The sequence below is a fragment of the Nocardia sp. JMUB6875 genome, assembly GCF_041154655.1.
Lineage (GTDB): Bacteria > Actinomycetota > Actinomycetes > Mycobacteriales > Mycobacteriaceae > Nocardia.
In genome coordinates this window covers 1-42,049 of the sequence record NZ_BAAFGR010000061.1, presented here as the reverse complement: position 1 = coordinate 42,049, position 42,049 = coordinate 1, and the positions used below count along the sequence as shown (strand labels likewise).

Below are 42,049 nucleotides of genomic sequence, written 5' to 3'. Positions count from 1 at the left end.
CGTCTGGCCCCCACCCCAGACCTACCGCGAGGCCCGCCGCACAGCAGAGTCGATCCTCCCCGGCGTCCACTACCGCCGCCACCTCCTATGGCGCTACTCCTTGATCTGGACCAAGCCGAATCCGGCCGCGCCCCAGAGCTAGTCGCCAAGCCTGTTACAGGACATCGAACGGGATGGTCGCCTCCACAGGTTCATCGAGCCGGCTAGCGCGCACGTTGTTGGCTGCGGCGCGGTGGGCGGCCGTGCCAGCGGCGGTAGGCGTGGCTGAAGGCGGCGGTGTCGGAGTAGCCGAGGCGGCGGGACACCGCTTCGACGGTGAGACCTTGGGCGAGGAGTTCCTCGGCGAGAAGTTGGCGGGTCTGGTCGACAACCGCGCGGAAGGTCGTGCCTTCCTCGGCCAGGCGGCGGTGCAGGGTCCGCTCCGACACTGCCAGTTCGCGAGCCATTTCGGTCAAGGTCGGCATATCGGCGGGGTTCCGCAGCAACCGATGCCGTACCTGGGCGGCCGCGCCGGTGAAGCGGGCGCGTTCGTCGAGGAGGGTCTCGCACTGGTGGACGCACTGGGCGGCGGTGTCAGGGTCCGGGGCCGGGGTGGCGCGGTCGAGGAACACGCTCGGAATGGTGAAAGCGTTTCGGGACGCGCCGAATTCGATTGTTATGTCGATGCCGTACGGCCCGACCAGGGCTCGGGCGGCGGTGAGGTAGTCGGCTTCCTCGGTATCGGTCAGTTCGAGCCGGACCGGTTCGGTCATGGCCTCGACAAGTTCCAGCACCACGGGTGAGAGCAGCAGCGATGCCGCACGGAAGCCTGAGACCAGGTCGCGGACCAGGAGGAACGGGCGCACGTCGGCGGGTACATCGCCGTCACCGACCTCCACCAGCAGGCCGGCCGCGGATTCGGTGAAGGTCACGTCGAAGAAGTCGGAGGTCAGTTCGACGAATCGGGCGAGCAGGCCGAGCGCCTCGCGCACGGTCGCGCTGGAAAGCATGGCGTATCCGAGGATTCCGGTGCTGGTCAGTGAATACCGCAGACCGGTCTCGAGGCCGAGCAGGCGCGGGTCCTCGGCCCCGGACAGCAGATTCCGGATGACGCGCAGTTCCTGTCGGGGCAGCACCACCGCGCCCGGCGGCTCGAGGTCGGCGGGCCGCAGGCCGGTTCCGGCCAGTAGGTCGGCCGTGGACAGTCCGTGTGCGTGCCCGGTGTCGAGCAGATATCGCGTCGACACCGCCGGACGCGCGATTTCCCACCGCGATGGCCGCACCGGGTCCCCCATGTGGCGAAAGCTAACAAGAACCGGTCGGGTTGTCACCTGTCCGCTCGAATCCCCGCTCCCTACCGTCGAATTCAGGACTTCGAGGAGAGGGGAACCCATGACCACCGCAGCGATTCCATTCGACCCCGCCCGCGCCGAGCGTATCGGCCGAGCACGCCGACGTGTGCCGGAGGACGCGGTGGATCGGGTGGTCCGGGGGATGTTCCGGACCGACACCGTGATCGATGCGGTCGTCGAGGATTTCGCGAATCTCGGCCCCGGCACCGGCTGGCGGCTCCTCGGCGAGGCCCTGCGCCATCGTGATCCGTGCCCGCCCGGCGCGCCGGACTCGCTCCGAGACCTCTTGACCCCCTTGATGAATCCTCCGGACTGGTTCGATCCGATCCAGATCCGGCGCGGCGCGGAGTTGTGGTGGCGTTTCGCTCCGGCCGTCATCATCGGGATGGGTGGAACCCTGATGACGGCCTATCGTTTCGGCGACCTCAACAAACCGCAGGCCATGAACTCCCGTTCGGAGACCATGGCAGCCCGCCGCTACGAGGAGACCTCCCGCTGGGTCCTGGCCGCCACCGAGCCTGGCAGGCTGGTCCCCGGCGGCACCGGTTTCGACGCCACCATCCGAATCCGCTTCGTACACGCCATGGTTCGTCGCCACCTGCGCAAGAGCGGCGCCTGGCGACGCGACGCCTGGGGTGAACCCATCCACACCACCGGCATGGCCGTCACCGCGCACGCCTTCCTGCTCATGCCGCTGGCGCTGTACGAGCTGTTCGACATGCCCCTGAGTTCAGAGGAACTCGAAGCCATCCGCCAATTGTGGTGCTGGATCGGCTGTCTCATGGGCGTCCCCCATGATCTGCTTGCCCACTCGATCGACGATGCCGAAAACATCAGCCGCGCCGCCACCGTCATCTTCGCGCCACCCGACGCCGACACCGCCACCCTCACCCGAGCCCTGCTCCGCGGCGGCCTCCGCCCCGAACGCATACTCCCGCAGCCTCTTCGGCGCGCGACCGCCCCGATCCTGCGTCCCCCGATCTCGACCCTCGTCTGGGGCACCACCGGCCGCACCGTCACCGCCTACTCCGACCCCGACGGCACCCCACCCCGCAACCACCCGCTCATCCTGTCGCTCCGTCAGCTGGCCCGAGTCCGGGAACTACTGCGCCGCAACGGCCGCCTCGGCGCCGACGAGCACATCGCCACCACTCAGCGCCGCGTCCTTTCCTCCGCCCTCGACGCCATGCGGGCCGCGCCCGCGCCACTCGATCCCGCCCGTGCTGTCACCGCCAAGCGCTGAAAACGGGGAAGGCCCCGAGTCGGAATCGACTCGGGGCCTTGCCTTGTGACTGATGATCAGTGATCGGTTGGGACGTTCGATCAGTGATCGGACTGGGTGCCCTTGGCGGCGTTCTGGGCCGATTCGAGGGCGCGCAGCATGTCGTGTTCTTCCTCGTGGGCGAGGGCGACGTTCTGCTCCTGCTCCGACGCGGGGTCGGCGCGGAGGAACGAACCCGTGCCGGGCTTGCCGGCGGAGCCCAGCTTGGACATCTTCTTGGGCACCGGGGCGCCCTGGTACTCCAGCGGGATCGGGTGGCCGTGCGAATCGACCGGGCCGAGGGGCTGGTGGACCTCGATGTACTCACCGTGCGGAAGGCGCTTGATGACACCGGTTTCGATGCCGTGCTCGAGCACCGCGCGGTCGCTGCGCTGCAGGCCGATGCAGAACCGGTAGGCCGCGAAGTACGCGATCGGCGGGGCCACCAGCAGCGCGATGCGGAAGAACCACGTGGTCGCGTTCAGCGAGATGTCGAACTTCAGCGAGATGATGTCGTTGACACACGCCAGCGTCAGCACCATGTAGAACGCGATGGCCATCGAACCGATGGCGGTGCGGACCGGCACGTCGCGCGGACGCTGCAGCAGGTTGTGGCGGGCGGTGTCGCCGGTGAGGCGCTTCTCGATCCACGGGTAGGCGATCAGCACGGTGAACACCAGGCCCATGATGAGCGCGACCCAGAACGGCGCCGGGACCGTGTAGCGGCCCAGGTACAGCTCCCACGGCGGCATGAGACGCGCCATGCCGTCGGTCCACATCATGTAGAAGTCCGGCTGCGAACCCGCGGAGACCTGAGACGGGTTGTAGGGGCCCAGGTTCCAGATCGGGTTGATCTGGAAGACGCCACCCATGATCGCGACGATGCCGAGGGTGAAGGCGAAGAACGCGCCCTGGTCGGCGGCGAACACCGGGATGATGCGGGCGCCGACGACGTTCTTCTCGGTGCGGCCCGGTCCGGGGAACTGGGTGTGCTTCTGGTACCAGACCAGCGCCACGTGGGCGGCGATCAGGGCCAGGATGATGCCCGGCAGCAGCAGCACGTGCGCGATGTAGAGGCGCGGAATGATGATGGTGCCCGGGAAGTCACCGCCGAAGATCAGCCAGTGCATCCAGGTGCCGATGACCGGCACGCCCATGGTGATACCACCGAAGGCGGCGCGCAGACCGGTGCCGGAGAGCAGGTCGTCCGGGATCGAGTAGCCGAAGAAGCCCTCGAACATGGCCAGGATCAGCAGCAGCGAGCCGATCACCCAGTTCGCCTCACGCGGCTTGCGGAACGCGCCGGTGAAGAAGATGCGGAACAGGTGGATGATGATCGACGACGCGAAAAGCAGTGCGGCCCAGTGGTGCACCTGGCGCACGAACAGACCGCCGCGCACCTCGAAGGAGATGTTCAGCGCGGTCTCGTAGGCCCGCGACATGGTGACACCGCGCAGGGGCTGGTAGGCGCCCTGGTAGACGGTCTCCGACATGGACGGGTCGAAGTACAGCGTCAGGTAGACACCCGACAGCAGCAGGATGATGAACGCGTACAGCGCGATCTCACCCAGCAGGAACGACCAGTGGGTCGGGAAGACCTTGTTGATCGATCGCTTGGCGAACGCGGCCAGGTGGTAGCGCTCGTCCATTTCGTTGGCCTGTACGGCCGCTTTGCTCGGGCTCATGAACGACGCTCCCAGTAGGCCGGGCCGAGGGGCTCGATGAAGTCGTGCTGGGCGACCAGGTAGCCATCGGCGTTGACGGTGATCGGCAGCTGCGGCAGCGCACGCGCGGCCGGACCGAAGACCGGCTTACCCCATTCGGTCGCGGAGAACTGCGACTGGTGGCAGGGGCACAGGATTCGGTTGGTCTGCTGCTCGAACAGCGAGGTCGGGCAGCCGAGGTGGGTGCAGATCTTCGAGTAGGCGAAGTAGTCGCCGTAGTTGAAGCTCTCCTGGCCCTTGCGCTTGATGGCGTGCTCGGCGTCGTGGGTACGCAGGCGAATCAGCATGACCGCGTTGCGGATACCGCGCAGCGACTCGAGCGTCTTGTGCTCGTCACCGCGCCAGGATTCCTTCCACGGGAAGACGGTCTCCATGGCGCCCGCGTCCAGATCCTCCGGCTTGACCAGGACGATGTCCTCGGGACGGCCGGTGTCGCGGCGCAGGAAGACGGTCTCGCCCGGGTAGTCCGGGGTCCAGCCCGAGACCCACAGCGGCGACTTGTCGCCCTTGGCCCACGGGTTCTTGATCATGCCGCCGACGAAGACCAGCAGCGCGCCCACACCCAGCAGGCCGGCGCCCAGGCCCGCGGTGCGGGTGATGAGCTTGCGGCGGCCCAGGGTGGAGGTCTCCGCGGCGTCCTGCAGCTGCGCGACCAGGGTGCGGCGGTTGACCTCCGAGGACGCGCCGTCGTGGCGGTCCTGGATGGAGATCTCGGCCGGGATGAAGTGCTTGCGGATCAGCACGACCGCGATGCCGACGGCCAGCACGGCGATGCCGAGGGTGAGGCCGTACAGCGGGGTGGTCAGCGTGTACTGGGTGTTCCCGTCCTGGTGACGACCCTTGTACTCCCAGGGCCAGAACAGGTAGATGCCGATGAGCGCGGCGCCCGCGAGTGCGGAGATGCCGAACCACATGGCCACCTTGCGCTCGGCGCGCTTCTCGGCCCGGGTGCCCTCGACCGGCCAGCGGGGGGCGCGGTAGGCGACGTCGACGCCGTCGAGCTCGGTACCGAGCTTGACCAGCTCGTCACGCGACATGGCGTCGAGCTGCTCGTCCGTGGGTTCGGTGGGGTTCTCCCCCATGCTGTTTCGCTCCTGTTCACTCATGACCGGGAACCGATCCACATCGCGGAACCAACGAGGGCCACGATGCCGACAACCCAGATCGCGAGACCCTCGGTCGCGGGACCGAAGCCGCCGAGGCCGTAGCCGCCCTCGGACTTGGTCTCCATGCGGTCCTTGATGTACGCGACGATGTCCTTCTTCTCGTCCGGCGTCAGCTGCCGGTCGGAGAACTTGGGCATGTTCTGCGGGCCGGTGAGCATGGCCAGGTAGATCTGCTGCTCGCTGGCCTCTTCCAGCGGGGGCGCGAACTTGCCGGACGACAGCGCGCCACCCTTGCCGGTGAAGTTGTGGCAGGACGCGCAGTTCATGCGGAACAGCTCGCCGCCGCGGCCGAGGTCGCGGTCCTCGATGATCGACTCCTGCGCGATCTCACCGTTGCTGTCGCGCACGACGGTCGGGCCGCCGCCCTGGGACTGGACGTACGCGCCGAGCGCGTCGGTCTGGTGCGCGTCGAACTTCGGGGGCTTGCGCTGGATCTGCGCCTCGTTGCGGGCCGCGGGCATGCGGCCGGAGGAGACCTGGAAGTAGACCGCGGCCTCACCGACGCCGATCAGGCTGGGGCCGCGATCGGCGACGCCCTGCAGGTTGGCACCGTGGCAGGTGACGCAGGAGGTGTCGTAGATCTGCTTGCCCTCGCGGATCAGCGCGGACTGGTCCTCGTGCGCGGTCGCGACCTGAGCCTGCGGGGTCAGGGCCGACGCCGCGAAGCCGGCTCCGACGAGGCCCATCAGGAGGACCAGACCGCCGACCAGCTTGCGCCGGGTGCGGCGCTGCTTGCGGATCTTGGTGGCCTGGCCGATCCCCTCGGGATCTGGCGCTGACGGGGGAGATGAACTCATCTGTGTCCCTTTGGAGTAGACGGAACCGACTTGTACAAGTTTTTGGCTGCCGACGCGGGGCTGCCGCACCGGCCGTGTCCGGTGTTAGCGGACGAAGTAGATCGTCGCGAACAGGGCGATCCAGACGATGTCGACGAAGTGCCAGTAGTACGACACGACGATCGCCGCGGTGGCCTGGGCCGGGGTGAACTTGCTGAGCTTGGTGCGCACCAGCAGGAAGATGAACGCGATGAGACCGCCGATGACGTGCAGACCGTGGAAGCCGGTGGTGATGTAGAACACCGAGCCGTACACCGAGCTGGAGATCGAGGTGCCCTCTTCGACCAGCGCGTGGTACTCGGTGCCCTGACCGCCGACGAAGAACGCGCCCATCAGGAAGGTCAGCACGTACCAGCGGCGCAGGCCGAACACGTCACCGCGCTCGGCGGCGAAGACGCCCATCTGGCAGGTGAAGGAGGACGCGACCAGCACCAGGGTGACCGGCACGGCCAGCTTGAGATTCAGCTCGGTCGGCTCCGGCGGCCAGTTTCCGTGGGCCTGCGCGCGAGCAACGAAGTACATGGCGAACAGGCCGGCGAAGAACATCAGCTCGCTCGACAGCCAGATGATGGTACCGACGCTGACCATGTTGGGCCGGTTCAGCGAATGCACACGCTGGGTAATGGCCGATCCTGGGGTCCCTACTGCGGTCGTCACGCCGGTAAGTATGACTTGTCGTAGTACGACAGGCGTAGCGGGGTACGAAAGTTCGTCGTACGTGTCGTAAAGCCCAGGGCGAGCGAGCGTCTCGCGGGGCCTCTCGGCGTGTCACGGTGGAGCCTAGATTGCGCAGGTAAGAGGAAGCTGAGCCATGCTGAGAGGGTCTTATGAGTGTCAAATCGTGGTGGCGCAAGCTGCTCGGCCGGAGTGCGGCAACGGAACTGGATCCGGCGCGCCCGGATCTGGTGGTGGTCGCGTCGAGTTTCGATGACGCGGAGGCCTGTTCGGCGGCACTCGGCAAGGCCTTGGACTGGACTCCCGACCAACCCGTGGTGCTCCGCCATCATCTGAGGGTGCCCGCCGACCGGGTGAATGCGGTACAAGTCATGACCGAGCAGCTCGGCTATAACACTGCCTCCGTCGATGATTCGGACCCCGCGAAGCTGGTTGTGCAGCGAGTGCAGGTTCTCGACGCCCTGCACTGCTCCCAGGAGCGTTCCCGGATGGCCGCGATCGCCCACCGGCACGACGGCACGGTCCTGGGCTGGGATGCCCTGCAGCCCGCCGCCGGTCCGGGCAATAAGAACTAGCCCCGCGCATTAGGCTTGCCCCCATGAGTGCGCGCAGCTGGCGAGAAGTTCTCGGCATCCTCACCGACGGCAACGACCTGTCCTCGGACGAGGCCGCGTGGGCGATGAACGAGATCTTCACCGATAACGCCACCTCCGCGCAGATCGCGGCCTTCGGCGTGGCCCTGAAGATGAAGGGCCCGACCCCGACCGAGCTCAATGGCCTGGCCAGCGGGATGCTCGCGCACGCGCGCCGGGTCGAGCACGAGGGTGGCGCGATCGATATCGTCGGCACCGGTGGCGACCGCTCCGGCAGCGTGAACATCTCCACCATGTCCTCGATCGTGGTGGCGGCCACCGGGATTCCGGTGATCAAGCACGGCAACCGGGCGGCGACCTCCAAGAGCGGCGGCGCGGACACCCTCGAGGCGCTCGGCGTGAAGATCGCGCTGGGGCCGGAATCGGTGGCCGAGTGCGTGCGCCAGACCGGCATCGGATTCTGCTTCGCGCCGGTGTTCCATCCCTCGCTGCGGTACGCGGGCCCGGCCCGCAGTGAGATCGGCATTCCGACGGTCTTCAATATCCTGGGCCCGCTGACCAATCCGGCCCAGCCCTCCTCGGGCCTGATCGGCTGCGCGTTCGCGGATCTGGTGCCGGTGATCGCGGGCGTGTTCGCCGCGCGCGGCACCTCGGCGCTGGTGGTGCGCGGCAATGACGGCCTGGACGAGATCACCACCGCCGACACCACCGACGTCTGGGTGGTCGCGGGCGGCCTGCAGCACGAAACCACCATCGACCCAACCGAACTCGGCATCGAGCGGGTGGATCCGTCGGCGTTGAAGGGCGGCGACGCGGAGATGAACGCGGTGATCGCCCGCAATATGTTCGCCGGTGATCCGGGCCCGGTGCGCGACGCGGTGCTGCTGAATTCGGCGGCCGCGCTGGTGGCCTACGACCTGCGCCCCGAGGAGGTCGAGTTCGACCTGCACGCCAAGCTGGCGGTGGCGTTGAAGCGGGTCGCCGAGACCGTGGATTCCGGTGCGGCGGCCGCGCTCCTGGACCGCTGGGTCACCGTCTCCAACGAGCTCGGGTCGAACTAGCCTTTCGTTGCCTGGATGAAGTCGCGCATGGCGTCGAAACTCTTGACGCCGGGCGCGAGTTCGACCGAGCTGGAGACGTCGACGCCGTAGGGCCGGTGCGCCTCGATGACGCCCGCGACATTGTCCGTACTGAGGCCACCGGCCAGCACCAACTTGCCCGGCACCTGGTCGAGCCAGTCGGGGAATTCGGCGAAGACGCCGGATCCGGCGCTGGCGTCGTAGAAGAAGTACTCGTAGGTCTGTTCGGGCGCGGGCTGGACGGCCGAGCAGTAGGCGAGGTTCGGCAGGTCGGTCCAGTTGTAGAGCTGGATGACGTCGAAATCGTCGATCACGTCGGCTATTTCGGCCTTTTCCAGCGCGACGGCGAAGCTGCGGATCTTCCCGCGCGCGTACGCGGCCAGCTCCCGTGCCCGCGCGGGTTCGACGTACCGCTTGCTCTTGGTCGTGCCCATCACGCCGATGGCGGAGTAGCCGAGTTCGACGGCCCAGTCGATCTGTTCCTCGGTGGTCAAACCGCAGACCTTCACGAACATGGCTGTCCTCCTGGCTTCCTCCGAGTGTCCTGAGAGTCAGGGCCACTCAGCTGTGTGTTTGCGACTGGGATGGTCACGGCGGCGTTACAGTTTCGTCATGCGATACGGCGTGGTGCTACCCGGCCTGGTGGTCGTGTTCCTGGGCATCGGCATCCCGGTGAGCGCGGCGCACTGGGCCCGCACGGAGACGTCCCAGACCGGCGCTCTGATCGTGGACGGCCGCAATTACGGCAACCCCGACGATTGCCTGACCCTCCGCAAAGTGCCGCGCCGGCTCACCATCGACAACGGCACCGCGTCGCCGGTCCGGGTGTACCTGTTCCCCGGCTGCAAGGGCGGCGTCACGCACACCATCGAGCCCGGTCATACGGGCTCGGCTCTCGGCGCGTCGGTCCTGACCCACTGACCGGGGCGGTCTCTCGGGGGTCGGCTATTCGCCGATCGAGAATCCGGCTTCCACATCGGCGCGCGCGTACGACTTGAACGCGATGTGGGTCGCGGTGCGCAGCACGCCCGGCGTCTTGTTGATGCGCCCGGTCACCACCTCGGCGATCTCCTCGTGGTCGCGCACCTTCACCACGGCGATCAGGTCCACGTCCCCCGCGCACGAGTAGACCTCGGCGACACCCTTGATGTCGGCCAGCTCCTCCGCGGTCTCGGGAATTCGATCGACCTCGGCGGAGATCAGCACAATCGCGGTAATCATGCGCCCAACTCTAGTCAGCGCGGGACCACCGGCCCAGGATTCCCCCCGAGCCCGGGGGATCCGGTCCGAGATTCCGGGGCCGGATTTATCAGATTTTCGAAAGTGCGTCTAGAACCTGTTCCAATCGGGGTAGCGTCTCCCCCCAAGATCGGCGCGGGTTTCGCACGGCTGGTGGGGCAGCAGGTGCCTGCGGGTGATCGTCCAGGGGAGTGACGAAGAGCCGCAAGGAGGTTCGATGTCGACGGCTGAGATCGATGATCGGTCGGATGCCACGGAATTGTCCGGGGCACAGGTACTACGACGGAATTTCGGCGAGACGGTGCTGTCGAGCCTGGGGACCTTGGGCCGCTCACTGCGCATGGCGGCGAACGCGATTCGAATCGGCGGCGCGGATCTGACCCGCATGCGCTTCCCGGTGCACGAAACGCTCACGCAGGCCTGGTTTCTCATTCGGGTCACCGCGATACCCAGTGTGCTGATGGCGATTCCGTTCGGCGTCATCGTCTCGGCGCAGGTCGGCAATATCGTCTCGCAGCTGGGCGCGGATTCCATGATCGGCGCGGCCGGCGGGCTCGGCGTCATCAAACAGGGCGCGCCGCTGGCCACCGCCATGCTGCTGGGCGGGGCCGGGGCGGCCGCGATCGCCGCGGATCTGGGGGCGCGCACCATACGCGAGGAGGTCGACGCCATGCGGGTGATGGGCGTGGATCCGGTGCAGCGCCTGGTGGTTCCGCGCATCGCCGCCATGATGCTGGTCGCGCCGCTGCTGAACGTGCTGATCATCTTCATCGGCATCGCCTCCGGTTTCGCGGTGGCGGTGACGGCGCTCGGGGTGACGCCGGGGTCGTACTGGCAGTCGTTCGGCTCGTTCACCATGCCGATCGACATCTGGGTGTCGCTGATCAAATCGGTGATCTTCGGATTCCTGGTGGTGGTCATCGCCTGTCAGCGCGGGCTGGAGGCCAAGGGCGGCCCGCGCGGGGTGGCGGACGGCGTGAACGCCGCGGTGGTGATGTCGGTGGCCTCGGTGACGGTGTTGAACACGGCGATCACGCAGGTGGTCACCATGTTCATCCCGGTTCGGATGGCGTGATGGCGGCCCCCTACCTCCCGCCCGGCCTGGGCTGGACCCGTCGCCTGCGGCCGCTGGGTCCGATCGAGAACCTGGGATTCGTCATAGGTTTCGCGTGGCAGGTGCTGTCCTCGGTGCCCTACACCGTGGTTCATTACCGCCGCCAGACCGCGGCGGTGATCACGGATATGACCTGGGGTCGCGGTTCGGTGATCATCGGCGGCGGCGTGGTGCCGCTCATGCTGCTGATGGGTGCGGCCATGGGCGCCTCCATCGGCATCGAGGCGTTCAGCGCGCTGAATCTGCTGTCGCTGGGCCAGCTCAGCGGTTTGATCTCGGCGTTCGGTGTGACCCGGGAACTGGCCCCGATCGCGGCGGGTATCGGGTTCGCCGCGCAGGCGGGGTGCCGGATGACCGCGGAGATCGGTTCCATGCGCATCTCCGAGGAGATCGACGCCCTGGAGTCGCTGGGCATCCGGTCGGTGCCGTTCGTGGTCACCACCCGGGTGATCGCCGGAATCATCGCGGTGGCACCGGCTTTCGTGGTGGCGCTGATCCTGAGCTACGCCTCCTGCGAGCTGATCGTGACCACCGTGCACGGCACCCCGTCGGGCACCTACAACCACTATTTCGATCAGTTCGTCGTCGGCTGGGATGTGGTGGCCGCGACCATCAAGGTGATGCTGTTCGCGGTGGCGGTGGTCCTGATCCACTGCTATCAGGGCTTTTTCGCCACCGGCGGTCCCGAGGGCGTGGGCATCGGGTCGGGCCGGGCGATTCGCGCCAGCCTGGTCGCGATCATCGCGCTGGACATGCTGGCCACCATCGTGCTGTGGGGCTTCCGCTCCCCGATCTCGTTCACGGGGTGATGACGTGCCCGAATACTCCCTGCCCGGAACCGAAGTGGGCCCGCGCCGCGCGCGTGTGCTCGGCGTGTGCGCGCTGGTGCTGTCGCTGTTGACCGTGGTCGGCTGGCGCGCCTGGCCCGAGAACCCTCCCCCGGATCAGCTGCACGTCGCTTTGCTGGTCGGCCGGGTCGGCGCGGGCGTCGCGCCCGGCACCGATGTGCGCCTGGACGGCGTGCGGGTCGGCACGGTCACCGCCATCGAATCCTCCGGTCCCGGGCGTCAGCGGATGACTTTGGAGCTCAGCGGTTCTCGGCTGTTCGGCCTGACCGACGCGCTGGCGCTGGATTACGCTCCCGGCAACCTGTTCGGGATCAGCTCGGTCGAATTGCGTTCGGGCGCGGGCGGCTCGGCGCTGGTCAATGGCACGACCGTGGACCTCACCGGCGATTCCGGCCGGGTCCGCGACGCCACCCTGGCCACGCTGCTGAAGTCGACCGGCACCCTCAGCGACAAGGTCCTGACACCCGAACTGGTCGAGCTGCTGCGCCGATTCGCCCATGATCTCGACGGTTTCGTCCCGCTGCTGCAGGCCATCGGCGCGACGGCCCGCTCCTTCGCCGAGACCCAGCAGCTGCCGCCGTCGCTGCTGTTCGACCGATACGGGTCCGCGCTGACCGGACTGCCGCCCATGCTGACCGGCGGCCTGGCGGTGCTGTGGGCGTCCTACGCCAACGAGCATCTGAAGACCGACGAGCAGGTGCAGAACTACGGCTCGATGTTCGACCGGATAACCAGCGAACTGTTGCCGGTGGCCACCGCCATGCTCGGCACCTCGCAGCAGCATTTCCAGGGCCTGATGCCCATGGGCAGTCTGATCCTGGATCGGATCAGCGCCTCGGTGAGCACGCCCGAGCGCTCCGCGCAGCAGCTCACCGACCTGCTCACCCGCCTGGGCGCGGCCTTCCACGACGGGCCCGACGGGCCGGTCCTCGATGTGTCGGTCGAGTTGGTTCCCGCCCTGGCGCAACCGCTTTCGGCCCAGCTCGGACAGCCGACCGGGGAGGGACAGCGATGAGAACCCCCGCCCTGCTGCTGCGCGTCGGCACCGCCGTCGCGGTCATGACGCTGGTGCTGATCGGCGTGTTCCGCGTGGTAGAGCGCCCGGTGAGCGGTGAAACCGACACCTATACAGCACTTTTCACCGATGCCAACGGGGTACGGACCGGTGACGATGTGCGCCTGTACGGGGTCCAGGTCGGCAAGGTCGAGACGGTGGGGCTGTCGGGCAATCTGGCCCGGGTGCGGTTCACCGTCAGCCGCGATCATCCGGTCTTCGCCAATACCAAGATCGCGGTCCGCTTCCAGAACCTCACCGGTTTCCGCTATCTGGATCTGGAACAGCCCGCCCAGCCCGAGGGCCGCCGCTCCCCCGCAGCCGTCTTCACCACCGCGGAAACCGTTCCCGCCTTCGACATCACGACGCTGTTCAAGGGTCTGCAGCCGGTGCTGGCGCAGATGGAGCCCGATGACCTCAACCTGTTCGCTACCTCGATGCTCGCGGTCATCCAAGGTGACGGCACCGGTCTGGGTCCGGCGCTGGGCGGTATCGAGAAGCTCAGCCGCTACGCCTCCGACCGCCAAGCGGTGCTGTCCACCCTGGTCGCGAATCTGTCCCAGATCTCCGACCACATGGGCGGCAGGTCGAACAACGCCATCAAGCTGCTCACCAATATGACCGACCTGTTCGTCACCATCAGTGACAAGCTGCCGGGTCTGATCACCTTCTCCGCCACCATTCCGCCGGTGCTGCAACCGCTTCGGGATCTGCTCACCACGCTCGGCGTCACCGGGGCCCGCGACCGCGACCTGGACACCGTCCTGAAGCAGGCGTTCCCGGACCCGCAGCAGGCGGTGGCCGTCTTCGGTGAACTGCCGGGCCTGATCCAGGCCATGACCGCCGCAGTGCCGCGCACCGGGCCCGACGCCGAACTCACCTGCTCGCACGGCCCGGCCACCGCGCCCGAGCCGCTGCGCCTGCTCACCGCCGGACAGAGGATCACGCTGTGCCAGAACTGAGATGGTGGAGGCAGAGGACCGGCCACCCCGAACCACGTGACGACATCCGCTGGGGTATAGCCGGATTGGCCGTCGTCGTACTCCTGGTCATCGCCATCGGCGCGGTATACGCCACCGGAACCACCCCCGAACACACCTACCGCGCCGATCTCTCCCAGGCCGGAACGATCCGCACGGGCGACGACGTGCGAGTCGCCGGGATACCCGTCGGCAAGGTGAAATCGCTGACCCTGCTGGCGGATCGGGTCCGCATGGAGTTCAGCGTCGACGCCGATACCTTCGTCGGCGATCAGAGCACCCTCGATGTGCGCATGCTGACCGTGGTCGGCGGCTACTACCTGGCGCTCTCCCCCGCCGGCTCGAAACCCCTGGGCGACACGGTGATTCCGCAGGATCGGGTGCTGCTGCCCTACAGCCTCACCCGCGCCTTCCAGGACGCCATCGACCCGGTCGCCAAGATCGACGGCGGCATGCTGCGCCAGGACATGGCGGCGGTGTCCCAATCGGTCACCGGCAGCCCGGAATCGGTGCGCGCGGTGCTGCGCGCGGCCGGTGATCTGGTCGGCATCCTGGACAAGCAGAACGCCGACATCTCGCGGACCATGTCCATGTCCGACGAGTACCTCTCGGCGCTCAATGCGAATTCCGATGTGCTGGCCACGCTGATGAACACCTTCGGCACCCTCGAGGAGCTCATCCGCAACAACAAGGTGGTGGTGTCGCAGGCGCTGCGCGACATGGCCGTCGTGGCCACCGATTTCACCCCGCTGGGCCGGGCCTGGGACAACGGCCTGAAGGATCGCGCGCAACCCCTGGCCGATGCCATCCCGAAGCTGAGCGAACTCGGCGAACGGCTGGGCACGCTGCTGGATTCGATCCGCGGCCTGCAACAGCGGCTGCAACCGCTACTGCCCGCGGGCGGCGGGGTGAGCGTCGATCAGTCGGGCGTGACCGTGCCGGTCGTCTCGGTGTGCGTGCCCGTGCCCGGAGGGGGGTGCTGAATGTTCAAGCGAGTATTGGGCTCTCGCGGCTTCATGTCGATCACGGTGGTGCTGACGTTGGTGCTGGCGGCCGGGATCGGCCTGCGCCTGAGCAAGCCCGAGCCGCCGACGCGCGGCTATTGCGCCGAGATGCCCGACACCATCGGCCTGTACAAGGGCAGTGCCGTCGCCATTCTCGGCATTCCGGTCGGCCGCGTCACCGAGATCAGCCCGCACGGCCCTACCGCCCTGGTGCGCTTCACCGTCCGCGCCGACCGCAAGCTGCCGCCCGATGTCGGCGCGGTGACGGTCAGCGACACCCTCGTCTCCGACCGCACCCTCACCCTGATCGGGGCCGAACCGACCGGCGCGGCCTGGGATCCGGGCACCTGTATCACCAAAACCCTGACGCCCAAGAGCCTTACGCAGACCTTCGCCGCGCTCACCGCCCTGGTCGACGGCTTGAACGGCAGCGGGGACGCCGGTCAGCGCACCGCGCTCGCCAATGGCCTGGACTCGCTCGACGCCGCGACCAGCGGCACCGGCGACGAGATCAACGGCCTGATCCAGCAGCTGTCCAAGGCGCTCGCCGCGCCCGACGCCGCGGTCGGCCATCTGGGCAGGCTGTTGGACGCGCTCACCGAGCTCGCCCATCGCGCCCGCAATGGCTGGCCGCACCTGCAGGAGGTGTCCGTCGGTCTGCCGCAGGCCTTCACCGATATCGTCAACCTGGCCTTCCCGCCGATCATCGAGCTGGTGGCGGCGCTGACCAATGTGCTGCCGCAGGCCAATGACGCCATCATGATGCTGGCCGCGCCGGCGCTGAAGAAGATCGATGCCGCGAACCTCGCGAAGCTGATCGCCGCGGGGGTGGGTTCGCTCACCCAGGTGATCGGCATGACCCCGGCCGTGGCCACCGGTTTCGCCACCGCGCTCGACCCGGACACCGGGCAGTTCACGATCGGGTACGCGCCGCCGAAACTCGCACTCGCACAGTCCGATTCCGATGCGCTGTGCGCGGCGGTCCAAACCCTCACGGGGACGGGCTGCCAGGCGAACGGCGGTGTCGTCACCGTGCCCGCGGTGCCCGCGCTGCTGGCGGCGGTGAGCGCGCGATGAAGACCTGGCGGCGTGCCGGAGTGCACGTGATCACCTGTCTCACCCTGCTTTTCGCCGCCACCGCCTGCGATATGCAGCCCGGCGACATCCCCGTCCCCGGCTCGGGCGTCTCGGGACCCACCTACACCCTGCACATCGAATTCGCCGATGTGCTCAACCTGCCGCAGGGCGCCAAGGTGCTCGCCGACGGTGTGCGGGTCGGCCAGCTGACCCACGTGACGCTGGTGGACGCGGTGCCCGCCAGCGGTGACCGGCCCGCCAAGTCCGGATACGCCATCGCCGATGTCGCCGTGCGCACCTCGGTGCGGCTGCCGGTGGGCACCACCGCCGAACTGCGCCAGGACACACTGCTCGGCGATGTCCACATCGCGCTGACCGAACCGGCGAATTCCGCTGCGGCGCAATTGCAACCGGGCGCGACCATCCGGCTGGCCGACACCGCCCGCTCGCCCTCGATCGAGGATGTGCTGGCCGGGTTATCGACGTTCATCGGCAGCGGCGCGGTCGCCGACTTCCAGGACATCGTGCGCAAGATGAACGGGGTGATGCCGCGCGATCCGGCCGACACCGCGCGCATCGCCGGGGTGCTGGGGGCCGACTTCACCGATCTGGGCGACCATCTCGCCTCGGTCGACGCCCTGCTCGACGGCCTGCGGGCCACGGTGGACGAGGGCCTGACCAAGAACGAGCCCATGCTCGACGGCCTGCTCACCCCCTACGGCGTCCAGCACACCACCGACGCCATCAACGCCGAGATCGGCGTCATCTTCGTGCTCACCGCCCTCGGTCCGCTGGGTCCGGCCGCCTCCTGGCTGGGTCCGCTGGTCGGTTCCCTGGACGGCGCGGCGCGCGCCTTGGTGCCCATGCTGTTCGGCAGCCATCCGCTCGACAGCGATTCGCCGTCGAACATGAAGCTGCTCACCGATCTCATTCAGAACAAGCTGATTCCGTTCGCCGAACGCGGACCCAAGGTGAACCTGGTCGGGGTGAATGTCGCGGGCCTGCCCCCGGCGACCCTGTCGGCGGCCGACCGCACCGACCGCATCGTCGACACCCTGCGCATGATCGGAGCGGTGCGATGAATACGCGTACGCTGCTGTCGTTCTCGGCCATCGCGGCGGTGCTGCTGCTGGGCATCTCCTATATGACCATCGGCGTCCTGCACCTCGATCCCCGGCGCGGCTACTTCACCGCCGAACTGCGCCTGGACAATTCGGGTGGACTCGGGGTGAATTCGCCGATCCTGCTGACCGGCATCCAGATCGGCCGCGCCGAGGCGGTGGACAAGCAGGCGCGCGGGGTGCGGGTGCGGTTGCGCATCGACGACCGCTACCGGGTTCCGATCGCCAGCGAGGTGCGCATCGAACAGCTCTCGGCGCTGGGCGAGCCGTATCTGGAGTTCGCGCCGCAGTCGGCGGCGGGGCCGTATCTGGCTGACGGCCAGGTGATTTCGGCCGACCGGGTGCATGCTCCGACCACCGTCACCGATCTCGCGGCGCGGGTGGTGGATCTGCTGAACCAGCTGCATCCGGAGTCGATCGGCCACCTGGTCGGCACCTTCGACCGTGCCCTGGCGGGCACCGATCAGGCCGTGGCGGTGCTGCAACGCTCCACCGATCTGCTGGCCGCCACCCTGCTCAGCCGCACCGCCGCCATCCGGCAGCTTTTCACCGACCTGCAGGCGATGGGCGGCAATATCGACTGGCTCGGGCCGTCCCTCGCCGCCGCGGGGCCGCCGCTCGGGCAGTTCGGCGTCACCCTCAACGACATCGTCGCCAATGGCGCCGCCCTGGCCGAAAGCCGGCCGGTGGACTCGTATTTCACCGGCGACGGCCTGGTGCCGTTCCTGAAGTCGCTGGATGCCCTGATCGCGCAGATCGGTCCCAGCCTGGCTCCGCTGGGGCCCGCCCTGGATCCCGTGGTGCGCGACGCGCTGCGGCGCACCCCCGCCCTCGATATCAGCGCGCTCATCGACCAGGCCCTGCGCGGGGTCGGCGACGACGGCGCGGTGCATTTCCGGATCGGACTCAAATAGCCGCCACCCCAGCCGATTCGGCGAAAGGACAGACATGACCTCCACCATCGAACCGACCGCGAAGTCCCCGGAAAAGTCGCCCGAAACCGCGAAACCCACACTGACTGTGTCGATTCGGCTCTCGACCATCCTGGTCGCGGCCGCCATCACCGCCCTGCTGGCGGTGTCGATCACCTTCGGCGTGCTCTACGCCTCGGCCTCGTCGAAACTGTCGGACCGCGAGGCGACCGCCGCCGCCGACCGGCACGCCGAACAGATCGCCACCGACTACGCCCTCGGCGCGTCCACCATCGACTACCACGATGTGAAGGGCTGGCTCGGCCGCCTGCAGGCGGGCACCACACCCCAGCTGTCGGCCAAATTCGATGCCACCGCACCGCAACTCGAACGGATCCTGTTGCCATTGCAGTGGACCTCCAAGGCCACTCCGCTGTCGGCGGCGGTGACCTCCGAGGCGGGCGGCATCTACAAGGTCAACGCCTACCTGAACGTCACCTCCACGAGCGCGCAGACGCCGGACGGCAGCCAGAGCACCGTCACCTACTCGATGACCATCGACCGCAATTCCGGGTGGAAGATCACCGAGGTGGGCGGGTTGCAGAACGCGCTGCCCACCAAGTAGCCGGGGTTCGCGGTCTCAGTCGGGGATCGAATCGGTGTGATCGAGCGGGCCGCCGAGGAGGTCGGCGGCGGTGCGGTGGATCTTGGCCAGGGCCGACATGAGGTGTTCCCGCTCGTCGTCGGTGAGGTCGGCGGTGAGCTTGTCCGACAATGCCTTCCGGTCCGCCTCGACGGGCTCACGTAGCTCGCGGCCGCGGTCGGTGAGCCAGAGCCGCACCAGCCGATTGTCGCGCTCGTCGCGGCGGCGGGTGAGCAGACCCGCGGCGGCCATGCGGGTGGCCATCTTCACAACGGTCGGGGTGGTGACGTCCAGCGCGGCGGCCATCTCCCCCGGCGTGCGCCCGTCGCTCTCCCACAGCACGGCCAGCACATGGTTCTGGCCGAGATGCAGGCCGTGGCGGCGCATATCGCGATCGGCCAAGGCGCGCAGGGCTTTCGACGTGCGGCCGTGCAGATCCAAGAAGTCGGACACCGAGCCTCCGAGGGTGCGCGAACGGGTATTGACCACCAATCGTTAGCCGTCTAACGTTTTTCGGTAGACGGCTAACGATCTGGAGATCCCATGCTACTGCTCACCGGTGCGACCGGAAACATCGGCCGCGAACTCACCCGCCTCCTCGACGCGAACGGCACCGAATTCCGCGCCCTCGTCCGCGATTCCACCCGCGCGGCCACCCTGCCCGCCCACGCCCGGCCATTCCTCGGCGACCTCGATGACCCGGCCGCCCTCGACCGCGCCATGACCGGCGTATCGGCCCTGTTCCTCCTGGCCCCCGGCATCGGCATGGACCACACCCGCAATGCACTGAAAGCGGCCGAGCGCGCGGGCGTCGGCCACATCGTGCTGATCTCCTCGGCCCACGTCCTCGTTGATCCCCTGCCCGCCATGGGCAGCTGGCATCACGAACGCGAAGAACTGCTGCGCGCCACCGGAATTCCCCACACAATCCTCCGCCCGGGCGGCTACATGTCCAACGCCCTGGAATGGATCCCGACCATCCGCGCGGGCGACCCGATCCTCGACCCCTCCGGCCCCGGCCGCTACGCCCCGATCGACCCGGCTGACATCGCCGCAGTAGCCGCCCGCTGCCTGACCCACCTCGGCCACGAAAACACGGCCTACCACCTGACCGGCCCCGAACTCCTCACCTGCGCAGACCAAGTCGCGATCCTCTCCCGAATCCTCCAGCGCCCCCTGAAGATCCGAGAAACCGCCACCCCCGAGGAGGCGGTAGCCGCCCGCTACCCGAACGGCGCTCCCCCACGCCTGGCCGAAGCCATCCTCGAAGGCTTCACCCTCATGCGCACCGACGCCGTCGCCACCCGCACCAGCACGGTTGCCGACCTACTCGGCCGCCCGGCAAGAAGTTTCGCCACCTGGTGCAAATCCCACCGCGACGCCTTCCTCCCCTAACCCACCGCTGAGTGGCACACCAGCGAGGGGATTTGCCCGATTTCCCCTCACTGGTGTGCCACTCAGTGCGTCGCCGCTATCCCGCCGGAGCATCGGCGGGATAGCGGGCGGGTGTCACCACTGGCCGGGGACGTAGTCGCCGCCCTGGTTGCCGGCGATGACGTTCAGGCGGTTCCAGGCGTTGATGGTGGCGATCAGGGAGATGAGGGCGCCGATCTGGTTGTCGTCGTAGTGCTTGCGGACCTGGGCGAAGGTGTCCTCGGAGATGCCGGGCGACGCGTCGGCCAGGCGGGTGCCCTCCTCGGTCAACGCGAGAGCGGCGCGCTCGGCGTCGGTGAAGACGGTGGATTCCTTCCAGGCGGCGATCAGGGACAGGCGGACGGCGGTCTCGCCGGCCGCGGCGGCGTCCTTGACGTGCATGTCGAGGCACATGCCGCAGTGGTTGATCTGCGAGGCGCGGATCTTCACCAGTTCCTGGGTGGCCTTGGGCAGCGTGGACTCCTCGGCGACGCGGCCCGCGGTGTTGAGGCGCTTGACGAACTTGGCGGCGATCTCGTTCTCGAACATGTTGAAGCGGATCATCGTTCTCTCGATTCTGTGTGTTGGTTGGCTTCGTCAGGTTGACGACGCCGCCCGCACAGGTGTGACATCGCCTCGCATGTGACCCCGGTCACGGCGAAAACCCTCGGAGAGAGCCCTCGGTCCGCCGCCCCTATTTCTAGGATCTTGATTTCGCGAAACGGCCTACACCGGAGCGGATCCGGCGCGATCATGAATCTCGGAAGATTGTGAACCGACCGGTAGTCACATCCCGGCTACCTAGGGGGTTGCGATGCTCGACGCAGGCAGACATCGGAAAATCTCATCCAGCGGTCAGTGGCAGGGGGTCCGCCCGACCGTGCGACGCGGCCGGACCGGCCGACATCACCGCGCCGCCCCGAAACCCTTACGCACCAAGGCCTTACAGGCCCTCCTCCCCGGCGCCACGGTCATCGCCATGACCTGCCTCGCCGCCCCGGCACACGCGGACGCACCGCCGCGGCCGGTGCAGATCGATCCGCTGGAAGGCCTGTCCCAGGATGTGCTGGCCACCCTCGATACGCTGAAGACGCTGAACTTCACCGATGTCGATCTGAAGGGCATCGGCCTGCCCGGGATCGATCTGCCGGGTGTCAACCTGCCCGCGCTGTTCGCCCCGGACACCGCGATCGTGGTGCTCGGCTACGGCCTGACGCCCGAGGGCGAGATGCGCCCGGAACTCATGGCCCGCCTCTACGCCGGCTATGTCTCGGCGCTGCTCTCCCCGCAGGCGCCGGTCATCGTGACCGGCGGCAATCCGCAGAACGGGGTCACCGAGGCGGACGCCATGGCGGACTGGCTGGTCGAGCACGGTATCGATCGCGCCCGGATCCACGCCGAGACCAAGGCGAATTCGACGGTCCAGAACGCGGCCTTCTCGGCGCAGCTGATGGACGCGATCGGCGCGCACGCGGCGATCCTGATCACCTCGGCGGATCACATCGCCCGGGCGCTGACGAATTTCCACGCGGCCGGAATCGCGGTGGTGGCGACCATGACACCGGAGACCGCGCCGCTCTCGGCGGAGCCGTTCGGGCCACACGTCCAGTGAAACGCGAAGGCCCGCCGATCGATTCGATCGGCGGGCCTCGCGAATCCGCACTCAGGCCAGGTAGCGGGCAATGCTCTCCGCGACGCAGGCGGGCTTGTCCTGCCCCTCGATCTCGATGGTCACCGTCCGCACGGCCTGCACGCCGCCCGGGATATCGGTGATCGCGTCGAGGGTGAACCGGCCGCGAATGCGGCTGTCCACCAGCACCGGGTTGATGAAGCGAACCTTGTTGAGCCCGTAGTTGATTGCCATATTCGCCGCGCTGACGGTCATGACCTGCGCGGTCATGGGCACGACCAGCGACAGGGTGAGGAACCCGTGCGCGATGGTGCGGCCGTAGGGTCCGGCGGCGGCGCGGGCGGCGTCGACGTGGATCCACTGGTGGTCGTCGGTGGCGTCGGCGAAGGTGTCGATGCGCTTCTGGTCGACCGTGATCCAGTCGCTGACACCGAGTTCGGTGCCCACAGCCTTGCGCAGCTGCTCGAAATCGCTGAAATCGATCACGCGTAACGCTCCTTCAGTTCCCGCTTGAGAATCTTGTGGGTGGGCCCCATCGGCAGTTCGGTCACGAACTCGACCCGGCGCGGGTACTTGTACCGGGCCACATGCTCTTTGGCGTACTCGATGACCTCCTCGGCGGTCAAGGGCCCGGACGGCACCACCACCGCGAGGATCTCCTCGCCGTAGTTCTCGTCCGGCACACCGATAATCGCCACCTGGCCGATGTTCGGATGCCGCAGCAGCGCGGCCTCGACCTCGGTCGGGTACACGTTGAACCCGCCGCGGATGATCATCTCCTTGATCCGGTCCACGATGCGCAGGTACCCGCCCTCGTCCTTGATGCCGAGGTCGCCGGTGCGGAACCAGCCGTCCACCATGACTTCGGCGGTGGCGTCGGGTCGTCCGGTGTAGCCGCTGAACACATTGTGGCCGCGCACCACGACCTCGCCGATGGTGCCGACGGGCAGCAGTGAGATCCGTTCGCGGACATCGGGATCGGCGATCTCGACGTCCACGCCCCACACCGGGTGCCCGACGGTGCCGACCTCGGGGCCGAGCAGCGGTTGGTTCACCGTCGCGGTGGGCGAGGTTTCGGACAGCCCGTAGCCCTCGAGGATGTGGGAGCCGAAGACCTGCTCGAACTCCTCGATGATGACCGGCGGCATGGCCGCGCCGCCGCTGATGCACAGCCGCAGCTCGGGCAGCCGCTCCGCACCCTTGGCCGCCTCGAGCAGGCCGTGGTACATGGTCGGAACACCGTGGAAGGTGCTGACGTTCTCCTGCACCATCAGCCGAAGCGCCTGTGCCGCATCGAATCTCGGCATGAGCACCAGCGTCGCCCCGAGTCGCCAGTGCGAGTTCATCGACACCGTCTGCCCGAACACGTGGAACAGCGGCAGCGCGCCCAGGGCGATGTCCTCGCGCTTGACCTCGTTGGCGTCGAAGGCGTTCACGGTCGCGCACATCACCATATTGAGGTGGCTGAGCTCCGCACCCTTGGGCCGCCCGGTCGTGCCGCTGGTGTAGAAAACCACCGCGGTATCCAGCGGGCTGCGCGACACGTACGCCGGAATCGCTTCTCCGACCAGCTCTTTCGGGCTGACCGAGTCGATGCCGACCCGGGTGGCGGCCTCCTTGCCGACGGCCTCCACCATCGGATGGCAGATCATGAGCTTGGCCCCGCTGTCGCGCAACACGTACTCGGCCTCATCGGCGGTGAGCAGCAGATGCACCGGCACCACCGTCGCCCCCGCCGCCAGAATGGCGAAGTACGCGCGCGGGAAGTCGGCGGTATTGGGCCCCATGAGCGCGACCCGATCCCCGGGCCGCACGCCGAGTTCGATGAGCGCCCCGGCCTGTTCGCGGGCCTGCCGCCACAGGTCGCGGAAGGTGATGCGCTGGTCGCCCTCGATCAGGGCGAGGTGGTCGGGTCGCCGCCACGCCGGTTCGGCGAGGATGGAGGCCAGGGAGAGAGTCGCGTTCATTGAGACCTCTGGTTCGATGGGTGGGGCTAGAGACCCATGTTCTTGGCGATGATCATCTTCATGACTTCGCTGGTGCCGCCGTAGATGCGGTTGACGCGGTTGTCCGCGTACAGGCGGGCGATGGGGTACTCGTTTATGAAGCCGTAGCCGCCGTGCAGCTGCAGGCAGCGGTCGATGACGCGGTGGGCGACCTCGGTGCAGAACAGCTTGGCCGAGGCGGCGTCGGCGGGCGACAGAGTGCCTTCGTCGAGGGCCTCGAGGCCGCGGTCGACGACGGCCTCGGCGGCGTCCACCTCGGCCTGGCAGGCGGCCAGTTCGAACTTGGTGTTCTGGAAGGCCGCGACCGGCTGGCCGAAGACGTTGCGCTGCTGGGTGTACTCCTTGGCGAAGCGGATGGCGGCCTTGGCCTGCGCGTACGCGCCGACGGCGATGGACAGCCGCTCCTGCGGGAGGTTCTGGCCCAGGTAGGAGAAGCCCTTGTGCTCCTCGCCCAGCAGATCCTCGACCGGCACCATGACGTCGGTGAAGTTGAGTTCGGCGGTGTCGGAGACCTTGAGGCCCAGCTTGTCCAGCTTGCGGCCGACGGTGTAGCCCGGGGTCTTGGTGTCGACGGCGAACAGCGAGATGCCGTGGCGGCGATCGCCTTCGGTGGCCGGGGCGGTGCGGGCGCACACGATGACGCGGTCGGCGAGCACGCCGCCGGTGATGAAAGTCTTGGACCCGTTCAGCACGTAGTGCGTGCCGTCCTCGGAAAGCTTTGCGGTGGTGCGCATTCCGGCCAGGTCGGAGCCGGTGCCGGGCTCGGTCATGGCGATGGCGAACATCATCTCGCCGGAGACGAAGCCGGGCAGCCAGCGCTCCTTCTGCTCCTGGGTGGCCAGGTTGAGGATGTAGGGCAGGCACAGGCCGACGTGCACGCCGGAGCCGCCGAGCGAGACCGCGGCGCGGGCGCATTCCTCGATGAGAATGGCCTGGAACTTGAAGGATTCGATGCCCGCGCCGCCGAACTCCTCGGGGACCTCGATGCCGAAGACGCCGAGTTCGGCCAGCTTGTAATAGAAGTCGCGGGGTGCGATTCCGGCGGCGTACCACTCGTCGTAGACGGGGACGACCTCGGCTTCGAGGAAGGCCCGGACGGTCTCACGGAAGGCGTCGTGGTCTTTGTCGAAAACTGTTCTCTGCATGGTGAAGATCTCCGGGATTAGAGACGGCGTCCGCCGTCGACGTAGATGGTCTGACCGGTGACGAACGAAGCGTTCTCGGAGACCAGGAACGACACCACGTTCGCGATATCGGCGGGCTCGCCGACGCGGCGCAGCGGGGTGATCTTGGCGGCTTCGGCGCGGAACTCTTCCGGCGAGACGCCCACGCGGGCGGCGGTGGCATCGGTCATCTCGGTGACGATGAAGCCGGGCGCGACCGCGTTGACATTGATGCCGAACGGCCCCAATTCCATTGCGAGCGTGCGGGTCAGGCCCTGGATGCCCATCTTGGCGGCCGAGTAGTTGGCCTGCCCGCGGCTGCCGAGGGCGGACACGCTGGAGGTGTTCACGATCTTGCCGGACTTCTGCTTCACCATGTACTTCTGCGCCTCGCGCGAGCACAGGAACGTGCCCTTGAGGTGCACGTTCATGACCAGATCCCAGTCGTCGACCGACATCTTGAACAGCAGGTTGTCGCGCAGCACGCCAGCGTTGTTGACCAGCACGTCGACCGAACCCAGTTCGGACGCAATGCGTTCGAACGCGGCCGCGACCTGCGCCTCGTCGGTGACATTGCAGCCCACCGCGATCGCGGTGCCGCCCTTGGCGACGATCGCATCCACGGCGTCCTTGCAGGCCGCCTCGTCGAGATCGACGATGGCGACGGCGAATCCGTCGGCGGCCAGGCGGGCGGCGGTGCCCGCGCCGATGCCGCGGGCGGCTCCGGTCACTACGGCGACTTTCGACATGATGAATCTCCTTGTGTACGAATAGGGTTCAGAGGAAGGCGTTGACGCCGGTAAGTGCGCGCCCGATGAGCAGTTTCTGAATCTGGCTGGTGCCCTCGTAGAGGGTGAGCACGCGCGCGTCGCGCAGGTACTTCGACACCGGGTACTCATCGATGTAGCCGTATCCGCCGAACACCTGGATGGCATTGTTGGCGGCCTTCACCGCGGCCTCGCTGGCGAACAGCTTGGCGACCGACGCCTCGGTGCCGAAAGGCTTGCCCTTCTCCACCAGATCCGCCACCCGCCAGGCCAGCAGCCGCGCGGCCTCGACCTCGACCGAGATGTCGGCGATGAGTTCCTGAACCAGCTGGTAGGAGGCGATCGGCTTGCCGAACTGTTCGCGCTCCCGAGCGTATTTCACCGCGGCCTCGAGGCAGCCGCGCGCGACGCCGACACACCCTGCGGCCACGCCCATGCGGCCCTTGTCGAGCGCGCCCATGGCGATCTTGAAGCCCTGGCCGAGCTCGCCGAGCCGGTTGGTGTCGGGCACTCGCACCCGGTCCAGGACCAGTTCGGCGGTGGCCTGGCCGCGCAGGCCGAGCTTGCCCTTGATCTCCTTGCGGGTGAGGCCCGGCGCGTCGGTGGGGACCAGGAACGCGGTCACACCCTTGGGCCCGGGCCCGCCGGTACGCGCGAAAATGATCGCGACGTCGGCCCAGGTGCCGTTGGTGATGAACATCTTGGTGCCGGAGATCAGCCAATCCTCGCCGTCGGCAACGGCTCTGGCGGTGAGGTTGCCCGCGTCGGAGCCGGTGTCGGGCTCGGTGAGACCGAAGCAGCCCAGCGCCCGGCCCGAGCACAGGCGCGGCAGCCACTCCTGCTTCTGCGCCTCATTGCCGTAGGTCTTGATGGACTTGGCGACCAGCCCGAGCGATACCGACACGATGCCGCGCACCGAACTGTCGCCACGGCCGAGTTCCTCGAGCAGCAGGCAGTAATCGAGCGCGGTGCCACCGGACCCGCCGTACTCCTCGGGAATCTCGATGCCCAGAAAGCCCATGTCACCGAGCTTTCCGACGATGGCGGTATCCACCGATTCGGCCCGATCCCACTCGGCCGCGTACGGCACGACTTCCTTGTCGACCCAGGCCCGAGCCAGCTCGCGTAGTTCGTGCTGGGACTCGCCGAGTTCGAAGTCCATGATTGTGATCTCTCCTAACCAAACGGTGTTAGGTTTATGACTCGAAGTTATCCTAACAGTGTTCGGTTTTTCAAGATCCGAGTGATAAATTCAACCGCCTACGGGGGCTCATTGGGGTTCTCCACAGAGGGAGGTGAGCCGGATGGCCAGACCGAAAGTGCCGCTACTGAGCCGCGAACGCATTCGCGAGGCGGCCCTGACCCTGATCGACCGGGACGGTCTCACCGATCTGTCCATGCGCAAGCTCGCCGCCGAGCTGGGCGTGCAGGCCGCCTCGATCTACACCCACTACCCCAATAAGGACGCGGTTTTCGACGACATCGCGGGCGGCATCATGGCCCGCGTCGACACCTCCGGGTTCGAGTCAGGCGACTGGCGCACCGGCCTGGTGTCCTGGGCCCACTCCTACCGCGACGCCCTGGTCCTGCATCCGAATTTCGTCGCCTACCTGGCCGCGGGGCCGGGCACCCGCGAGGAGAATCTCCGCCACGCCGACGCCGTGCACGGCGGGCTGGTCTCGGCGGGCTGGCCGCCGCGCGACGCCACCATGATCGGCGCGGCCACCCGGTATCTGGTCATGGGCGCGACCATGGGTTCGTTCTCCCGCGGCTTCGTCGACGACGTCAAGGTCTATCGCGACCGCTACCCACACCTCGAGCAGGCGCATCTACTGCGCGCCAAGGCCGACGAAATCGACTCCGAGAGTTTCGAACTGGCGTTGTCCGCCTTCGTGGACGGCCTGCAATTGCGGTTCGACGCCATCGCGAAAAGGCGGGCCCGCCGTCAGCAGACCCGCCTTGCCGAATCCGATTAGGCGATGTGCTCTTTGGCCTCGTCGTACCCGGCGTCCGCGGGTACGCTCGCGGGGCCGTAGACCTGGTGCGTCACACCGGTCTTGAAGGCCTTGACCGAAAGCAGCTGCAGCGGAATCGGATCGCCCTCCTCGAACAACCGCAGCCCGCCGTTCTGCAGCGCCACCGGGTGCACGAGCAGATGCAGCTCGTCGATCAGTTCCGCGGCCAGCAGCTGCCGAACCACCGAGGGCGAGCCGCTCATCGAGATCTCGCCGCCCTCCTCGGCCTTCAGCAGTGCCACGGCCTCCACCAGGTCCCCTTGCAGCTGTTCGGAATTGCGCCAGTCGAACTCCAATTCCCGGTGCGAGGCAACGATTTTCCGCATATCGCCGAGTGCCTTGGCGAACCCGGCGTCCTCGCCGCCCGCGGCCTCCCGCTCCGGCCACGCGCCGGCGAACGAGTCATAGGTGACCCGCCCGAACAGCAGCGTGTCGGCCGGGGCGACGAGCGCCGAAACAGCCTCGCCCATCTCGTCATTGAAGTACGGGAAGTGCCAGTCCTGCGGGTCGGCGACAATGCCGTCGAGGGAAATGAACAGTCCAGCGGTGATCTTGCGCATGAGTGTGCTCCTTGCCAGTGATGATGTCGTTAGGCCGCGCGGTCACTGATACGACGGCCCCCCGATCCGAAACTCATCGGTGCTCACACCCCTGGGAGCCCACGACATCACGGATACCCTCCAGAGTGCGGCATACCCGACCGTCAGGTCTCGAAAATCGGCACACTACTGGCCGGTTGGGTTCCCGTGCAGCAGTTGCTCGGCGATCGATCGAACCCGGGAAAGCGTGATGCCGTTGCGCTGTTCGACGGCCAGCGGATGATCGGTCGGCTCCAGCTCCACGCGGGGACGGGAGCCGACCGGCTGGGTGTGCAGCTTGGTCTTCAGGTTCAACGTCGCCGGTTCGTACAGCGGCAGTACGGTGGACAGCCAGCCGAAATACGGTGGCTCCTCGACCCTTTCGGGCCGCTCCCAGACCTCCGACATGCGCTCGAAGGTCTGCCGACTGACCGATACCCAGACGCCCCAATCGAATTCGCCGCCGGTGTCGACGATCGGCAGGATCAGGCGCGCCCGGATGAAGAAGTGCGAATCCGCGATCACGCACTGTTCCTCGCCGAGCACGCTGCCCGGCTGGTTCGCGACGTCGGAGTTCCAATACGCGGGCGCGGGAACGCCGTAACCCAGGGGCGGGCCCTCGTGCAGCTCGGCGCAGGAGGAGCAGGTGTAGGTGGAGCCGGTCATCCGGGGAGCGTAATCGACCATGGCGCAGCGGGACAGCCGCGGTCAGCGGAGGCCGGAGAACAGGTCGTCTTCTTGCGCAGGGGCGGTGGGGACGCGGTTGAAGTGGAGGATGAAGGTTTCGGTTTGGAAGATCAGTTGCTGGAGGTCGGGGGGTAGGTTGAGGAAGGGGACGCTGTCGCCTTGGCTGGCGTGGGCTTCGAGGGCCTTGACCTTGCGGCGGGTGTAGGGGGCGACGTCGACGAAGGTGGTGATCTCGTCCATGGGGGTGCCGAAGTCTTCCGGCGGGTCGAAGTCGATCAGGCCGTTGGCGCGCAGGGTTTCGAACATTTCCCGGGAGCTCTCGCGCGGGATCGCGGTGTAGTAGAGCTTGTCGGGGATGCCGGTTTCCGCGGCGGCGGCCAGGGCGATGCGGTTGGCCTGGATGTGGTCGGGGTGGCCGTAGTTGCCGTTCTCGTCGTAGGTGACGACGACCTGGGGGCGGTATCGGCGCATGAGGTCGGCCAGGCGGGCGGCGGACTGCTCGACGGGGACATTCCAGAAGGCGTCGGGATGCCGGTTGCCCTCCCAGCCGTCCATGCCCGAGTCGCGGTAGCCGAGCAGTTCAACGTGCTCGATGCCGAGCACGGCCGCGGATTCCTTCAGTTCGGAGAGGCGTTGAGCGCCCACCGCGTTCGGATCGTGGCCGGGCTCGCCGGGTTTGATGCCGCCGGGCGCGTCGCCCTGCTCGCCATTGGTGCAGGTCACCAGGACCGTGCGGATGCCCTCGGCGGCGTAGCGGGCGAACACGCCGCCGGTGCCGATGACCTCGTCGTCCGGGTGGGCGTGGATGGCCATGATCGTCAGCTGCTCAGCCATGAGTCTCCGTTTGTTCCGTGGTCGGCGCTTTCACTCTATGAACCCGCGACCCGGGGCGGTGATTCCGGACGGCGAACTACACGGGCAGCAGCTGCCTGATGAGCTTCCAGCGCAGCGGAATGGCGCCCTCGGTCCGGAGCATGCGCAGCAACGCCACCGCGGCGTGGTGCGGGGTCGGGGTGATCGGCACGCCCGCCGCCGCCACCTGCCACGGCAGCGGCGAGCGCGGATCCGGAAGCACCATCACCGGCATCCCGAGCGCCCGGGCATCCATGACGCCCTCGGTCGAACTCAGCACCGCGACCACGTTTCCGGGTGCCATACCGAGCGATTCGAGGACGATCTCGAGCAGATCGCCGGGCGTCGAACAATCGGCGGGATCGCCGACGACAATGCTCGACACCTGCTCGAACAGCTCGGGCCGTGCATCGGTCAGCGCCGCGACATCCCGTGCGGGCTCGGTGGTGGCCACGACAACGGGAACATGACCGGCGACAACCCGCACCAACGCCTCGGCACCCTCGCTCAGAATCCCGTCGAGATCCAGGACAACCGCACCGATCATGCCGAACTCCCCATCTCAGAAATCAGACAAATCAGTCACCAGCTTAGGTTGGCAACCGCCCAGCGGCCCGCCCGATCGCGTTCGTACTTCATATATTTTGCGGGCGGGAAGGCTCGGACGCTGCGAAAGCCCCAAGTGCGGCCAAGACGATCGCGACCGCAGCGACGCCCGCCGTGCCCGCCCAACCCAGCCACGCGACGGCCGCGGCGCCGAAGGCGGTCCCCAGGCTGCCGCCGATGAAGTACACGACCATGTAGGCGCTGTTGAACCGTGCGGGAGCGCTGGGATCGATGGCGAGGATGCCGCTCTGATTGGCCACCTGGGCAGCGAACAAGCCCGCGTCGAACAGGCCCAGGCACAGCAGGGTGATCGCGGTATTCGACAGGGAGACAGCGAGAATCACCGTGCCCGCCGTGGCGAGGGTCAGGCCGAGCAGGATCACGCGGCGGGCGCCGACACGGTCCGTCCAGGCCCCCGCGATTCGGGTCGCGACGATGCCGAGCAGGCCCGCGAAGGCGTAGAGACCGATCCGTTCGGGCGAGTACGAGAACGGCGGCTCGGACAGGGCGACCGCGAGCCCGGACCAGATCGCGCAGAAGGCGAAGAACCACAGGGCGCCTCGGCCAGCGGCCAACCGGAGGACGGGATAGCGGACAAAGAGGACAGGCATCGCGCGCAGGGTGGCGAGATAGCCCGTGGCCGCAGCTCCGGCAGCCGCGGGCAGGATCGAGCGGGCCGCGACGGCGATCGCGGCGCAACTCGCGGCGAACACGAGCAGCATGCCCCGCCAGCCCATCACCTCCGCGAGCCATCCGCCGACGATTCGGCCCGCGAGGATTCCGGCCGAGATTCCGGCGGTCACGATGCCGAGTACGGTGGCGCGCCGCCGCGGCGCCGCGAATCGTGCTGCGACCGAGCTCAATTGGGCGCCGACCACGGAGCCCGCACCCACCAGGCCGACGGCCGCACCCAGTAGCCATACCGACCCGGCTGCCGCGCTCACGGCCAAAGTCACTGCGAGAAACCCGAATTGGATCGAAACCACCTCTCGGGGCGCGAACCGGTCGACCAGCGGCACGAGTAGCGCCAGCCCGACCAGGAATCCGATGGGCCCGCAGGCCAGCGCCGCACCGACCGCCGCGACCGAGGTCTGCAGCGACGCGGCCACCTCCGCGATGGCCGGTTGCAGCGGATAGATGCTCGCGGTGCCCAGCGCGGCGGCCAACGCCATGAACCACACCACGGGTGTACGCAGCACCGCGGCACGGGTTTCGGGAATCACGTCGAGTTCCATGGCTTCGACGGTAGGAATGCCGGGACACCGCTACCGGCGGGAATCGGACCGCATAGTTGCCTCGACGACCGGCGACCCCGGCCGCCGCATACGCGATACGGCCCCTCGGATATGCCGAAGGCCCCGATCCGCTGCGGATCGGGGCCTTCGGAAATGCGTTGTGCGAGTGGCTACTTCTTCAGGCGCAGGCTGCCGAAGAGGCCTTCCATCTCGTTGTTCGGGCCCGCGGTGAAGTAGAGGGCGTCGGCGTCGCCGAGCGATTCACCGTTGCCGAACATCAGACCCCACAGGCCGTCGATCTCGGCGGGCTTGCCGTCGGCATTGCGCAGGTAGTCGACGAACTTGCCGGACTGGTCGTCCAGGGCGAGGATGCGGCCGGTGCCGCCGAAGTTGCCGATCAGCAGCTTGCCGGACAGCGGGCCGAAGCCCTGCGGGGCGACGGTGACGGCCCACGGCGCGTTGAGGCGGCCGTCGGCGTCGAGGGTGCGGACCAGCTTGCCGTTCTTGTCGAACTCCGCGACCTGGCCCTTCTTGGCCTTGTAGTTCGCGTCCTTCTCCTGGTCCTTGTCCAGCTTGTCCTCTTCACCCTTCTTCAGCTGGGTGGGGTCGCCGTCCTTGGGCTGGGTGATGGCGTAGGTGACGAAGACGCGGTCGCCGATGGTGGCGACATTGAAGGGCGCCGGATCGCCGATCTTCAGCTTCTTGCCCTTGGACGCGTCGGCCGGGTCGATGGCGTCACCGGTGGCGAAGGGGTTGGCGAAACCGGTGGTGGGCACCAGCTTCCAGTCCTTGTCGAAGGTGCGGATCTGCGGGTCCTTGCCGAAGTCGGCGGCCAGCAGCTTGGTGCCGGACGGGTCCAGGGCGATGCCCTTGAAGCCCATTCCCTGTGCGGTGCCGTCGAATTCGAGCACGGCCGGGCCGTCGTGGCGCACGATGGCGCCGCCCGCGCCCTGCTCGGTCCAGCCGGAGATCTTGCCGGAGTCGGTGGCGAAGATGAATCGCGCGGAGCCGGTGAGCTTCTCGTCCTTGCCGTCGTAGCTGACCGGCTGGTCCTTCACCGCGAAGATGTCGGAGGTGATGGGGGCCGGGTTGAAGACCACGCCGGTGGTCTTGCCCTCGGAGTCGTCACCGTCGTCGTCCGGGATGGAGTCCGCGCCCGGAATGGTGACCAGCTTCAGCGGATCCTGGAACATCTTCTGGTACTTGGCATCCGGCGAGTGCGTGACATCGCCGACGTACTGGAACGAGTACCCGCCCGCGCCGACCCAGAAGTGCCCGCCCGCGCCCTTGGGCCGGTCCGCGATGCCCCAGGCGTTGATGAACTTCGGATCGGTGAACTGCGCCTTGTCCGAGTCCTTGTTGGAGGCGATATTGACCTGGACGTACTGATTCCCGTCGAGCGCCTTCACGTCGTCGTCCGACTTCGTATTGCTGCACGCCGCCGCCACAACCAGCGCCGCCCCCAGCGCCGACACGCGCATCAGGTTCTTGCGCACCGCCGGCATACCGCCCGAGCGTCCGTTCATCTTCCAGGTCCTTCTTCCAACAACGCCCAGGTGCGGCGTTAGGTGATGCTAACCATAGCTGCACCCGCGCACCCCGTCATTAGGGGACCCTCATTTCCATCCGAAACCGTCTTCTCCCCTGGTCAAGCCCCCTCCACCGAAGCGGGCGATAGCGTCGTATGCCCATCGGCCGGACGTAGGGTGAGGTCTCATGGAGGCGGACTGGGAACTCGAGGAGCTGCGGTCGGTGCTGTCGTGCGTTTTCGTGAAGCTCGAGGCGGAGAGCTTGACCGAAGCGGATCGACGCGATCCAGGATGCCGTTGTCGACGGGGAACCTGAATGCGGCATCCTCCGGTCGGTCGGCGACGAATGACTGATCCGGGTCTACTCGTTCCGAGAAGGATGGGGAATGCCGATCGGGAGGGTTTCGCGACGCCGACTGCTGGGCAGTGCGCTGGCGGCGGGGGCGAGCGCGGTCGTCGGGCGCGCGCCCGCCGGGGCGCAGAACACTGTCCGAGATCGCTCTCGTAGCGAGTTACTTGCCCGGGAGCTGTTGGGGATCGACGAGAACGGTGACGATCTCACGTTGGCATATTTGAAGATCCTCATCGATTCCGGGCTGCCCGCCGGGGGCGAGCGGAGGAAGATCATTGTCGTCGGGGCCGGTCCGGCCGGGTTGTGCGCCGCGAATCTGCTGGTCGAGGCCGGGCATGTGGTTACGGTGTTGGAGGCCAACGGGAATCGCACGGGTGGGCGGGTCAAGACGGTGCGGGGCGTGTTCGCCGATTCGGCCCTCTACGCCGAGGCCGGGGCTATGCGGTTGTCGAGTGCGCATCCGATGGTGTTGGCGCTGGCGGACAAGCTGGGTTTGCGGCGCAGGCCGTTCTACAACTCGGATGTGCTCGTCGAAACTCCTACACCGGTGACGCCCGCGGTGTTCTATCGCTCGTTCACCGGCGAGGAGTGGTCCAACGGGCCGCGGGCGGAATTCGAGTTTCCGGCCGCGGCGCGGCACAGCCTGGTGCATGTGAACGGGATGGCTTGCACGCGTGGGGAATACGCCGCGGATCCGAAAGCGGTGCATGCCGGGTTCGGGTGTGGGCTGACGGTGACGAGCGGCACGGCCCTCGATGCCGCGGTGCGGCAGGTCGCGGTGTTGGGCGACCTGTCGATCGAGCAGCAGGTCGAGGGTTGGGCCGCGTTGCTGGACAGCTACGAGAATCATTCCCTGCGTGACTATCTCCGGGAACAGAGCTGGTCGAAGGAGCAGCTCGAGGCGGTCGGCACCCTCGAGAATCTGACCGCCCGACTACGCAACAGCGTGGTGTTCCCGCTGGTCGATCACACACTCATCCCGCCCGATGCCGGGTATTGGGAGTTGGCCGGTGGCATGGCGTCGCTCACCGACACTCTGACCCGGCGGCTCGGCCCGGCGATCCTCTTGGGCAAGCGCATGACCCGGCTGGAACAGTCCGAGCGCGGGGTCAGAGTTTGGACCACCGCCGAGACCGGGAACGAAGGCTCCGACGGCCGTCCGATCGATCCGGTCGAATCCTTCGACGCCGACTACGCGCTCGTCGCGATCCCGTTCACCGCGGCGCGGTTCTGCACCTTCGACCCACCGCTGTCCTACGACAAACGCCGAGCCGTCATCGAACTGCACCACGACTCGGCGACAAAGATATTGCTGGAGTTCAAGACTCGCTTCTGGGAGCGGGGACCGGCCAGGTTCCGCGGCGGGAGCTGCATCACCGACCTGCCGAATCGTTCCATCCGTTTCCCCTCCCACGTCGAGGACTCCGACGGCGGTGTGGTGCTGGCCTCCTACACCTTCGGCGACGACGCCATGCGCTGGGACGCGCTCACCGAGGGCGAGCGCATCCACTTCGCGCTCGCGGGGATGCGTGAACTGTTCGGCCCGCAAGTCGATGCCGAATTCACCGGCGTCGGGATCACCCAGAGCTGGGCGCGAGCCCGCTACGCACTCGGGGAAGCCGCCATCCCGACCCCCGGGCAGCTGCACGAGCATCACCTCGCGGCCAGATCGGTTGAGGGCAGGGTGCATTTCGCCGGGGACCACACCAGCCTCAACACGGCGTGGATCGAAGGCGCGCTCGAAAGCGGAGTCCGGGCCGCACTCGAGATACATCAGCGTTGAGACGACCCGATCCACCGGCCGGACGGGCAACGTTGCGCGTCCGGCCGGTGGGGTTGTCGGTCAGAGCTGGAATTCGGCTCGGACCTGGTCTTCGGTGAGGCCGTAATCGGCGAGCGAGTACTTGTGGACCGGTTTGCGGTCCCCGGACTTGCTCTCCTCATCGAGGGTCGTCATGGCGGCGCGGGCCGAATCCGTGTAGTCCAGGCCGAATTTCGAGTAGATCTTCTCGACGGTGGCGAACGGGTCGGCGCGCAGTTCGTCGAATTCGATGTCCAGGAACTGATCCGGGTTGTAGCGGGCCCGGGCGGCATTGAATTCTCGCAGTCCGCGCGACCACAGTTCGAGCTGTGACGAGCCGATCTTCTCGCCCACGAACGTCGTGGACCAGCCCTTGGTGGTCGCCTCGGACAGACTGCACGACGAGCCCACAATGGTGACCGGGTCGCGGTGGGTCTGGATGATCAGCGCGTCGGGGTAGACCTTCATGAGCGCGTCCAGGGCGAACAAATGGCTGGGGTTCTTCAGAATCCAGCGGCGGTTGTCGTCCAGGCCGATCAGTTGCAGGTTCTTCTTGTGCCGGGCGTAGGCGTCGGTCCAGTCCTGCTTGCGCAGCCATTCCGAATAGGTCGGCAGGTAGGCCAGCGATTCGTAGGACACGGATTTCACTGTCTGACGCAGCAGCTGCCAGCATTCCTCGGGCTCGGCCGCGGTCATGTAGTGCAGGCCCATGTACTCCGGATTCTCGATCCGAAGCTGGGCGAACCCCTTGTCGACGGCCTGGTAGACGGGATTGTCGGCCCAGGTGTCGCGCGGCGGTCGGGGCTGCGGGAAGTCGGCGAGCCACATTTCCAGCGCCTGATGCTGCGGGTCGGCGGCGAGCAGGCGGTGCAGCGCGGTGGTGCCGGTGCGGGGCAGGCCGGTCACGAAAATCGGCCTGGTGATGCGGGTTTCGGCAAAACCCGGGTTGGCGGCCCAAGATGCCTCGCTCAAAGCGCGGGCGACGAGCGCCCCACGCAGGAAGAACCGGCTCATCTTGGACCCGAGCTCGGTGAGCCCGGCATCGCGCTGATAGGACTCCAGCAGGACGCCGAGCGCCTCCAGATAGTCGTCGGACCCGAAATCGGTGAGCCCGCAGACCTTCGACGCCGAGTGGTGCAGATCCTCGACGGTGCCGACGTTGGTACGTCCGGTCATGGTAGTGAAACTCCTAGCTCAGACGTGGTATTCGCCGCAGTTGACGTCGATGGTCTGCCCGGTGATGGCATTGGCCCACGGCGAGGTCAGGAAGACGACGGTCTGCGCGATCTCATCGGGCAGCGGCAGCCGCTTCAGGTCGGATTTGGACGCGGTCTGCTGGTAGACCTGCTCCTCGGTGATGCCGTACTTCTTGGCGATCTCGCCGAAATACCACTTGAGCTGATCGGTCCAGATGTAGCCGGGGAGCACGCTGTTGACGCGAATCCCCTTCTCCCCCAGCTCGGTCGCCAGGGTCTGCGACATGGCCAGCAGCGCCGCCTTGGCGATCTTGTAGCTGCCGTAGCGGGGCTCGGAGTGGCGCAGCACCATGGAGTTGACCATGACGACCGAACCCTTGGTCTCGGCCAGCGCGTCGGTGAACGCCTGTGTCATGCGCAGATTCCCGAGCACGGTGAGATCCACGCTCTCGCGGATCTGCTCGAAGTCGGTGCGCGCCAACGGCTTCATGGACGGCACCTTGAACGCGTTGTTGACCAGCGCGTCCACGCGGCCGAAGGTCTCGAGAGTCCGCTTGGCCAGGTTCTCGACGGTCGCCGGATCAGTGATATCCGTAGGCACACACAGCGTTTCCGCGCCACCCTCGGCCGCGATCTCCTCCGCGACCTCCTTCAACTTCGATTCGGTACGCGCCGCGAGCACGACCTTGGCCCCGGCGGCGGCTGCCTCGAGAGCGATGGAGCGTCCCAAACCGGGCCCGATCCCGCTGACCACGACAACCTTGTCGGCCAGCAGCCCCGTCTTCAGACGGCTCATCCCAGCATCCTTTCCGCGAAGCCGCGCTGACGAGCGGCGATCCGCTCCCGCCATCCGGCCTCGTCGATCCGATTGTGTTCGAAGTTGGGCAGCCGTTCAGCCACTTTGTCGAAGGGCACGAGCTCGATGGTCGGCCCGTCCTCCGGCGTCATCGCCCGATCCACCCGCTGCCAGCGGAACTGGAGAATGCCCAGCTTGCGCCCGGTGGTCTCGATCCAGTTGGCGACGCCCGGATTCCGCGCCGATACGACCATGCGGATCATGCCGTCCGGATCCACCTGCGCCTGCCGGTGATTCAGCGACGTCTGGTGGTTGACGTAGTCGAGCGAGATGTACCAGCGGCTGCCCAGTTGGAAACCCTGATACGGCGCATCGGATTTCGGCACGGTGATGATCAGCGCCTGATCGTACTCGAGCTCGAAATGCCCCACCGAGGAGTACTGGGTGCTCAATCCGCCCGGCGTGAGCCGCGGTTCGGTCAGCGTATTGACCGGCAGGTTCAGGTAGAACCACTTCGGGAAGTTGAACCAGGTGTGCACCCGGGTCAGCAGCATGCGCCCGGCCGCCCGATACCGCTTGCGCAGCTGTTCCACACCCGCCTCGACCGGCGCGGTGCCGATGGTGTCGACCCGCTCGATGCGAATGGTGCCCTTGCGCTCGGCATTCCAGTCGCCGTACACCTCGCGCACCGCCAGCATGGACGCGCCCTCGCCGAGCACGAAGTAGTTCGGCCCCGGATTCTCCTTGGGCGGCCCGAATCGCAGCTGATAGCTGCCGTCCTCGTTGATCTGGAGCCGCCGGTCGTCGAACGCGTCGTCGCCATTGGGCACATCGGAGGCGGTGTAATCGCCCTTGAGCACCTGGAAACTCAGATCGACCGTGCTGCCGCGCACACCGGTGAGCAGGTATTCCGCGCCCGGTTCGACATTGGCGCTGTAGTACAGCGTGTCCGGGTTGTCCAGGCCCATCTTGGTGTACGGCCCGGTCGCGGTGACGAAATACGGATGCGAGGTCCCGTGCGCCCGCGACAGCTGCAACACCGCGGCGATTCCGGCTTGCAGATAGTCGTATCCCTCCGCCAGATCGTGCGGATCCCGGATGAATTCGGCGGAGGCGATGAGCTTCTCCGCCTCGGCGACGGCCGCGAGGAACGGCTCGGTGAGCGGCAGCTCGGCTTTCTCGATGTCTGTCATCAGCTTTCAGCGATCCCTAGTGATTCTCGAATTCGATGGGCGATCTCGGCCGGCGTCCCGTCCGAGGGGGTGATGGTCAGATCGGCGAACTCCGGCCGCTCGTATGGCGAGCTGACACCGGTGAATTCCGGCAGTTCCCCGGCGCGCGCCTTCTTGTACAGGCCCTTCGGGTCGCGCAGCTCGCATTCCTCGAGCGGGGTGTCCACGAAGACCTCGCGGAAGCGAAGATTCCTGCCGTCGTGCAGCATTCGCGCCTCTCGACGCTCGGCGCGGAACGGGCTGATGAGCGAGACGATGGCGACCACGCCCGCATCCGCGAACAGCGCGGCCACCTCGGAAACGCGGCGGATGTTCTCGCGCCGGTCCTCGTCGGTGAAGCCCAGGTTCTTGTTCAGCCCGTGCCGCAGATTGTCGCCGTCGAGCAGGTAGGCGGGCTGCCCGGCGGCGATCAGCTGCCGCTCCAATTCGACTGCGATGGTGGACTTTCCGGACCCGGACAGCCCGGTCAGCCACACGGTCGCACCCGTGGACAGTCGCTGCCCGCGTTCCACGGCGGAGCTGTGCCACACCACATTCGACGCCTTGTGCTCGACACGCGGTGTGCCGGTGGAGCGTCCGGTGATCATGCCCGCCGCGACGGTCTGATTGGTGGTCTCGTCGATGAGGATGAAGCTGCCGGTGGCGCGGTTCTCGCGGTAGGGGTCGAACAGCAGCGGCTGGCGGCTCTTCAAACTCACCCGCCCGATGTCGTTGAGCCCCAGCGCATCCGCGTCGGTCTGCCGATGCAGTGTATTGACGTCCAGGCGGTAGTCCAGCTCGCTCACCTCGACCTTGGAGGTCTGGGTGGCGGTGCGGATGGAATAGGCGTTACCGGCCCGCAGCTGGGTGTCGTCGGAGAACCAGCACACCATGGCGTCGAGTTCGCGATCGGTGTGCGGCTGGTTGCCGGGCCGCGCGAGCATATCCCCACGCCCGATATCGATTTCGTCATCGAGGGTGAGCGAGACGGCCATCCCGCTGAACGCCTCCTCGACCTTGTCGCCGCCCGGCGCCCAGATCTGCGCCACCCGGCTGGTCCGCCCCGACGGCAGCACCACGACCTCGTCGCCCGGCTTGAAGATGCCGCCCGCGACCGTGCCCGCGTAACTGCGCTGGGTCTCCCCGTGCGGGCGGATCACGTACTGCACCGGCAGCCGGTTGTCGATGAGGTTGCGGTCCGAGGCCACGTGCACCTCCTCGAGATGCCGCAGCAGCGGCGGACCCGGATACCAGTCGGCGGTGTGCGCGGACGGATCCACCACATTGTCGCCGTGCAGCGCCGAGACCGGGATGAAGCTGAGGTCGCCGACATCGAGCTTGGTGGCGAAATCCGCGAACTCCGACCGGATCTCCTCGAACCGCTGCTCGGACCAGTCGACCAGGTCCATCTTGTTCACGCACAGCACCAGGTGCCCGACGCCCAGCAGCGAGGACAGGAAGGCATGGCGGCGCGTCTGCTCGGACACGCCCTTGCGCGCGTCGACCAGGATCAACGCGAGGTCCGCGGTAGATGCGCCGGTCACCATGTTCCGCGTGTACTGCACATGCCCCGGGGTGTCCGCGATGATGAATTTCCGTCGCGGCGTGGTGAAGTACCGGTAGGCGACATCGATGGTGATGCCCTGCTCCCGCTCGGCACGCAGGCCGTCGGTGACCAGCGACAGATCCGGCCCGTCACCGCCACGCGAGAGGCTCGCGCGCTCGATGGCGTCCAGCTGATCGCTGAACAGGCTCTTGGAGTCGAACAGCAGCCGCCCGATGAGCGTCGACTTCCCGTCGTCGACACTGCCGGCGGTGGCAAGCCGTAAAAGGTTGCGGCGCATCAGAAGTAACCCTCTCGCTTGCGATCTTCCATGCCGGATTCGGAGATGCGGTCGTCGGCGCGGGTGGCTCCGCGCTCGGTCAGCCGGGTGACCGCGGTCTCGGCGATCACCTCGGCCGGGTCGGCGGCGCTGGATTCCACGCAGCCGGTGCAGTCGGCGTCGCCGAGCGTGCGGAAGCGGACGGTGGCCTCGAACTTCCGCTCGTCCGGACCGAAGGTCAGGAATCGATTGTCCGCCAACAGCATTCCGTCGCGCTCTACCACGGTGCGCTGGTGCGCGTAGTACAGCGAGGGCAGCTCCACCTCGGCCTGGCCGATGTACTCCCAGATATCGAGCTCGGTCCAGTTCGACAGCGGGAACACACGAATGTGCTCGCCCTTCAGGTGCCGCCCGTTGTAGAGGTTCCACACCTCCGGCCGCTGCGCCCGCGGATCCCACGCGCCGTACTCGTCGCGGAAGCTGAACACCCGCTCCTTGGCGCGCGCCTTCTCCTCATCACGCCGCGCGCCGCCGAACACCGCGTCGAAGCGGTGCTCGCGAATGGTGCGCAGCAGCGTGGCGGTCTGCAGCCGATTGCGGGTCTCGCCCGGGCGTTCGGTCACCCGCCCCGCGTCGATATCGTCCTGCACCTTGCCGACCAGCAATTGCGCGCCCAGCCGCGCCACCGTGCGATCCCGGAAGTCGATGACCTCGTCGAAATTGCGCCCGGTATCGATGTGCAGCAGGGCGAACGGCAGCGGCGCGGGCCAGAACGCCCGCCGCGCCAGCTCCAGCATGACCGCCGAGTCCTTGCCGCCGGAGAACAACAGCACCGGCCGCTCGAAAGTGGCCGCCACCTCCCGAATGATGTGCACCGATTCCGCCTCCAAGGCGTTCAGGTGCGACAGCTCATATCCCGCGCGCATCTCTCAACCCACTCGCCGCGTCGCCGACCCGGGTGACCCGAAGGCTTGCGGTGTCGAATATTCGACGCTATTGTTCGATAATGTGACACCGACGATAGGTCGGCCACCGGGCGACGGTCAATACCCGCGCCCGAATTCCCGCGCACCCGAATCACTCCGATGTGGATGACCGATATCCCGGCCGATACGATCGGCGCGACCAGCCCGCTCGACGGGACCGACCTCAGCAGGGACCGAGTTGCCTGAATCCACCACCGCCCCAGTAGCTTCCGAACCGGGTACGGCGGCCGAACCAGCTCCAGCCCCCGCCTCGCCGCCGACCCACCGCGTCGTGCAGGCGATCGAACTGCTGTCGCGGCATCCGGGCGAACGCCTCTCCCTGGCCCGCATCGTGCGCGCCACCGGCATGTCCCGCGCCACCGCGCACGCGGTGCTGACCCAGCTCACCGCCGACGGCTGGACCGTGCGCGACGGCGACGGAAACTACAGTCTCGGACTGGGCTTGCTGACCGTCGCCCGCCGCGCCGACACCGCCTTCCCGCTGCGCGGCCTGGCGCTGAATCCGATGCGCGCGCTCGCCCAGGACCACAATGTCCCCGTCTTCCTGGCCGAACTGGAACGTCAAGGGACGTCGCCGACGCACGACACGGCAACCGGATACACGGGCCAGGACGCCATCGTCATCACCGAAGTCATCGGCAACCCCTCGGTGCCGTGGATCCGCCACGCCCGCCGCATGCCCTTCGCCCCGCCGGTCTGCCGCGAATTCATTGCCTGGGCACCGGAATCCGACCGCACGGCCTGGCT

43 protein-coding genes are annotated in these 42,049 nt (G+C 67.4%); 18 read left to right on the top strand and 25 right to left on the bottom strand.

Annotated elements, in window-relative coordinates:
• Positions 1-203 precede the first annotated feature (203 nt).
• Positions 204-1,274 carry an AraC family transcriptional regulator ligand-binding domain-containing protein gene (locus ACAM49_RS17755; protein ID WP_369636633.1) on the bottom strand — a complete coding sequence of 357 codons (1,071 nt, stop codon included), beginning with the start codon at positions 1,272-1,274 and terminating at the stop codon, positions 204-206.
• Positions 1,275-1,371: 97 nt separating this feature from the next.
• On the opposite strand from ACAM49_RS17755, the gene ACAM49_RS17750 reads away from it, so the two are divergent.
• Entirely contained in the window at positions 1,372-2,574 is a 1,203-nt protein-coding gene (locus ACAM49_RS17750) for an oxygenase MpaB family protein (RefSeq protein WP_369636632.1), read from the top strand.
• 80 nt (positions 2,575-2,654) lie between these two features.
• On the opposite strand, the gene ACAM49_RS17745 is transcribed toward ACAM49_RS17750, so the two are convergent.
• The 4 genes from ACAM49_RS17745 to ACAM49_RS17730 all read right to left on the bottom strand — a co-directional run bounded on the left by ACAM49_RS17745 (position 2,655) and on the right by ACAM49_RS17730 (position 6,975).
• A complete protein-coding gene (locus tag ACAM49_RS17745; RefSeq protein ID WP_369636631.1) occupies positions 2,655-4,277 on the bottom strand; it encodes a cytochrome bc complex cytochrome b subunit in 1,623 nt (540 codons plus the stop codon).
• Complete coding sequence (locus ACAM49_RS17740) at positions 4,274-5,422, bottom strand: ubiquinol-cytochrome c reductase iron-sulfur subunit (RefSeq protein WP_369636630.1); 1,149 nt, start codon at positions 5,420-5,422, stop codon at positions 4,274-4,276. The genes ACAM49_RS17745 and ACAM49_RS17740 overlap by 4 nt, the downstream gene beginning before the upstream one ends.
• Entirely contained in the window at positions 5,419-6,279 is an 861-nt protein-coding gene (locus tag ACAM49_RS17735; protein ID WP_369636629.1) for a c-type cytochrome, read from the bottom strand. The genes ACAM49_RS17740 and ACAM49_RS17735 overlap by 4 nt, the downstream gene beginning before the upstream one ends.
• A gap of 84 nt (positions 6,280-6,363) precedes the next feature.
• Positions 6,364-6,975, bottom strand: a complete 612-nt coding sequence (locus ACAM49_RS17730) for a heme-copper oxidase subunit III (protein WP_369636628.1) — start codon at positions 6,973-6,975, stop codon at positions 6,364-6,366.
• A gap of 170 nt (positions 6,976-7,145) precedes the next feature.
• Between ACAM49_RS17730 and ACAM49_RS17725 the strand changes: the two genes are divergently transcribed.
• Positions 7,146-7,568: a hypothetical protein gene (locus ACAM49_RS17725; RefSeq protein WP_369636627.1), complete on the top strand. Its 423-nt coding sequence runs from the start codon at positions 7,146-7,148 to the stop codon at positions 7,566-7,568.
• A gap of 23 nt (positions 7,569-7,591) precedes the next feature.
• Complete coding sequence (gene trpD / locus ACAM49_RS17720) at positions 7,592-8,647, top strand: anthranilate phosphoribosyltransferase (RefSeq protein WP_369636626.1); 1,056 nt, start codon at positions 7,592-7,594, stop codon at positions 8,645-8,647.
• Here the strand turns inward: trpD and ACAM49_RS17715 are convergent.
• Positions 8,644-9,180 (bottom strand): hypothetical protein, encoded by a 537-nt coding sequence (locus ACAM49_RS17715; RefSeq protein ID WP_369636625.1) that lies wholly within the window; start codon positions 9,178-9,180, stop codon positions 8,644-8,646. The genes trpD and ACAM49_RS17715 overlap by 4 nt on opposite strands.
• A 97-nt stretch (positions 9,181-9,277) precedes the next feature.
• On the opposite strand from ACAM49_RS17715, the gene ACAM49_RS17710 reads away from it, so the two are divergent.
• The gene (locus ACAM49_RS17710) at positions 9,278-9,586 is read left to right on the top strand and encodes a hypothetical protein (RefSeq protein ID WP_369636624.1); all 309 of its coding nucleotides are present in this window, start codon (positions 9,278-9,280) and stop codon (positions 9,584-9,586) included.
• 24 nt (positions 9,587-9,610) lie between these two features.
• Here ACAM49_RS17710 and ACAM49_RS17705 read toward each other — a convergent pair whose 3' ends face one another.
• Entirely contained in the window at positions 9,611-9,886 is a 276-nt protein-coding gene (locus ACAM49_RS17705; RefSeq protein ID WP_369636623.1) for an Lrp/AsnC family transcriptional regulator, read from the bottom strand.
• 235 nt (positions 9,887-10,121) lie between these two features.
• On the opposite strand from ACAM49_RS17705, the gene ACAM49_RS17700 reads away from it, so the two are divergent.
• Genes ACAM49_RS17700 through ACAM49_RS17660 form a run of 9 tightly spaced genes read left to right on the top strand, consistent with a single transcriptional unit; the run spans position 10,122 to position 18,638 of the window.
• On the top strand, positions 10,122-10,979 hold the full coding sequence (locus tag ACAM49_RS17700) for an MlaE family ABC transporter permease (protein ID WP_369636622.1): 858 nt from the start codon (positions 10,122-10,124) through the stop codon (positions 10,977-10,979).
• Positions 10,979-11,827 carry an ABC transporter permease gene (locus ACAM49_RS17695; protein WP_369636621.1) on the top strand — a complete coding sequence of 283 codons (849 nt, stop codon included), beginning with the start codon at positions 10,979-10,981 and terminating at the stop codon, positions 11,825-11,827. The genes ACAM49_RS17700 and ACAM49_RS17695 overlap by 1 nt, the downstream gene beginning before the upstream one ends.
• Positions 11,828-11,831: 4 nt before the next feature.
• The gene (locus tag ACAM49_RS17690) at positions 11,832-12,881 is read left to right on the top strand and encodes a mammalian cell entry protein (protein ID WP_369636620.1); all 1,050 of its coding nucleotides are present in this window, start codon (positions 11,832-11,834) and stop codon (positions 12,879-12,881) included.
• Positions 12,878-13,882 carry an MlaD family protein gene (locus ACAM49_RS17685; protein ID WP_369636619.1) on the top strand — a complete coding sequence of 335 codons (1,005 nt, stop codon included), beginning with the start codon at positions 12,878-12,880 and terminating at the stop codon, positions 13,880-13,882. The genes ACAM49_RS17690 and ACAM49_RS17685 overlap by 4 nt, the downstream gene beginning before the upstream one ends.
• Positions 13,870-14,883, top strand: coding sequence for an MlaD family protein (locus ACAM49_RS17680; RefSeq protein WP_369636618.1), 1,014 nt, complete (start codon positions 13,870-13,872; stop codon positions 14,881-14,883). The genes ACAM49_RS17685 and ACAM49_RS17680 overlap by 13 nt, the downstream gene beginning before the upstream one ends.
• Positions 14,884-15,981 (top strand): MlaD family protein, encoded by a 1,098-nt coding sequence (locus ACAM49_RS17675; RefSeq protein ID WP_369636617.1) that lies wholly within the window; start codon positions 14,884-14,886, stop codon positions 15,979-15,981. It begins immediately after the preceding gene.
• Positions 15,978-17,063: an MlaD family protein gene (locus ACAM49_RS17670; protein ID WP_369636616.1), complete on the top strand. Its 1,086-nt coding sequence runs from the start codon at positions 15,978-15,980 to the stop codon at positions 17,061-17,063. Before ACAM49_RS17675 ends, ACAM49_RS17670 begins: the two co-directional genes overlap by 4 nt.
• Positions 17,060-18,016, top strand: a complete 957-nt coding sequence (locus ACAM49_RS17665) for an MlaD family protein (protein ID WP_369636615.1) — start codon at positions 17,060-17,062, stop codon at positions 18,014-18,016. Before ACAM49_RS17670 ends, ACAM49_RS17665 begins: the two co-directional genes overlap by 4 nt.
• Positions 18,017-18,050: 34 nt before the next feature.
• The gene (locus ACAM49_RS17660; RefSeq protein WP_369636614.1) at positions 18,051-18,638 is read left to right on the top strand and encodes a hypothetical protein; all 588 of its coding nucleotides are present in this window, start codon (positions 18,051-18,053) and stop codon (positions 18,636-18,638) included.
• 15 nt (positions 18,639-18,653) lie between these two features.
• On the opposite strand, the gene ACAM49_RS17655 is transcribed toward ACAM49_RS17660, so the two are convergent.
• Entirely contained in the window at positions 18,654-19,109 is a 456-nt protein-coding gene (locus tag ACAM49_RS17655; RefSeq protein WP_369636613.1) for a MarR family winged helix-turn-helix transcriptional regulator, read from the bottom strand.
• 90 nt (positions 19,110-19,199) lie between these two features.
• On the opposite strand from ACAM49_RS17655, the gene ACAM49_RS17650 reads away from it, so the two are divergent.
• Positions 19,200-20,051, top strand: a complete 852-nt coding sequence (locus ACAM49_RS17650) for an NAD(P)H-binding protein (protein ID WP_369636612.1) — start codon at positions 19,200-19,202, stop codon at positions 20,049-20,051.
• A gap of 114 nt (positions 20,052-20,165) precedes the next feature.
• Here ACAM49_RS17650 and ACAM49_RS17645 read toward each other — a convergent pair whose 3' ends face one another.
• Positions 20,166-20,633, bottom strand: a complete 468-nt coding sequence (locus tag ACAM49_RS17645; RefSeq protein WP_369636611.1) for a carboxymuconolactone decarboxylase family protein — start codon at positions 20,631-20,633, stop codon at positions 20,166-20,168.
• A 415-nt stretch (positions 20,634-21,048) separates the two neighbouring features.
• Here ACAM49_RS17645 and ACAM49_RS17640 point away from each other — a divergent pair, with 415 nt between their 5' ends.
• Entirely contained in the window at positions 21,049-21,681 is a 633-nt protein-coding gene (locus ACAM49_RS17640) for a YdcF family protein (protein WP_369636610.1), read from the top strand.
• 51 nt (positions 21,682-21,732) lie between these two features.
• Here the strand turns inward: ACAM49_RS17640 and ACAM49_RS17635 are convergent, their stop codons facing one another.
• Genes ACAM49_RS17635 through ACAM49_RS17615 form a run of 5 tightly spaced genes read right to left on the bottom strand, consistent with a single transcriptional unit; the run spans position 21,733 to position 26,797 of the window.
• A complete protein-coding gene (locus tag ACAM49_RS17635; protein WP_369636609.1) occupies positions 21,733-22,185 on the bottom strand; it encodes a MaoC family dehydratase in 453 nt (150 codons plus the stop codon).
• Positions 22,182-23,666 carry a long-chain fatty acid--CoA ligase gene (locus tag ACAM49_RS17630; protein WP_369636608.1) on the bottom strand — a complete coding sequence of 495 codons (1,485 nt, stop codon included), beginning with the start codon at positions 23,664-23,666 and terminating at the stop codon, positions 22,182-22,184. The genes ACAM49_RS17635 and ACAM49_RS17630 overlap by 4 nt, the downstream gene beginning before the upstream one ends.
• 26 nt (positions 23,667-23,692) lie before the next feature.
• Entirely contained in the window at positions 23,693-24,850 is a 1,158-nt protein-coding gene (locus ACAM49_RS17625) for an acyl-CoA dehydrogenase family protein (protein WP_369636607.1), read from the bottom strand.
• 17 nt (positions 24,851-24,867) lie between these two features.
• Positions 24,868-25,617 carry a 3-oxoacyl-ACP reductase FabG gene (fabG, locus tag ACAM49_RS17620; protein ID WP_369636606.1) on the bottom strand — a complete coding sequence of 250 codons (750 nt, stop codon included), beginning with the start codon at positions 25,615-25,617 and terminating at the stop codon, positions 24,868-24,870.
• A 28-nt stretch (positions 25,618-25,645) separates the two neighbouring features.
• The gene (locus tag ACAM49_RS17615; protein ID WP_369636605.1) at positions 25,646-26,797 is read right to left on the bottom strand and encodes an acyl-CoA dehydrogenase family protein; all 1,152 of its coding nucleotides are present in this window, start codon (positions 26,795-26,797) and stop codon (positions 25,646-25,648) included.
• A gap of 142 nt (positions 26,798-26,939) precedes the next feature.
• Between ACAM49_RS17615 and ACAM49_RS17610 the strand changes: the two genes are divergently transcribed.
• The gene (locus ACAM49_RS17610) at positions 26,940-27,611 is read left to right on the top strand and encodes a TetR/AcrR family transcriptional regulator (RefSeq protein ID WP_369636604.1); all 672 of its coding nucleotides are present in this window, start codon (positions 26,940-26,942) and stop codon (positions 27,609-27,611) included.
• Here the strand turns inward: ACAM49_RS17610 and ACAM49_RS17605 are convergent.
• The 6 genes from ACAM49_RS17605 to ACAM49_RS17580 all read right to left on the bottom strand — a co-directional run bounded on the left by ACAM49_RS17605 (position 27,608) and on the right by ACAM49_RS17580 (position 33,134).
• Positions 27,608-28,210, bottom strand: coding sequence for a dihydrofolate reductase family protein (locus tag ACAM49_RS17605; RefSeq protein ID WP_369636603.1), 603 nt, complete (start codon positions 28,208-28,210; stop codon positions 27,608-27,610). The genes ACAM49_RS17610 and ACAM49_RS17605 overlap by 4 nt on opposite strands.
• 165 nt (positions 28,211-28,375) lie before the next feature.
• Positions 28,376-28,894 (bottom strand): DUF2199 domain-containing protein, encoded by a 519-nt coding sequence (locus ACAM49_RS17600; RefSeq protein WP_369636602.1) that lies wholly within the window; start codon positions 28,892-28,894, stop codon positions 28,376-28,378.
• 42 nt (positions 28,895-28,936) lie between these two features.
• Positions 28,937-29,749 carry a PIG-L family deacetylase gene (locus ACAM49_RS17595; protein WP_369636601.1) on the bottom strand — a complete coding sequence of 271 codons (813 nt, stop codon included), beginning with the start codon at positions 29,747-29,749 and terminating at the stop codon, positions 28,937-28,939.
• A gap of 76 nt (positions 29,750-29,825) precedes the next feature.
• The gene (locus tag ACAM49_RS17590) at positions 29,826-30,314 is read right to left on the bottom strand and encodes a hypothetical protein (RefSeq protein WP_369636600.1); all 489 of its coding nucleotides are present in this window, start codon (positions 30,312-30,314) and stop codon (positions 29,826-29,828) included.
• Positions 30,315-30,402: 88 nt separating this feature from the next.
• Positions 30,403-31,608, bottom strand: a complete 1,206-nt coding sequence (locus ACAM49_RS17585; protein ID WP_369636599.1) for an MFS transporter — start codon at positions 31,606-31,608, stop codon at positions 30,403-30,405.
• Positions 31,609-31,778: 170 nt separating this feature from the next.
• Entirely contained in the window at positions 31,779-33,134 is a 1,356-nt protein-coding gene (locus ACAM49_RS17580; RefSeq protein ID WP_369636598.1) for a TIGR03118 family protein, read from the bottom strand.
• A 389-nt stretch (positions 33,135-33,523) separates the two neighbouring features.
• Here ACAM49_RS17580 and ACAM49_RS17575 point away from each other — a divergent pair, with 389 nt between their 5' ends.
• The gene (locus ACAM49_RS17575; RefSeq protein ID WP_369636597.1) at positions 33,524-35,272 is read left to right on the top strand and encodes a flavin monoamine oxidase family protein; all 1,749 of its coding nucleotides are present in this window, start codon (positions 33,524-33,526) and stop codon (positions 35,270-35,272) included.
• A 60-nt stretch (positions 35,273-35,332) separates the two neighbouring features.
• On the opposite strand, the gene ACAM49_RS17570 is transcribed toward ACAM49_RS17575, so the two are convergent.
• Genes ACAM49_RS17570 through cysD form a run of 5 tightly spaced genes read right to left on the bottom strand, consistent with a single transcriptional unit; the run spans position 35,333 to position 41,242 of the window.
• Complete coding sequence (locus tag ACAM49_RS17570) at positions 35,333-36,466, bottom strand: sulfotransferase (RefSeq protein WP_369636596.1); 1,134 nt, start codon at positions 36,464-36,466, stop codon at positions 35,333-35,335.
• 18 nt (positions 36,467-36,484) lie between these two features.
• Positions 36,485-37,282, bottom strand: a complete 798-nt coding sequence (locus ACAM49_RS17565) for an SDR family oxidoreductase (protein ID WP_369636595.1) — start codon at positions 37,280-37,282, stop codon at positions 36,485-36,487.
• Positions 37,279-38,475, bottom strand: coding sequence for a hypothetical protein (locus ACAM49_RS17560; RefSeq protein ID WP_369636594.1), 1,197 nt, complete (start codon positions 38,473-38,475; stop codon positions 37,279-37,281). The genes ACAM49_RS17565 and ACAM49_RS17560 overlap by 4 nt, the downstream gene beginning before the upstream one ends.
• Positions 38,475-40,337 (bottom strand): adenylyl-sulfate kinase, encoded by a 1,863-nt coding sequence (gene cysC / locus ACAM49_RS17555; protein WP_369636593.1) that lies wholly within the window; start codon positions 40,335-40,337, stop codon positions 38,475-38,477. The genes ACAM49_RS17560 and cysC overlap by 1 nt, the downstream gene beginning before the upstream one ends.
• Positions 40,337-41,242: a sulfate adenylyltransferase subunit CysD gene (gene cysD, locus ACAM49_RS17550; RefSeq protein WP_369636592.1), complete on the bottom strand. Its 906-nt coding sequence runs from the start codon at positions 41,240-41,242 to the stop codon at positions 40,337-40,339. Before cysD ends, cysC begins: the two co-directional genes overlap by 1 nt.
• 331 nt (positions 41,243-41,573) lie before the next feature.
• Here cysD and ACAM49_RS17545 point away from each other — a divergent pair.
• Positions 41,574-42,049, top strand: a 476-nt coding sequence (locus ACAM49_RS17545) for a helix-turn-helix domain-containing protein (protein WP_369636591.1), incomplete at its 3' end; no start/stop codon positions are given.

Coding starts and splice junctions, on each gene's coding strand:
- ACAM49_RS17755 (WP_369636633.1), bottom strand. CDS start 1,274: ATGGGGGACCCGGTGCGGCCATCGCGGTGGGAAATCGCGCGTCCGGCG.
- ACAM49_RS17750 (WP_369636632.1), top strand. CDS start 1,372: ATGACCACCGCAGCGATTCCATTCGACCCCGCCCGCGCCGAGCGTATC.
- ACAM49_RS17745 (WP_369636631.1), bottom strand. CDS start 4,277: ATGAGCCCGAGCAAAGCGGCCGTACAGGCCAACGAAATGGACGAGCGC.
- ACAM49_RS17740 (WP_369636630.1), bottom strand. CDS start 5,422: ATGAGTGAACAGGAGCGAAACAGCATGGGGGAGAACCCCACCGAACCC.
- ACAM49_RS17735 (WP_369636629.1), bottom strand. CDS start 6,279: ATGAGTTCATCTCCCCCGTCAGCGCCAGATCCCGAGGGGATCGGCCAG.
- ACAM49_RS17725 (WP_369636627.1), top strand. CDS start 7,146: ATGAGTGTCAAATCGTGGTGGCGCAAGCTGCTCGGCCGGAGTGCGGCA.
- trpD (WP_369636626.1), top strand. CDS start 7,592: ATGAGTGCGCGCAGCTGGCGAGAAGTTCTCGGCATCCTCACCGACGGC.
- ACAM49_RS17715 (WP_369636625.1), bottom strand. CDS start 9,180: ATGTTCGTGAAGGTCTGCGGTTTGACCACCGAGGAACAGATCGACTGG.
- ACAM49_RS17710 (WP_369636624.1), top strand. CDS start 9,278: ATGCGATACGGCGTGGTGCTACCCGGCCTGGTGGTCGTGTTCCTGGGC.
- ACAM49_RS17705 (WP_369636623.1), bottom strand. CDS start 9,886: ATGATTACCGCGATTGTGCTGATCTCCGCCGAGGTCGATCGAATTCCC.
- ACAM49_RS17700 (WP_369636622.1), top strand. CDS start 10,122: ATGTCGACGGCTGAGATCGATGATCGGTCGGATGCCACGGAATTGTCC.
- ACAM49_RS17695 (WP_369636621.1), top strand. CDS start 10,979: ATGGCGGCCCCCTACCTCCCGCCCGGCCTGGGCTGGACCCGTCGCCTG.
- ACAM49_RS17685 (WP_369636619.1), top strand. CDS start 12,878: ATGAGAACCCCCGCCCTGCTGCTGCGCGTCGGCACCGCCGTCGCGGTC.
- ACAM49_RS17675 (WP_369636617.1), top strand. CDS start 14,884: ATGTTCAAGCGAGTATTGGGCTCTCGCGGCTTCATGTCGATCACGGTG.
- ACAM49_RS17670 (WP_369636616.1), top strand. CDS start 15,978: ATGAAGACCTGGCGGCGTGCCGGAGTGCACGTGATCACCTGTCTCACC.
- ACAM49_RS17665 (WP_369636615.1), top strand. CDS start 17,060: ATGAATACGCGTACGCTGCTGTCGTTCTCGGCCATCGCGGCGGTGCTG.
- ACAM49_RS17660 (WP_369636614.1), top strand. CDS start 18,051: ATGACCTCCACCATCGAACCGACCGCGAAGTCCCCGGAAAAGTCGCCC.
- ACAM49_RS17650 (WP_369636612.1), top strand. CDS start 19,200: ATGCTACTGCTCACCGGTGCGACCGGAAACATCGGCCGCGAACTCACC.
- ACAM49_RS17645 (WP_369636611.1), bottom strand. CDS start 20,633: ATGATCCGCTTCAACATGTTCGAGAACGAGATCGCCGCCAAGTTCGTC.
- ACAM49_RS17640 (WP_369636610.1), top strand. CDS start 21,049: ATGACCTGCCTCGCCGCCCCGGCACACGCGGACGCACCGCCGCGGCCG.
- ACAM49_RS17630 (WP_369636608.1), bottom strand. CDS start 23,666: ATGAACGCGACTCTCTCCCTGGCCTCCATCCTCGCCGAACCGGCGTGG.
- ACAM49_RS17625 (WP_369636607.1), bottom strand. CDS start 24,850: ATGCAGAGAACAGTTTTCGACAAAGACCACGACGCCTTCCGTGAGACC.
- fabG (WP_369636606.1), bottom strand. CDS start 25,617: ATGTCGAAAGTCGCCGTAGTGACCGGAGCCGCCCGCGGCATCGGCGCG.
- ACAM49_RS17615 (WP_369636605.1), bottom strand. CDS start 26,797: ATGGACTTCGAACTCGGCGAGTCCCAGCACGAACTACGCGAGCTGGCT.
- ACAM49_RS17610 (WP_369636604.1), top strand. CDS start 26,940: ATGGCCAGACCGAAAGTGCCGCTACTGAGCCGCGAACGCATTCGCGAG.
- ACAM49_RS17605 (WP_369636603.1), bottom strand. CDS start 28,210: ATGCGCAAGATCACCGCTGGACTGTTCATTTCCCTCGACGGCATTGTC.
- ACAM49_RS17600 (WP_369636602.1), bottom strand. CDS start 28,894: ATGACCGGCTCCACCTACACCTGCTCCTCCTGCGCCGAGCTGCACGAG.
- ACAM49_RS17595 (WP_369636601.1), bottom strand. CDS start 29,749: ATGGCTGAGCAGCTGACGATCATGGCCATCCACGCCCACCCGGACGAC.
- ACAM49_RS17590 (WP_369636600.1), bottom strand. CDS start 30,314: ATGATCGGTGCGGTTGTCCTGGATCTCGACGGGATTCTGAGCGAGGGT.
- ACAM49_RS17585 (WP_369636599.1), bottom strand. CDS start 31,608: ATGGAACTCGACGTGATTCCCGAAACCCGTGCCGCGGTGCTGCGTACA.
- ACAM49_RS17580 (WP_369636598.1), bottom strand. CDS start 33,134: ATGAACGGACGCTCGGGCGGTATGCCGGCGGTGCGCAAGAACCTGATG.
- ACAM49_RS17575 (WP_369636597.1), top strand. CDS start 33,524: ATGCCGATCGGGAGGGTTTCGCGACGCCGACTGCTGGGCAGTGCGCTG.
- ACAM49_RS17570 (WP_369636596.1), bottom strand. CDS start 36,466: ATGACCGGACGTACCAACGTCGGCACCGTCGAGGATCTGCACCACTCG.
- ACAM49_RS17565 (WP_369636595.1), bottom strand. CDS start 37,282: ATGAGCCGTCTGAAGACGGGGCTGCTGGCCGACAAGGTTGTCGTGGTC.
- ACAM49_RS17560 (WP_369636594.1), bottom strand. CDS start 38,475: ATGACAGACATCGAGAAAGCCGAGCTGCCGCTCACCGAGCCGTTCCTC.
- cysC (WP_369636593.1), bottom strand. CDS start 40,337: ATGCGCCGCAACCTTTTACGGCTTGCCACCGCCGGCAGTGTCGACGAC.
- cysD (WP_369636592.1), bottom strand. CDS start 41,242: ATGCGCGCGGGATATGAGCTGTCGCACCTGAACGCCTTGGAGGCGGAA.